50 protein-coding genes are annotated in these 50539 nt (G+C 48.1%); 33 read left to right on the top strand and 17 right to left on the bottom strand.

Annotated elements, in window-relative coordinates; all coding sequences use genetic code 11:
* The 5 genes from AB5H98_RS03460 to AB5H98_RS03440 all read left to right on the top strand — a co-directional run.
* Nucleotides 1-435, top strand: a 435-nt coding sequence (locus AB5H98_RS03460; protein WP_367924523.1) for a DUF308 domain-containing protein, incomplete at its 5' end; no start/stop codon positions are given.
* A 133-nt stretch (nucleotides 436-568) separates the two neighbouring features.
* Nucleotides 569-1261: a 5-bromo-4-chloroindolyl phosphate hydrolysis family protein gene (locus AB5H98_RS03455; protein WP_367924522.1), complete on the top strand. Its 693-nt coding sequence runs from the start codon at nucleotides 569-571 to the stop codon at nucleotides 1259-1261.
* Nucleotides 1262-1302: 41 nt separating this feature from the next.
* A complete protein-coding gene (locus AB5H98_RS03450; RefSeq protein ID WP_367924521.1) occupies nucleotides 1303-2478 on the top strand; it encodes a toxic anion resistance protein in 1176 nt (391 codons plus the stop codon).
* A gap of 33 nt (nucleotides 2479-2511) precedes the next feature.
* Nucleotides 2512-3045: a hypothetical protein gene (locus tag AB5H98_RS03445; RefSeq protein ID WP_367924520.1), complete on the top strand. Its 534-nt coding sequence runs from the start codon at nucleotides 2512-2514 to the stop codon at nucleotides 3043-3045.
* On the top strand, nucleotides 3042-3941 hold the full coding sequence (locus tag AB5H98_RS03440) for a YgcG family protein (protein WP_367924519.1): 900 nt from the start codon (nucleotides 3042-3044) through the stop codon (nucleotides 3939-3941). Before AB5H98_RS03445 ends, AB5H98_RS03440 begins: the two co-directional genes overlap by 4 nt.
* Nucleotides 3942-3999: 58 nt before the next feature.
* On the opposite strand, the gene AB5H98_RS03435 is transcribed toward AB5H98_RS03440, so the two are convergent.
* On the bottom strand, nucleotides 4000-4776 hold the full coding sequence (locus AB5H98_RS03435) for a type III pantothenate kinase (RefSeq protein ID WP_367924518.1): 777 nt from the start codon (nucleotides 4774-4776) through the stop codon (nucleotides 4000-4002).
* Between the two features lie 3 nt (nucleotides 4777-4779).
* Entirely contained in the window at nucleotides 4780-5451 is a 672-nt protein-coding gene (locus AB5H98_RS03430) for a nucleotidyltransferase domain-containing protein (protein WP_367924517.1), read from the bottom strand.
* Between the two features lie 183 nt (nucleotides 5452-5634).
* Between AB5H98_RS03430 and AB5H98_RS03425 the strand changes: the two genes are divergently transcribed.
* From AB5H98_RS03425 to rsmA, 8 genes are all read left to right on the top strand, one after another.
* Nucleotides 5635-6336, top strand: a complete 702-nt coding sequence (locus tag AB5H98_RS03425) for a DUF4830 domain-containing protein (protein WP_367924516.1) — start codon at nucleotides 5635-5637, stop codon at nucleotides 6334-6336.
* Nucleotides 6337-6432: 96 nt separating this feature from the next.
* Complete coding sequence (locus AB5H98_RS03420) at nucleotides 6433-7176, top strand: pseudouridine synthase (protein ID WP_367924515.1); 744 nt, start codon at nucleotides 6433-6435, stop codon at nucleotides 7174-7176.
* Nucleotides 7177-7398: 222 nt separating this feature from the next.
* Nucleotides 7399-8484, top strand: a complete 1086-nt coding sequence (locus tag AB5H98_RS03415) for a PucR family transcriptional regulator (RefSeq protein ID WP_367924514.1) — start codon at nucleotides 7399-7401, stop codon at nucleotides 8482-8484.
* 134 nt (nucleotides 8485-8618) lie between these two features.
* Nucleotides 8619-9320: a cell division ATP-binding protein FtsE gene (gene ftsE / locus AB5H98_RS03410; protein WP_367924513.1), complete on the top strand. Its 702-nt coding sequence runs from the start codon at nucleotides 8619-8621 to the stop codon at nucleotides 9318-9320.
* A complete protein-coding gene (ftsX, locus tag AB5H98_RS03405; protein ID WP_367924512.1) occupies nucleotides 9317-10240 on the top strand; it encodes a permease-like cell division protein FtsX in 924 nt (307 codons plus the stop codon). The genes ftsE and ftsX overlap by 4 nt, the downstream gene beginning before the upstream one ends.
* Nucleotides 10241-10259: 19 nt before the next feature.
* Entirely contained in the window at nucleotides 10260-11432 is a 1173-nt protein-coding gene (locus AB5H98_RS03400) for a murein hydrolase activator EnvC (RefSeq protein ID WP_367924511.1), read from the top strand.
* A gap of 21 nt (nucleotides 11433-11453) precedes the next feature.
* On the top strand, nucleotides 11454-12725 hold the full coding sequence (locus tag AB5H98_RS03395) for a S41 family peptidase (protein WP_367924510.1): 1272 nt from the start codon (nucleotides 11454-11456) through the stop codon (nucleotides 12723-12725).
* Between the two features lie 56 nt (nucleotides 12726-12781).
* Nucleotides 12782-13636: a 16S rRNA (adenine(1518)-N(6)/adenine(1519)-N(6))-dimethyltransferase RsmA gene (gene rsmA, locus AB5H98_RS03390; RefSeq protein WP_367924509.1), complete on the top strand. Its 855-nt coding sequence runs from the start codon at nucleotides 12782-12784 to the stop codon at nucleotides 13634-13636.
* A 220-nt stretch (nucleotides 13637-13856) separates the two neighbouring features.
* Here rsmA and AB5H98_RS03385 read toward each other — a convergent pair whose 3' ends face one another.
* The 4 genes from AB5H98_RS03385 to AB5H98_RS03370 form a co-directional block, all read right to left on the bottom strand.
* A complete protein-coding gene (locus AB5H98_RS03385; protein ID WP_349214782.1) occupies nucleotides 13857-13988 on the bottom strand; it encodes a hypothetical protein in 132 nt (43 codons plus the stop codon).
* A gap of 96 nt (nucleotides 13989-14084) precedes the next feature.
* The gene (locus AB5H98_RS03380; RefSeq protein ID WP_367924508.1) at nucleotides 14085-15080 is read right to left on the bottom strand and encodes a helix-turn-helix transcriptional regulator; all 996 of its coding nucleotides are present in this window, start codon (nucleotides 15078-15080) and stop codon (nucleotides 14085-14087) included.
* Nucleotides 15081-15092: 12 nt separating this feature from the next.
* On the bottom strand, nucleotides 15093-16061 hold the full coding sequence (gene gluQRS, locus AB5H98_RS03375; protein WP_367924507.1) for a tRNA glutamyl-Q(34) synthetase GluQRS: 969 nt from the start codon (nucleotides 16059-16061) through the stop codon (nucleotides 15093-15095).
* A 17-nt stretch (nucleotides 16062-16078) separates the two neighbouring features.
* Entirely contained in the window at nucleotides 16079-16672 is a 594-nt protein-coding gene (locus AB5H98_RS03370) for an N-acetyltransferase family protein (protein ID WP_367924524.1), read from the bottom strand.
* Nucleotides 16673-16927: 255 nt separating this feature from the next.
* Here AB5H98_RS03370 and AB5H98_RS03365 point away from each other — a divergent pair, with 255 nt between their 5' ends.
* From AB5H98_RS03365 to AB5H98_RS03295, 15 genes are all read left to right on the top strand, one after another.
* Nucleotides 16928-17656 carry a lysophospholipid acyltransferase family protein gene (locus AB5H98_RS03365; RefSeq protein ID WP_367924506.1) on the top strand — a complete coding sequence of 243 codons (729 nt, stop codon included), beginning with the start codon at nucleotides 16928-16930 and terminating at the stop codon, nucleotides 17654-17656.
* Nucleotides 17657-17669: 13 nt separating this feature from the next.
* Nucleotides 17670-18404, top strand: coding sequence for a hypothetical protein (locus tag AB5H98_RS03360; RefSeq protein WP_367924505.1), 735 nt, complete (start codon nucleotides 17670-17672; stop codon nucleotides 18402-18404).
* Between the two features lies 1 nt (nucleotide 18405).
* Nucleotides 18406-18570: a hypothetical protein gene (locus AB5H98_RS03355; protein ID WP_367924504.1), complete on the top strand. Its 165-nt coding sequence runs from the start codon at nucleotides 18406-18408 to the stop codon at nucleotides 18568-18570.
* A 38-nt stretch (nucleotides 18571-18608) separates the two neighbouring features.
* Complete coding sequence (locus AB5H98_RS03350; protein WP_367924503.1) at nucleotides 18609-19433, top strand: hypothetical protein; 825 nt, start codon at nucleotides 18609-18611, stop codon at nucleotides 19431-19433.
* Nucleotides 19434-19630: 197 nt separating this feature from the next.
* Nucleotides 19631-20278 (top strand): CopG family transcriptional regulator, encoded by a 648-nt coding sequence (locus tag AB5H98_RS03345; protein ID WP_367924502.1) that lies wholly within the window; start codon nucleotides 19631-19633, stop codon nucleotides 20276-20278.
* Between the two features lie 42 nt (nucleotides 20279-20320).
* A complete protein-coding gene (clpB, locus tag AB5H98_RS03340; protein WP_367924501.1) occupies nucleotides 20321-22915 on the top strand; it encodes an ATP-dependent chaperone ClpB in 2595 nt (864 codons plus the stop codon).
* Nucleotides 22916-23050: 135 nt separating this feature from the next.
* Complete coding sequence (locus tag AB5H98_RS03335; RefSeq protein ID WP_367924500.1) at nucleotides 23051-24397, top strand: MATE family efflux transporter; 1347 nt, start codon at nucleotides 23051-23053, stop codon at nucleotides 24395-24397.
* A gap of 183 nt (nucleotides 24398-24580) precedes the next feature.
* Nucleotides 24581-24946, top strand: a complete 366-nt coding sequence (locus AB5H98_RS03330; protein ID WP_367924499.1) for a GntR family transcriptional regulator — start codon at nucleotides 24581-24583, stop codon at nucleotides 24944-24946.
* A gap of 13 nt (nucleotides 24947-24959) precedes the next feature.
* A complete protein-coding gene (locus AB5H98_RS03325; protein ID WP_367924498.1) occupies nucleotides 24960-25856 on the top strand; it encodes an ATP-binding cassette domain-containing protein in 897 nt (298 codons plus the stop codon).
* Nucleotides 25843-26529: a hypothetical protein gene (locus AB5H98_RS03320; RefSeq protein ID WP_367924497.1), complete on the top strand. Its 687-nt coding sequence runs from the start codon at nucleotides 25843-25845 to the stop codon at nucleotides 26527-26529. Before AB5H98_RS03325 ends, AB5H98_RS03320 begins: the two co-directional genes overlap by 14 nt.
* The gene (locus AB5H98_RS03315) at nucleotides 26526-27287 is read left to right on the top strand and encodes a hypothetical protein (protein ID WP_367924496.1); all 762 of its coding nucleotides are present in this window, start codon (nucleotides 26526-26528) and stop codon (nucleotides 27285-27287) included. The genes AB5H98_RS03320 and AB5H98_RS03315 overlap by 4 nt, the downstream gene beginning before the upstream one ends.
* A gap of 16 nt (nucleotides 27288-27303) precedes the next feature.
* A complete protein-coding gene (locus tag AB5H98_RS03310; RefSeq protein ID WP_367924495.1) occupies nucleotides 27304-28224 on the top strand; it encodes a lysostaphin resistance A-like protein in 921 nt (306 codons plus the stop codon).
* A 79-nt stretch (nucleotides 28225-28303) separates the two neighbouring features.
* Nucleotides 28304-29065 (top strand): exodeoxyribonuclease III, encoded by a 762-nt coding sequence (locus AB5H98_RS03305; RefSeq protein ID WP_367924494.1) that lies wholly within the window; start codon nucleotides 28304-28306, stop codon nucleotides 29063-29065.
* A 14-nt stretch (nucleotides 29066-29079) separates the two neighbouring features.
* A complete protein-coding gene (locus AB5H98_RS03300; protein ID WP_367924493.1) occupies nucleotides 29080-29373 on the top strand; it encodes a DUF6506 family protein in 294 nt (97 codons plus the stop codon).
* Nucleotides 29374-29392: 19 nt separating this feature from the next.
* On the top strand, nucleotides 29393-30259 hold the full coding sequence (locus AB5H98_RS03295) for an undecaprenyl-diphosphate phosphatase (protein ID WP_367924492.1): 867 nt from the start codon (nucleotides 29393-29395) through the stop codon (nucleotides 30257-30259).
* A 29-nt stretch (nucleotides 30260-30288) separates the two neighbouring features.
* On the opposite strand, the gene AB5H98_RS03290 is transcribed toward AB5H98_RS03295, so the two are convergent.
* A complete protein-coding gene (locus AB5H98_RS03290; protein WP_367924491.1) occupies nucleotides 30289-32577 on the bottom strand; it encodes a SpoIIE family protein phosphatase in 2289 nt (762 codons plus the stop codon).
* A 181-nt stretch (nucleotides 32578-32758) separates the two neighbouring features.
* Here AB5H98_RS03290 and trpS point away from each other — a divergent pair, with 181 nt between their 5' ends.
* Both trpS and AB5H98_RS03280 read left to right on the top strand, forming a co-directional pair.
* Nucleotides 32759-33757, top strand: a complete 999-nt coding sequence (gene trpS / locus AB5H98_RS03285; RefSeq protein WP_367924490.1) for a tryptophan--tRNA ligase — start codon at nucleotides 32759-32761, stop codon at nucleotides 33755-33757.
* A gap of 236 nt (nucleotides 33758-33993) precedes the next feature.
* A complete protein-coding gene (locus tag AB5H98_RS03280; RefSeq protein WP_367924489.1) occupies nucleotides 33994-34251 on the top strand; it encodes an AbrB/MazE/SpoVT family DNA-binding domain-containing protein in 258 nt (85 codons plus the stop codon).
* A gap of 142 nt (nucleotides 34252-34393) precedes the next feature.
* Here the strand turns inward: AB5H98_RS03280 and AB5H98_RS03275 are convergent, their stop codons facing one another.
* Genes AB5H98_RS03275 through AB5H98_RS03265 form a run of 3 tightly spaced genes read right to left on the bottom strand, consistent with a single transcriptional unit; the run spans nucleotide 34394 to nucleotide 38481 of the window.
* On the bottom strand, nucleotides 34394-36280 hold the full coding sequence (locus tag AB5H98_RS03275) for an ABC transporter ATP-binding protein (protein WP_367924488.1): 1887 nt from the start codon (nucleotides 36278-36280) through the stop codon (nucleotides 34394-34396).
* Between the two features lies 1 nt (nucleotide 36281).
* Nucleotides 36282-38033, bottom strand: a complete 1752-nt coding sequence (locus AB5H98_RS03270) for an ABC transporter ATP-binding protein (protein ID WP_367924487.1) — start codon at nucleotides 38031-38033, stop codon at nucleotides 36282-36284.
* Nucleotides 37999-38481: a MarR family winged helix-turn-helix transcriptional regulator gene (locus AB5H98_RS03265; protein WP_367924486.1), complete on the bottom strand. Its 483-nt coding sequence runs from the start codon at nucleotides 38479-38481 to the stop codon at nucleotides 37999-38001. Before AB5H98_RS03265 ends, AB5H98_RS03270 begins: the two co-directional genes overlap by 35 nt.
* A 142-nt stretch (nucleotides 38482-38623) precedes the next feature.
* Here AB5H98_RS03265 and AB5H98_RS03260 point away from each other — a divergent pair, with 142 nt between their 5' ends.
* The gene (locus AB5H98_RS03260) at nucleotides 38624-39523 is read left to right on the top strand and encodes a LysR family transcriptional regulator (protein ID WP_367924485.1); all 900 of its coding nucleotides are present in this window, start codon (nucleotides 38624-38626) and stop codon (nucleotides 39521-39523) included.
* 180 nt (nucleotides 39524-39703) lie between these two features.
* On the opposite strand, the gene AB5H98_RS03255 is transcribed toward AB5H98_RS03260, so the two are convergent.
* From AB5H98_RS03255 to AB5H98_RS03230, 6 genes are all read right to left on the bottom strand, one after another.
* Nucleotides 39704-41296 (bottom strand): ATP-binding protein, encoded by a 1593-nt coding sequence (locus tag AB5H98_RS03255; RefSeq protein ID WP_367924484.1) that lies wholly within the window; start codon nucleotides 41294-41296, stop codon nucleotides 39704-39706.
* Nucleotides 41280-41972, bottom strand: a complete 693-nt coding sequence (locus tag AB5H98_RS03250; RefSeq protein ID WP_367924483.1) for a response regulator transcription factor — start codon at nucleotides 41970-41972, stop codon at nucleotides 41280-41282. The genes AB5H98_RS03255 and AB5H98_RS03250 overlap by 17 nt, the downstream gene beginning before the upstream one ends.
* A 74-nt stretch (nucleotides 41973-42046) precedes the next feature.
* Complete coding sequence (locus AB5H98_RS03245) at nucleotides 42047-43345, bottom strand: ABC transporter permease (RefSeq protein ID WP_367924482.1); 1299 nt, start codon at nucleotides 43343-43345, stop codon at nucleotides 42047-42049.
* A complete protein-coding gene (locus AB5H98_RS03240; protein ID WP_367924481.1) occupies nucleotides 43332-44042 on the bottom strand; it encodes an ABC transporter ATP-binding protein in 711 nt (236 codons plus the stop codon). Before AB5H98_RS03240 ends, AB5H98_RS03245 begins: the two co-directional genes overlap by 14 nt.
* Nucleotides 44039-45604 (bottom strand): efflux RND transporter periplasmic adaptor subunit, encoded by a 1566-nt coding sequence (locus AB5H98_RS03235; RefSeq protein ID WP_367924480.1) that lies wholly within the window; start codon nucleotides 45602-45604, stop codon nucleotides 44039-44041. The genes AB5H98_RS03240 and AB5H98_RS03235 overlap by 4 nt, the downstream gene beginning before the upstream one ends.
* Before the next feature lie 126 nt (nucleotides 45605-45730).
* Nucleotides 45731-46708 (bottom strand): bile acid:sodium symporter family protein, encoded by a 978-nt coding sequence (locus AB5H98_RS03230; RefSeq protein ID WP_367924479.1) that lies wholly within the window; start codon nucleotides 46706-46708, stop codon nucleotides 45731-45733.
* Between the two features lie 545 nt (nucleotides 46709-47253).
* Between AB5H98_RS03230 and AB5H98_RS03225 the strand changes: the two genes are divergently transcribed.
* Together AB5H98_RS03225 and ftsH are read left to right on the top strand one after the other, a co-directional pair.
* Nucleotides 47254-47787, top strand: coding sequence for a TetR/AcrR family transcriptional regulator C-terminal domain-containing protein (locus tag AB5H98_RS03225; protein ID WP_367924478.1), 534 nt, complete (start codon nucleotides 47254-47256; stop codon nucleotides 47785-47787).
* Nucleotides 47788-47942: 155 nt separating this feature from the next.
* A complete protein-coding gene (gene ftsH, locus AB5H98_RS03220; RefSeq protein WP_367924477.1) occupies nucleotides 47943-49760 on the top strand; it encodes an ATP-dependent zinc metalloprotease FtsH in 1818 nt (605 codons plus the stop codon).
* 34 nt (nucleotides 49761-49794) lie between these two features.
* Here the strand turns inward: ftsH and AB5H98_RS03215 are convergent, their stop codons facing one another.
* Nucleotides 49795-50253 carry a spore coat protein gene (locus AB5H98_RS03215; RefSeq protein ID WP_367924476.1) on the bottom strand — a complete coding sequence of 153 codons (459 nt, stop codon included), beginning with the start codon at nucleotides 50251-50253 and terminating at the stop codon, nucleotides 49795-49797.
* Between the last annotated feature and the right edge of the window lie 286 nt (nucleotides 50254-50539).

The raw sequence follows: 50539 nt of genomic DNA, 5'->3' as shown, positions 1-50539 counted from the left end.
TTGATGGGAGCATGTGTTCTGGTGCTTGGTATAGCGGAAATAGCCTATCGTATGGCCCTTCGTGCGGCTCATGAAGAAGGTGGCCCCCCTCTGCTCCAAGGAGTGGCGGCTCTTGCGGTAGGCGGTGTACTTTTGTTTAACCGCGATGTTTCCCTAGTGTTCATTGGAGTGGTTTTGGGAGGATGGATCATTGTCAGTGCCATGTTTCGGTTGCGCTTGGTTTGGAGAAACTGGCGCAGCGGGCTGCCTTGGCAAAGTGCAGCGGCAGATGCGGTGCTGAAATTGATTCTGGCGGGGTTTATGTTGCTGCGCCCTTTTAAAAGCATGGTCATGTGGACACGACTGGTAGGTGTATTCTTTCTGGTCGTGGGGATTTCTGTAATTGTGTCGGCTTTATATTTTGACCGTGCATTCCATGATATGGATGATTTTTAGCAGCTTTTTCAAAAGCCCCGCCAACGCGGGGCTTTTGCGTTTTTATGTCATGCAACGCTGTTTTCCTTGATTTCAATGGTCGGTGCATGCTATGATGGTCCCAAGAGAACGACCTCAGACAGGAGGGCGGAATATGCCGCAGGAAACCAATGGTATGATTGAAAAGAAAATTCCATCTGCGCTGCCAATTTATTTGGCTGCTGGCGCATTTTTAGTGTGTTCACTGTTTCTGCCGATTTATCAGATGTGGGCCATTGTGGTGGCTGGTGTAGTTTCGGGTGTGACGGGCATGGTTGCGCACAAAAAAATTCCACCTCGTACTGTACTGGTCCCTGCGCCGGAGCCTGTCTATCGCACTGGCAGCCAAGAATTGGATGCGCTTTTAGGCGATGCGCAGAAAAATTTAAAGGCGTTGCACGATTTGAATGTGCGTATTCCGGATGCTGCGCTGAGTGCATCCATCGAGCGCATGGAGACGGCTGGAGCATCCATTTTGCGGGAAATCGGGGACGCTCCTGATAAAGCTCGCTCGGTCCGTAAATTTCTCACATATTATTTACCCACTGCGGTAAAAGTGTTGTCCACGTATGCGGATTTGGCTGCGGCGGGTGCATCCGGGGAAAATGCCCGCGCTCTCACGCAGCAGGTAGAACAAAACGCACAGATCATTGCAAAGGCATTTGAAAGTCAGCTTGACTGTCTCTTTGCAGGCGAAGTATTGGATGTTTCTACCGATTTGGATGTGCTTGAAGCCATGGCAAAAAGCGATGGCCTTGTAAAGGAATCCGATTCAGACGAGCAACACAGACCCGGATTGCAATTGTAATTAAAAACGCGAGAATATAGAAACGAAAGGACGAAATCAATATGGAACAGCAAAAACCGGATTTGACCCTGGATACACCCAGCTTGACGCTGGAACAGCCCGCACCCAGCCTGACACTGGACACCGCTCCCGCCACGCCTGCGGATCAGAAGGCCGCACAAGAACAAGTAGATCCGGTGGTTCTGGATGAACAGAGTTTGTCGGAGGAAGAACGTCGTCAAGTGGAAGAATTTTCCGAGAAAATTGATTTGACCAATTCCACACAAGTGTTGCAATATGGCGCCGCAAGCCAGAAAAAAGTGGCGGATTTTTCGGAGAGTGCGCTAGAGAATATCCGCACAAAGGACTTGGGCGAAGTGGGCGATATGATTACGGGCCTTGTTACAGAGTTAAAAGGCTTTGATGCCACAGCCGAGCAGCCCAAAGGAATTTTAGGATTCTTTAAAAAGGCGGGCAATCAGATTGAGGAGTTAAAGACCCGTTACGCTAAAGCGGAAACCAATGTTGAGCGTATCGAAGGGATGTTGCAGGATCATCAGGTTCAGCTTTTGAAGGATATCGCCATGCTGGACAAGATGTATGAAATGAACATGGTCTATTATAAAGAGCTGACCATGTACATTGTGGCCGGCAAGAAAAAGCTGGCAGATGTGCGCAACAACGAACTGCCCAAACTGGTGGAAAAGGCGAAGGCCACCGGTCTTGCCGAGGATGCACAGGCGGCGAAGGATCTGGAAGATATGTGTACGCGCTTTGAAAAGAAGTTGTATGATTTGCAGTTGACTCGTACAGTTTCGATTCAGATGTCGCCGCAAATCCGTCTGATTCAATCCAATGATACCATGATGGCGGAAAAAATTCAGACGTCCATCGTCAATACCATCCCGCTGTGGAAGAGCCAGATGGTGCTCAGCTTGGGATTGGCTCATTCTCAGCAAGCCATTGAGGCTCAGCGTGCAGTTACGGACATGACCAATGAGCTGCTGCGTAAAAATGCTCAGGCATTAAAACAGGGAACAATCGAGGCGGCCAAGGAGTCCGAACGCGGTGTAGTAGATTTGGAAACTCTGAAACAGACCAATCAGAATTTGATTGAGACTTTGGATGAGGTAGTGAAGATTCAGACCGAAGGCCGCGCCAAACGTGCTGCTGCAGAAGTGGAGCTGGGCCGTATTGAGGGAGAGCTGAAAGCCAAACTGCTGGAGATGGCAAAGTAAAAAACGATTCAGACCGCAGAGAGGAACGATTCCATGAAACAAACCATACTGGAAAACCGAAAATTGGCGGCCGTAGTTTTGTGTATCACAGTAGTGGTTAGCCTGTTGGGCATTGGAAGCATGAAGGTACGGTCGGTTGGAAATGCGCCGCTGGAGTATTATAACAGCAATATGGCGGCGGATTTTGCGGCTCGGGAAACAGCGGCGGGTTCGCTGATCGCATTGGCTGAGGAAAGTGGCGTAGACGATGGTTTGGTACAGCGCGCGCAGGCTGCTTTGGATGCGAGCTGCGAAGCGGATGAGCCATCTGCACGTTATTCTGCAGGTGTGACGATGAAAACGGCAGTGGAACTGATGTACAACGCCATGCCTTCCGATGAACGAGACAAAACAGGAAGTCCGGCACAGATGGCGTGGTCGGAATTTACAAGTCGGACGGCAATTCTGTCTCATGCGGTTCCGGAATACAATGAATTAGCACGACAGGCAGCCGGAAAGCTATCGGGATTTCCAGCTTCTGTTTTAGCGAAAGTTGTGGGCGTCAGCCCGGAGGAGATGGTGGCATGAAAGGAAAACGATTGGCGGCGCTAGTGGTGACGCTGGCTTTGGCGGTGATGTTCTGCACACCGTCTCTGGCCCTTTTGAGCCCTACTTCAGATTTTTATGTCAATGATAGTGCGAACGTTTTGGATAGCAGTACAGAACAGGAAATCGTAGAGAAAAACGATTATTTGTACGCTGCCTGCGGCGCGCAAATCGTTGTGGTCACAGTAGAGGATACTGAAGGTCTGGGCGCAGCAGAATATTCTTATCAATTGGCCAATGACTGGGGAATTGGTTCGGCCAAAGCTAACAACGGTGTCCTTTTGCTTTTATCGATTGGCGAACAGGATTACCAGTGCATTCAGGGCTCTGGTCTTGAGGATTTGCTGCCGACTATGACGCTTAGTCGAATCCTTCAGGAGGATTTGGAGCCTGATTTTGCCGCGGGAGATTACGACGCGGGAGTTCAGAAAACGTTTGATACACTTTATAATCAAGTTTGTTCCATTTATGGGCTGGATCCGAGTGGACAGGTGACAGGGACAGTTCCACCGGTGCGAGAGCAGTCTACCGGCTTACTGAGCCTGGGAGCAGCGGCGCTGTTTGTGCCGTTGGGGGCTCTGATTTTGGTGATTGTGGTGCTTTCTTTCCTTCGTCCGGTCCGATATCGCAGATACCCATTTTATGGGCATCCGCCGCGCCGTCCTTATCGGCGGCCAGGTCCACCCCCGCCTCCACCGGGTTCTTGGGGTGGCCCGATGTTTGGAAATTCCATTCGGCGTCCTCCGCGTCCTGGCGGCGGTTTTCGTAGCGGCGGTGGCGGCAGCTTCCGTTCTGGCGGAAGTTTCCGTTCTGGTGGTGGCTTCCGCGGTGGCGGCGGTGGCGGTTTCCGTGGTGGTGGAGCCGGTCGTGGCCACTAAAAAAATGAATGCAAAAGGCCGTTTCACGCTGATTACGTGAAACGGCCTTTTTGTGTTTTTAATTAGAAATCGAACGGTTCATCCGCCATACTTGGTACAGCCCATCTAAAAGCAGAGTGGGAACCAATTTCACTTCTCGCCGGCAATGAGGTACGATCATTCCCGCAATGCCACCGGTGGCCAGAACAGTTTTGATTTCTCCAAGCTCCGCCTCAAACCGATCCAACATCCCATCCAGCATGCTTGCGGTGCCTAGGACAATTCCGCTCTGCATACTCTCCACGGTAGTTCGGCCAATGGCATGAGCCGGTGGGCAGAGCGCCATGCCTCCCAGTTGACTGGCTCCGCTGACCAAGGCGTTAAGACTCAGTACTACACCGGGCATAATGCTTACACCGCAGACATGCCCCTGCGCATCGACTGCCGTCATTTTGGTAGCGGTTCCAAGATCCAGTACGACGGCCGGAAGAGCATAGGAGGCCCGTGCAGCAATGGCACCGGCCAGAAGATCGTCACCTAACTCCGGCGGATTGGCAATGTCTACTTTTACACCCGTTTTTAACTGCTGGGAGAGAACCAAGGGAACCGAGTTGCAAAGTGTGCTCAATGCTTTACACATGGTTTGAGTGATTTGCGGTACTACGCTGGATAGAACCACATCTTTTATATTTTCCAGAGAAATGTGATATAAGCTCAAAATGCCTTTGATTTGCAAGGCGTATTGATCCGCCTCAAGATTTTTATCTGTAGAAAGGCGGGTGCAGAAAACAAGATGGTCCTGTTCATATCCACCCATGACAATATTGGTATTTCCGATATCCACCGCAAGAATCATTTTTTACACCTCCTGTTGGTTTTGGGATGCCAGGAGTCCCTGGCTCCAAAGAAGAAGTTGACGTGACATAGGCTCAAAATCTACTTCGCCTTCGTGGCGCAGAAGCGCCGCGGTGCCAAGAATCGCACGTTCCCGTGGCCCGGCGGCCTGAGCAAGTGTGCGATGCTGCTTGACGTAATGCCCTGTCTCCAGGTAGTAGACTGCTTGTACCACAAAGCAGGCTGATTTATAAAGGTTTCGCAAGAGATCTTCGCTGCGGTCGTACAAAAGGTTGTGTACGCATGCATGATACAATGTTCCTGCACCGGTGCGGACCGCAGCGCGAGCTTCGCGTGTTCCCACAGGTCCTGCCAAGTTCCACAAACTTCCGAAAAAAGGAAGCGTATCGAAACAAAGTTGAAACCGTTCCCCCGGATCCCATCCGGAAAGTTCTGCCTTTCCGCTCAGAAACCCGCAGGCCTTTTCACGGTGGGGCAGGGTGTCCAGAACGTTTCGGTAGCGAACGATGTCCGCAGGAGCCAAACGATCTAAGATTACCACCAGATCTAAATCACTGTCTACACCGGCCTCGCCACGGGCGTAGCTGCCTTGTAATCCTATAAAAAGCACACGGCTGCCAAATTCCCTTTGCAATGCATTTTGAAATTGTTCCATCCAGACACTAACTTCAATCATAAAGATCCTCCGCATCGTTGCTGCTTCATATTTTATCATACCTTTATCCCAAAGTCATGCATTTATAGGCATACAGCATATATGTAAGTAAAAAAGTGGGATAAACCGAGACGCGGCTTCATACAAATGCAATAGACAGGGCGGCACGCCCGCCTGATGAATCTGCAAGGAGGGAACAGTGGAATGTTTGTTTGTACGTTACGCAAAGGCGGGCTGAAAAAGCTGGCGGCAGTGTGTGTATGCGGTGTGGCGCTGGCAGCCGTTGCAATTGGAGTGGGAAAGATTTGGCAGGAGCAAGATGCAGTGGATACGGCCGGACAGCCCAGCATGGCGCAGCAGATTACCGGCGCACAGGATTTGACCACGTTTTTGGCTGGATATGGCCTTGAAGTGGATCCAACCAGCGCGGAAGTAACTGCAGTGAAAATTCCGCGCAAGTGGGATGAAAGTTTTGAGGCGTTTCATGATGTGGTGAAACAAAGCGGCTTTGAACTGACCAAGTGCAAAAATAAAGAGGTGGATAAGTGGGTAGTACCCGTTCCAGCTCAGAGCACAGAAGAGCTTAAAACATATGCGGTCGTGTTGGTTTATCAAAACGAGCCAAAAGGTGCCTATTTGCTGCAAAAGCCATCGGGTGAAGTTCTGCCGTTGACGCCGAAAACCGCTTCTACTGCTGCATTGACCGAGGAAGAGATTGCGGCGAATGCGGGATTTGGCGAGTCGGCAGTTACTCAGGAGACAGCCGCCCAGACCGAGGGTGAGGTCAGTCAGGAAACGGCCGCGCAACCCGAAGGGGAGGCCGGCCAGGAAGTAGCCGCGCAACCTGAGCAGTCGGATGCTCAGGAGACGGCAGTGATTCCCGAGGATGCTTATCCTACGGATTGATTTGAAGGAGTACCTCTCAAGCCTCGGCTCCGGCTTTGCCGGCCGAGGCTTTTGTGATATACTGGGAGCAAAGGATCTTTGTTGGAGGAGCTCCCAATGCGGTTGGATAAATTTGTGGCGCAGGCAGCACAACTTACAAGAAATGAAGCGAGAAACGCTATTCGGCGAGGCGAGGTCACGGTAAACGGCGAGGTTTGCAAAAAAGCGGATTGTTCCGTAGAACAGGACAGAGAAATCTGCCTGTCCGGGCGACCGCTGCTTTTGGTTTCGCATGTTTATATCATGCTGGATAAACCCAAGGGGGTCGTCAGCGCTTCTCGGGATCGAGCAGATAGAACGGTTGTAGATTTTGTAAAGAATGATTATCCCCGCAGGGAATTGTTTCCAGCGGGGCGTTTGGACAAAACAAGTACGGGATTTGTACTTGTGACAGATGACGGCGTTTTTGCCCATGATATTTTGTCTCCCCGCAGACATGTCTCAAAAACCTACGAGGTGGAGCTGGATACACCCGTGACGGAGGAAATGATTCTTGGATTTAGCCAGGGAGTGCGCCTTGCGGATGGTGAGACGATGATGCCCGCCGGGCTGACTGTGGGCGAAAAAGGGCCTTGCAGCGCAGTGGTAGAGCTGCGTCAAGGCGTTTATCATCAGATAAAACGGATGTTTGGTGTATATGGAGCGGGTGTGTGCGAACTGCGAAGAGTGGCAATCGGCGGCCTTGCGCTGGATCCGAATTTAGGAGCTGGGGGATTCAGAGAAATAACTCAAGAGGAACTGAAAAAAATTACGGACGTACGTTTACAGAGTTTTCAAAAAAACAACACAACTGTGCTTTAAGATAAAAAGGAATTCGGCATTTCAGGCTCGTTTTCCCAATTTACACAATAAACACCGGTTTATTTTGTTTAAATATGTTGCAAAAGACAGAAGTATTGTGTAAAATAGAGAGCATAGCGGCACCTTATTGTTTATTTTCACCATTTGGCCGGAACCAGCGTCCGCCGGGGTGAACCGGAAAACAATGGACCATATCATCAAAAAAGAAGGGAAAAGGGGTTTATGGCGAACAGGGTTTTTCAGGGCGTGGTCTATCAAATGAAGGATGCAATCGACCGGATGGTCGGCGTCGTCGACGAAACAGGTACGATTATTTCCTGCTCGGATTTAAACCGTATCGGCGAGGTGCGGGACGGAATCGCGTCTGACCGCCTTACTGCCGGCGATACCTTTGTAAGGGACGGATATACTTACCATTTGTTCAGCTCCAATAAGCGCAATGATTATGCGGTAATGGTGGAAGGAACGGACGAGCCTGCCAGCCGGTATGCGGCGCTTTTGGCGATTAGCCTGCAGAATATTAAGCAGTACCACGATGAAAAATTCGACAAGGCGAATTTTATTAAAAATGTGGTGTTGGATAATATTCTTCCGGGAGATATCTATGCAAAAGCACGTGAGCTGCATTTTGCCACAGATGTATCTCGTGTGGTGCTTTTGATTCGCGTAACCAGTGGAGCAGATATTTCCGCGTACGATGTGGTGTCCAGCTTGTTCCCGGATAAGCAGAAAGACTTTGTGTTTAACATCAGCGAGAATGACACTGTGTTGGTGAAGGAGATCAAGCGCGGAATCGATCAGCGCGACTTGGAAAAACTCGCATCCAGTATCGTAGATACGCTGAATGGCGAGCACTACATAAAGGCAGTAGTGGGTATTGGAACACCCATTGCAAACGTCAAGGATTTGGCTACGAGCTTCAAAGAAGCGCAGATTGCCATGGAAGTTGGCAAAGTTTTTGATACGGAGCGCTCAATTGTCAGCTACGATAATCTGGGAATTGCCCGCCTGATTTATCAGCTTCCCACTACATTGTGTGAGATGTTCCTGAAGGAAGTTTTCAAACAAGGAAGCATTGAGAGTTTGGATGCAGAAACACTGTTTACCATCCAGCGATTCTTTGAAAATAATCTGAATGTATCTGAGACGAGCCGCGGCCTGTTTGTACACCGTAATACATTGGTGTATCGTTTGGAAAAGATCAAGAAACTCACAGGACTGGATTTGCGAGAATTTGACGACGCCATTGTGTTCAAAGTGGCTTTGATGGTCAAAAAATACCTGAGTGCAAATCCGGCGAAATATTAAACGCCTACCGCTGCGGCGCAATCTGTTTTCGCCGCAGCGGCAATTTTGTTCATCGGCGTAAATATGTGCAATATTTTGTCGTTGACAAGCGTGTTTGTTGTGAGGGATTTGGTTGTAAGGATTGGAGTTAGGAAATGATCCGTTTTGAGAATGTAAAAAAAGTATACGAAGCGACTGGGAAAAATCCTGAGATCGTGGCGCTACAAAATGTGAATTTACATATCCGAAAAGGAGAATTTGTATTTGTTCTGGGCCATTCCGGCGCGGGAAAAAGCACATTTTTGAAATTGATCCTTCGTGAAGAAGTTGCCACAGAGGGAAGAGTCATTGTCAATGGCCGAGATCTTTCTTCCATCAAATCGCGTGAAATTCCCTATTTGCGCCGAGGCCTGGGCGTTGTGTTCCAGGATTTTCGCCTCATTCCTACCATGACGGCGTATGAGAATGTGGCGTTTGCTATGCGCGTGACCAATATTTCAGAACGTCAAATCAAACGGCGTGTCCCGTATGTGTTGAATCTAGTAGGACTGGCGGAAAAGGCACATGCCTTGCCGCAGGAGCTTTCCGGTGGTGAGCAGCAGCGAATTGCGTTGGCGCGAGCGCTGGTTCACTCTCCACCCATTATTATTGCGGACGAGCCCACTGGAAATATCGATCCGGAGCTTTCGATAGAAATTATGGAGCTTTTGCAGGCCATTAACAGTGTGGGAACTACGGTTGTGGTTGTTACTCATGAGCGGGATCTGGCTTTGCGTTTTCATAAAAGAACCATCACGATCGACCATGGCGAGGTCATTGATGACGGCCTGAGCCGGACAAGGAGGGCCCGCGTATGAGATGGTCAAGCTTTAAATATCTGGTAAAGCAGGGTTGGCACAGCATGATTGCTAACCGGCTTATGACGCTGGCTTCCGTAGGTGTTCTGGCGGCATGTCTGTTTATCACAGGCGTAGCATTGCTTTTGAGCCTGAATGTCAATAGCTTTGTAGAAGGCTTGAGCGAACAGAATGAGGTTGAGTTCTTTCTTACGGATGAGACGACCGCTGACCAAGCCGCTCAACTGCAAACACAGATTTTGAGCATGGAAAATGTGTCGGAATGCCTTTACATCTCCAAGAGCCAGGCAGTGGAGGAGATGAAAGTATACTTAGGCGATGATGCCGGCGTTTTAAAAGATTATGAGGGCGAAGGAAATCCCGCGAATCCGCTGCCAGCGTCTTTCCGAGTCACGGTAGCAGACCTTTCGCTTTTGAGTGACACTGTTGAGCAAATTAAAAATTTGGCAGGTGCGGCGATTTCCAGCGTGCAGTCTCCTACGGAGCTTGGAACGACCTTGGTCAATCTGCAAAGAGTAGTTGGCACGGTGGGCTGGGGCCTGGTAATTGTGCTGGGCGTTATCAGCATCGTTGTTATCAATAATACGATTCGTTTGACCGTATTTGCGCGGCGCAAAGAAATCAATATCATGAAGTTTGTAGGCGCCACAAATGGGTTTATTCGTCTTCCGTTTTTTGTGGAAGGAATGACCGTTGGAGCCATCGCAGGGATTGTTGCATCGCTTTTAGTGGGCGGAGGTTACTACGGCCTTTTGAAAGCGTTGGGACAACCGGAGGCATCTTGGCTCAGTGAGTTTACTCGGTGCATGTTGCCCTTTAAGACGGTGATGCTGCCAATGGCAGGATTGTTTATTGTTTTTGGTATGGCCATCGGTAGCACGGGGTGCGCCACCAGCATTCGCAAGCATTTAAAAGTCTGATCAATTGGGAAGGAGAGCCATGGAAAAGAGAAAATGGATTGTACGTGCGGTGTGTATTGTTCTCACCGTTCTGATGACAGCCACTCTGTTGTTCCCTTTAGCGGGCATTGTATATGCAGATGAGGAAACACCTCAAGAGAAACTCGACCGTATTCAGCAGGAATTGCAAGATTTGGAAGATAAAATCGAAGAGACCGAGAATGATATTTCCAAACAGCAGGAGCTGAAACAGTATTACCAACAGCAGACGAACACCTTGAAGTCTCAGATTGAGGTGCTTAGTGCACAGATTACAGAGACCGAGGCGGCATTGAAGGTAAAACAGGAGGAATTGGGAAACAAAATTCTGGAAGTGGAGCAATCCAAAGAGGATTTTGAGGACCGTCTGGTGGCTATGTATGAAATGAGCCGTCAGAGCAATCTGAGTATTCTTTTGGGAATTTCGGACTTTTCGGAAATGCTGCGTTTTGCAGAAAATTTGCAGGCCATCAGCACCAGCGATACTCAGATGATTGAAAAGTTGAAGACAGAGCAGGCAGAGCTGGAAGCGCAAAAGGCAGAAGTAGAGACACTTCTGGCAGATTTGAGCGCTCAGAATGAGCAGTTGAATGCTTCTATGCAGCAGTATCAGCAGAGTGCTCAGCAGGCCGATGCGGCTATCAGCGCAGAAGAGGCAGAATTGGATTCACAGTCCGAGGAATACAAACAAAAGCAGGAAGAATATAAGCAAGCACAGAAAGAGTGGGCGGCCTGGGCAGGCTCCAATACAGGCCAAAGCTACGTTCTGGGAGATGGCACAGGCGAGTTTGCTTGGCCGATCCCGGGTTATACGACTTTGTCATCGGATTTCGGCACGGTTCGTTATATTTTCGGTGTGAAAGACGTACATCGCGGTATGGATGTTCCGGCCCCTGCTGGTACGCCTATTTATGCGGCGGCAGACGGAGTGGTGTCTACCACTGCTCACTGGAGCTACGGCATCTGCGTAAAGATTAGCCATTCTCCCAGTTTGGTTACGATTTATGGACATATGTCGGCACGAGCTGCGGGTATTACGGACGGCGTATTCGTCACCAAAGGTCAGTTGATCGGCTATGTGGGATCTACCGGTAACTCCACAGGCAACCACCTTCATTTTGAGGTGAATGTAAACGGCACGCCTGTCAGCGCTTGGCCATATCTCAGTAGCTGATGTCCGGGAAAGGAATCGAATATGAACAAAAAAATCACAGTCAATCTGGCATTGGCCATTGCCATTATTGCGATGACCGTGACCTTCGTCATCACGATGCTGCTGAGTATGAATCTATTTGATCGGACTGTCAGCAACGTGCGTGCCAAGGAGGTTATGTACAATAAAATCGCAGAAATCGACAAAAATGTACGCGCGAACTACTACGGCGAGATCAACAATGACTCTCTGTATGATTATCTGTGTGCGGGTTACATTGCCGGTATTGGCGATAAAAATGCAACGTATTATACGGCCAAACAGTACATGGAACTGCAAGGCATTCAAAATGGACAGGTCATTGGCGTGGGCGTAGATGTAGTGATGGACACCAGCGGTTATGCACGGGTGATTCGTTGCTACAAAGATAGTCCCGCGGCTCAGGCCGGTATAGAAAAGAACTGGTTTATTACAAAAATTGGCGATTCGGATGTAAAAAGACTGTCTCTTTCTCAAGTGAACAGTCAGCTTCGAGGAGAAGAAGGAACGACGGTCACATTGACTGTAATCAGCGCTACAGGTGAGGAACAAACCATTGAATTGCAGCGCCGCACATACGATATGCCGTCCATCGAGTATACTGTCCCATCCGGAAAGACAACAGGATATATTCAAATTAATAATTTTAACAGCAATACGGCCCAGGAAGTACAAACCGCTATTGATGAGATGTTGGCACTGGAAACGCCGATTCAAGCGATTGTATTCGATGTGCGCAACACGTCCGCAGGCGACTTAAACGCTGCTATGGACGTGGTCGATTTGCTGTGTCCCGTAGGACCAATTGCCAGCCAGCAGAACAAAGATGGAAGTGTAACGGTGCTGGACACCTCTGATAACAAAGAAGTGGACTTGCCGATGGCTGTATTGGTGAACGGAAATACTTCTTACAGTGCAGAATTGTTTGCAATTTCCATTCGAGAGTTTGGAAAAGGCAAAGTGGTCGGAACCCAAACTGCGGGAAAGGGTACTATTCAGTGTACACCTGTAACGCTGTCTGATGGGTCGGCAATCAGTTATACCGTTGGAGTGCTGTTGGACAAGGAAGGACAGAGCTTTGACGGAACAGGAATCACGCCGGATGTGGAAATTGCGCTGAAGGCGGATGAAGAGGCGAACTTCTATCAATTTACGGTGGATACGGATCCACAAATCTCTAAAGCGCTTGAGGCGGTAACTGCGATGCTTTCCAGTCAATCTGCCCAAAGCGGAGAGGATGCTTCTTTGGCTTCCACTAGTGTACCTGCCGCATAAACATGCAGTGCGCCGTCCGAAAGGGCGGCGTACGTTTTCAGGAAAGGAATGAATACGTGAACCTGACGGATCTCGCCGCGGTCAAAGCGTTGTGCGCGCGGCATGGTTTTCATTTGTCCAAAGGATTTGGACAGAATTTTATTGTTAATCCAGGCGTATGTCCCAAAATGGTGGAGGCCGCAGGTATTGACGAAAGCTGGGGTGTAGTGGAGATTGGTCCGGGCATTGGTGTGCTCACGAAGGAATTGGCTTTGCGGGCAGGAAAGGTTGTGGCCATTGAGGTGGACGATCGCCTGCCGCCCCTGTTGGAGGAGACGCTCGCAGATTTTGACAATGTTCGAATTGTAATGGGAGATGTTTTAAAGACGGATCTGGCGGCGTTGATTCGGCAAGAGATGTCTGGTTATCGGGTGGCGGTCTGTGCAAATCTGCCTTACTACATCACCAGTCCCATTGTGATGAAATTGTTGGAGGAACGTCTTCCCATTGAGCACATTACGGTGATGGTCCAAAAGGAAGCGGCGCAGCGATTGTGTGCCGCACCTGGTACCCGAGATGCGGGCGCTGTTAGTTATGCAGTGCATTATTACGCTGAGCCCAAAATTTTGTTTACCGTGCAGCCAGGAAGCTTTTTTCCGCCGCCCAAGGTTACAAGTGCAGTGATCCAGCTTCGTCTGCACGATGTGCCTGCGGTGTCTCCGGCAGATGAGAAAACAATGTTTCGGGTGATACGTGCTTCTTTCGGTCAACGGCGTAAGACGGTTGCGAATGCAGCCTCCGCAGGATTGGGAGTTCCAAAGCAGCAGGTGATAGCTGCCTTGGAAAAGGCGGGCGTTTCGTCAACAGCTCGGCCCGAGCAGTTGACACTGGCTCAATATGCGGCTTTTTCAGATGCCCTGGGGTCGGTGTGAGAAGCTGATAACAAGCGATTCAAACGTGGCTTGCAAAGTAGAATATTGCAATGCCCGGCTCCTGAGAGATATGTTGTGTGATAACCCTATCTCTTTTGTTAAGCGTGGTTTTTGAACGCCAATTCTTTTCAGACATCCGTATGCTGATGTCATCGGAGAGTTGACAGATATGATTTTGGAAAAGAAAAATGCCGGACTTTAAAGTCCGGCATTTTGTTTTTTATGCGGCATCTTCCCAATTGCGGTCCCAGTCGTCAAAGTGCCGCTCATGGGGTTCCTCTTCAAATGAATATACGCGAATTTCTTCTTCTTCAAATACGCCTTTGGGCGCTAACGCTGCCATCTTTACCATAAGGGCACATCCTTTCCTATACAACTCGTGTTTTCTGTGTCTTTAGTATAGGATATTAAGTGTCCAATAAATCGTACTTTTTATAAAAGGTTCAATTTATTCTTCGTATTGAGCCAGCATATCACGGCAAAATTTTGTGAATTCCTGTACAACGTCTGCTGGACCTAGCAAACGAACATCTTTTCCGAGTCCGGCGACCCAGCCCATAAATTGAGGGCTGATAACCGTTTGAATGTGAAGACGGAATCCGTCATCCCCGTCGGGAATCAAAATGACATCCCGACCAAATCGGTCAATCACGACTCCTGCCAGGTGGTTGGATAAACGAAGCGTTACATCTCGGGCTGTTCCGCTGAACATGCCGAAGGTGCGCTGTGCATAGGCTGCCATGTCTATATGTTCAAAAGCCTGTTGCCCTTGTCGCGGAGTATCTTCCAAAATACGAAGGGAAGCCATCTTGTCTGCACGGTAATGGCGAATGGTTTTGCTGGCTTGATCGAATGCAACGACATAATAGTTTTCGTTGTCCCAAACCAGTGCGTAAGGTGAGATTTGATAACGGCTTCCACCGTGGCGGTAACGAACGGATTTGTCTACTGTCCACTCAAAATACAAAAATGAGACTTGCCGATCCGCTGAGATGGCTGCATGAAGTTGATCGATGGTATAGTAAATGCTCTCGTTCATGCTCTTAACACGGCCTGCTACATACACTTGTCGTTGAAGCGATTGGGCTTCGTAGCGTGAAGTGAGACTTTCCAGTTTTTTGATTAATTCACGGCTTTTTTTGACCGATAGAAACTTGCTGGACTGGACGGCGTCCACCAACAGTTTCAGTTCTGGAAGTTCAAAGTCCCGATGTGCCAGACAATAACGACAAATATGACCTTCACGGATTTTTACAATGTCCAGTCCATAATCTTCCAAAGTTTTTAAGTCATCATAAATGCTTTTGCGTTCGGCGCTTACACCATGTTCCGCCAGTGAGTTGATCATTTGCTGGACAGTAAGACCATGTTGTTCATCGGTCTCGCGTCGAAGCAAGTCAGCAAGATATAAGAGTTTTTGTTTTTGATTTTCCGATTTTGCCATCGCATAGCTCCTTTACCAGTTTGATGTATCAATAATAACGTCTTGGCGTGGAATTTTATCCCATGAAAAAAGAGAAATCAAGTCATTTGGGGTACACTCTGCGTCGGAAGGAACCAGACCTGCCAGAAATCCCAGACGTCCGGTCAATTGTGCAGGTGTGTAACGTTTTCTCAGCGCTGACATATCTAAATCGTGTTCACGCTTTGAAAGTCTTCTTCCATCTTGCGCACACAGCAACGGTGTGTGTATGTAATCTGGCTGAGAAAGCCCCAGCAACGTTTGCAACCAGATTTGCCGGGGCGTAGAAGAGAGAAGATCTCTGCCGCGTACGATCTGCGTAACATTCATTCGCCCATCGTCCACCACCACCGCCAACTGATATGCGAATACACCGTCAGAGCGTCGGAGTAAAAAATCGCCACATTCACAACAAAGGTTCTGCTCTTTGAACCCATAAAGGCCATCTGTAAACTGAATCGTACAATCCGGAACGGCAACGCGAAGAGAAGGGCGTCGGCCGGATTGTTCCAAAGTCTTTCTTTGTTCCTGAGACAGGTGTCGGCAGCGGCCGGAATAAAGCACCGTGCCATCCGAAAGATGAGGGGCACTGGCTGTGTGCAGATCCGCGCGGGAACAATAGCATGGATAGATTTGTGCACGGTGGGAAATCTTTTTCAAAGCCTGCTCATACAACTCTGCGCACTCGCTTTGGAAATAGGGGGCATCGGTCTGTTTTTGGTCAGGGCCCTCGTCCCAGTCCAGACCAAGCCAGTGAAGATCATCCATCAATTGTTCGGCATATTCCGGACGACAGCGGTCGGTGTCTAAATCCTCAATGCGAAGGATCATGCTCCCTTTTTGACTGCGTACCGACAGCCACGCTAAAAGTGCGCACCAAATATTCCCAAGATGCATCCTTCCAGAAGGGCTAGGTGCAAAACGCCCGCGCACACACGGCGCGGGCAGACAAGTTTCTTTCATTTGCGTCTCGCTTTCCATTAGTCCGGCCGTGTAAGGCTTTGTGCCTTACAGAAAATCCGATGCAACTGTTGAGGATCCAATTTTAAAAAAGAAGTGGGTCGTTTGGGAGAGAGAGAGCAGGGATTGAGAGGAAGATAATAATATGCCAAATTCAGCCATTTTCCCAGTTTAAATCCTGCGTTGGGCAAACTCGCTGCCTCTAAAAAGCCCATGGCCTTATGAAAAGAAACGCTGGCAGAATTGGATTCCGTTACCAATGCGTAGCAACTGCAATATCCTTGCATTTTGAGAATTGCCAAAAGAGCACCATAAAGTGCTGTGCCTAAACCACGGCCCCGAGCATCTTCCGCCACATAGACAGATACTTGTGTGGTCCAATCATATCCGCTTCTCTCACCCAGACGAGCAGCATAAGCGTATCCAAGAATTGCACCTTCCTGTTCTGCCACGAGCCAAGGAAATCCAGCATCCTGGCAGCTTTGAAGTCTCTGAGCGAAAATCTGGCGCGATGGAAGTTCGCTTTCCCAACTGGCAGTGGAATTCAAAACGTAAGGGGCATAGATGGCCAACATCATTCCCACATCGGAGATTGCAGCAGGGCGTATGGTCACTGTTCCCAAAGCGACGCCTCCTCTCTATTCAAACGCAAAGTTATTTATATTATATCGCGGGGAAAAAGCTGAAACAACACAGGTACATGATTTTTCACAAACTCATGGTAATTTATACAAAAGAAAAGGAAAAAATTGAGCATTTTCCATAGCATTTTTGTCACAAAAAATACGCATTTTTGTGGGATAATCTGTACATTGACAGCTTTTTGCAGTATGATAGTATGGAATCTACAAAAAGCGAGGGAAGGAATCATGGCGATGTTACGCACGATCGTCTGGTTTGTATATTTTTTCGGAGCCCTGATTTTTTATATTCCTGATATGAAACGCGCGTCATCTTTGCGGGCGCGTGGTCAAGAGGATCAGGCACGTGCAATCATCGAAAAAGATGTACGCATGTGGGCAGGGACATTGATGAAATTAGCCGGTGTTACGGTGACTGTAACCGGGCAAGAAAATATTCCCAAAGACCGTGCGGTGGTTTTTACGCCCAACCATCAAGGGGATTATGACATCCCTTTGATGCTTTTATACTTGGACCGTCCGCATGCTTTGGTCGCAAAAGTGGAAACCGACCGCATTCCCTTGGTGCGCCAGTGGATGCGGCTTTTGGACTGTGTTTTTATTGACCGTGACAATGCGCGAAAATCCATGGAAGCAATGAATCAGGCAGGAGAGCTGGTTCGCCAGGGCAAAAGTGTGGTAGTGTTCCCGGAAGGGACACGTAGCAAAAGCGACCAAATGGGTGAGTTCAAAGCCGGTGCTTTCCGAATTGCCAGCAAAGTGGGTGCGGATGTGGTCCCGGTGGCGATCGATGGGAGTTATCGAATCATGGAGGCAAACGGCGGTTTAATGAAACCAGCCCATGTAAATGTGACTATTTTGCCGCCAATTCAAACGGAAGGACTGGATCGGGCAGCACTTAAGCGCCTTCCGGGTGAGGTGGCAGCTCAAATTGCCTGTGCAAAACAGCACGGCTGAAAGGAGAACAATCATGGCAAGTGCCCGTTATACATTGAATATTACGCCAGATGAACCAGATGAACCGCAAAAACCAATGACACCAAAGCAAAAATGGGAAAACTTTTGGTTTTATCACAAATGGCATCTTCTGGTCGGAGCATTGGTGCTTTTTCTGGTGGGAACACTGGTTTGGGAGGTGGTCACCAATGTGGAGGCAGATTATACCATTGGTGTGCTCACCAGCAAATCACTGCCGTACAATGCAGAAATCACATTATCTGAGAAAATAGCAGAGCTTTGTGATGACCGCAACGGAGACGGAACGGTAGAAGTGCAAGTGATCGAATATTGGATCAGCGATGATCCGGTCGATGCCAATACCCAGATGGCAATGGTGACAAAGTTCATAGGAGATATTCAAACCGGTGAAAGCATGTTGTTTTTGACCGATGATGTGGACAAGTTCCAGAAGCAGTATGGGATTTTTGCTTACAATGATGGAACTTCTCCGGAAGACTATGAAACAGCGGATACGGAAGGAATGGGCGTGCTGTGGAGCGAGTGTCCGGCGCTGACTGCTTTGGATTTGGGAAATACCGAAGAATTGGATGGTTCTGAAGGCGTTCCTCTTCAGGATGTGATGAAAGATTACACGCTGGTCAAGCGCGTTTACACAGACAGTGTGCTGGAGGGCGACGAAGAGCTTACGGCTTATTATAACAGTGCAGTGAGTTTGTTCGATGCGTGGACACAAAAGGAGGCATGAGATGTTCTGGCTTTTGGTATTAGGCTTTGTGATTTTAGTGGTTTTGGGCATTTTGGTTTTGGCGGCGGTTCGCGCCAGCCGTTCTCAGCCTGCACAAGTAGAATCCACGCCTACTCAACAGACTGGAAATCCATATCGTCGTTTTTACGATTATAAGAAAAAATAAATTACAAGGGGCGAGTGCGGCTCGCGAAGGAGATCAACATGGGATTGTTTAATTTTAATCTGAATAAAGAGGGCCCGGGCGTTCCGAAAGATGCACCGAAAAAAAAGGGTGCAGCACGCTTCTTTGAAATCTTTACTCGAGATTTTTCTCAAATATGGCTTTCGAATCTTTTGCTTTTGGTGTGTGCGGTTCCAATGATAACGGCGGTGCTTTTTAGCTTTCTGTTTTGGCAATATCTCGGTGTGGTAGCTATTGCGGCCGTTGTATTTTTGCTGTCCAATGTCTTATTGGGGCCTGCGCTTGCTTCTATGCATACAATTTTGGTCAAACAGCTTTGCGATGAACCTTGCTTTTTTTGGCATGAATATAAAAAGGCGTGGAAAAGCTGCTGGAAACAGGCAATTCCGGTTAGTATGCTGTTCAGCGCCATCTGCGGTATGGAATGTGCCGCGGGCATCATTCATCTGCTTACGGCAGAGAAACCAAGCGCCATTCTTTTGGGAATGGTTCTTTTGGGATTGTACATTGCTGTGACCAGTTGGCTCTATGCTACAATTCAACTGACACAGATGGATATGAAAATCGGGCCTATGCTCAAAAATAGTCTTTTGCTTACAATGGGCTTTTTGAAGCGCTCATTGCCTGCGGGACTTGTGATTTTGGTATCGGTTACCGTTTTGGTTGGATTTATCCCCTGGCCGATTACATTTTTGCTGGCAATGGTTGGTGTTCCGGCGATTGTTGCTCTTGTGGCGGATATGTGGGCCTGGCCGGTCATTGAACAGGTGTTTCATATCTCTGAGTTGCGTGCGGAGCGCCGTGAAAAACAGCGTGCTGAAGAAGAAGCTGCTGCTCAAGTTTAATATGGTATTGGATTTTTAAGAGAGGATTTTAAATCCTCTCTTTTTTTGTGCAAAACAGATGTTTTGATTTTTTTCTTCTGTTTAGGGAATCCTGTTTGCAGAATAGAATTTGTGAACTTTGTAAGAACATTTATATAATTCGATTGACAAATTATTTTGTGAGTGATACTATTTATTCGTAGAAAGAAGGTGTACACATGCAGAAAAGCGTATACAGTTTGGTTCTTATGGACGATGTAGTAGCGGCGGTTGACCGCCTTGCCTATCAACAGGGCACCAGTCGGTCGAATATGATCAACCGCATTTTGGCCGAGTATACCCAGATGGTTACGCCGGAGCAGCGAATGCAAGATATTTTCAGTGCCATCAGTGCGGTGATGAATAGCCAAAGTGCATTGCAGCCTATGCTGTCGGCCAGCGAAGCCATGTACAGTGTGCGCAGTGCGTTGCAGTACAAGTATAATCCCAGTGTTCGTTACGTGGTGGAATTGTATCCCCATGCAGGCGAGGAGCTGGGCGAATTTCGTGCACAGCTTCGCACGCAAAATCCCACGTTGCTTTTGTACCTGAGTCAGTTTTATAAGTTGTGGGCAAAATTGGAAAATGCGTGTCTGCACGGTCCGCAGCGAAGTTATCAAGCATCAAGCGGCCGGTATACACGGGTGTTGCGTACACCAGAGGACCTTTCGGCGGAACAGTTAGGGGAGGCACTGGCTTCCTATGTGCGACTGTTTGATACTTGTCTGAAAGCGTTTTTTGACGATTTGACTGATGCGGACCAGGCCGTGCGTGCCGTGCAGCGCGCCTATACCGTTGGCTTGGACGAAGTAACGGCTCAATTGTAGTATATATCGTTTTTTATTGATTATTAAGAGGAGTGTGAATGTATGGATGCACAAAAAATGACACAAAAGTCTCTGGAGGCTTTGCGTGCCGCCCAGAGCCTGGCCGTGGAATATGAGAACCAGGCGCTGTGCCCGGAGCATCTGTTCTGCGCGCTTTTGAATCAGCAGGACGGCCTTATCGGCCAGTTGTTCAGCAAGATGGGGGTCGAGCCGGGAAATTTGGCGGCCGCCTTTGCAAACAAAGTAAGCCAGTTGCCCCATGTTACAGGGAGCGGACGGGAACCGGATAAAGTTTATATTACTCCGGAGTTGGATAAAGCTTTGACTGCCGCAGAGAAAACGGCTCAGAATATGAAGGACGAATACGTGTCCGTAGAGCATTTGGCCTTGGGCATGATGGAGGCGCCCAATGCGGCTGTTAAAGAGGTAATGCGTCAGTTCTCCATTGATAAGAGCGAATTTTTAAAAGTGCTTGCTCAAGTGCGTGGGAACCAACGTGTGACCAGCGATAATCCCGAGAGTACGTATGATGTATTGACCAAGTACGGTCAGGAACTGGTCAGTCTGGCTCGCCAACAGAAGCTGGATCCGGTGATTGGCCGTGATGCAGAAATTCGAAATGTGATTCGGATTTTGAGTCGTAAGACCAAAAATAACCCGGTGCTCATTGGCGAACCCGGCGTGGGCAAAACAGCCATTGCAGAAGGTCTGGCACAGCGTATTGTTCGCGGAGATGTTCCAGAGAATCTGAAGGATCGTAAGGTTTTCAGTTTGGACATGGGTGCTCTTGTGGCGGGTGCCAAATACCGCGGCGAATTTGAAGAGCGTTTGAAAAGTGTTTTGCAGGAAGTAAAAAAGAGCGAGGGACAGATTATTCTGTTTATCGACGAACTGCACACCATTGTGGGTGCGGGAAAGACCGACGGTGCGATGGATGCAGGCAACTTGCTTAAACCGATGTTGGCTCGAGGCGAATTGCATTGCATCGGAGCTACGACCCTAAATGAATACCGCCAATACATTGAGAAGGATCCGGCGTTGGAGCGTCGGTTCCAACCGGTAATGGTGGATGAACCCACTGTGGAAGATACCATTTCAATTTTGCGTGGTTTAAAAGAAAGATATGAAGTGTTCCACGGCGTAAAAATTCAGGATGGCGCTCTTATTGCAGCGGCTGTGTTGTCAAATCGATATATCTCCGATCGTTTCCTGCCGGACAAGGCCATCGACTTGGTGGACGAAGCATGCGCTATGATTCGTACCGAGATGGATTCTGCCCCGGCAGAACTGGACGACTTGCGTCGAAAGATCATGCAGCATGAAATCGAAGAAGCAGCGCTCAAGAAGGAAACTGACCAGTTGTCGAAAGAGCGGCTCGAGGCCTTGCAAAAAGAGCTGGCTGCCATGCGAGATGAGTTTAAGGCCATGAGCGCCAAATGGGAAAACGAGAAAGCTGCCATTGGCAAGGTACAGAAACTGCGTGAAGAAATCGAACGCGTGAATGGTGAAATTGCCAAAGCGGAACGGGAATATGATCTGAACAAGGCGGCCGAGCTAAAGTATGGCCAGCTACCCAGCTTGCAAAAACAACTGGAAGAAGAGGAAAAAAAGGCAGAGTCCGTTGAGAAAAATGCCACGTTGCTGCGTGATAAAGTTACCGAGGAAGAAATTGCCCGGATCATTGCCCGCTGGACCGGTATTCCAGTGGCGAAACTGATGGAGGGTGAGCGAGAGAAACTTCTTCACTTGGACAGCATTCTGCATCAGAGAGTTATTGGTCAGAATGAAGCGGTGGAAAAGGTTACCCAGGCCATCCTGCGCAGTCGTGCAGGCATTGCGGATGAGAATCGACCCATTGGCAGCTTTTTGTTCTTAGGCCCCACAGGCGTGGGCAAAACAGAGTTAGCCAAAGCTTTGGCTGAGTGCCTGTTTGACGATGAAAAGAACATTGTGCGTATCGATATGACGGAATATATGGAGAAGTTCAGTGTATCGCGTTTGATCGGTGCGCCTCCGGGATATGTGGGTTATGAAGAGGGCGGCCAACTTACAGAGGCGGTCCGTCGCAAACCTTACAGCGTGGTGCTATTTGACGAGATCGAAAAAGCCCATCCGGATGTTTTCAATATTTTGCTCCAGGTGTTGGACGATGGTCGCATCACCGATAGCCAAGGACGTACGGTGGACTTTAAGAATACCATCATTATTTTGACTTCGAACTTGGGTTCTCCGTATATTTTAGACGGCATTGAGAATGGTGAAATTACACCTGCGGCTCGCGCTCAGGTAGATGCTCTGCTCAAACAGTCCTTCCGGCCGGAATTTTTGAACCGCTTGGACGAGATTGTCTACTACAAACCACTGACCAAAGAAGAGATTGGCAGTGTGGTGGATCTGATGCTTAAAAGTTTGCGCCAGCGTCTGGCCGATAAGCAGTTGGCGCTGAACGTTACTCCTGCGGCAAAGCAGGCCATTGTAGACGGAGGATACGACCCCATTTACGGTGCTCGTCCGCTGAAGAGATATATCCAGCAAAAGGTAGAGACACTTGTAGCTCGGCACATTATTGCCGATGACCCTGCTCCCGGTGAGACTTTGACCGTGGATGCTAAAAATGGCGAATTGGTACTTTGCTAATATTGCTAACCCCGGCGCATAGGCGCCGGGGTCTTTTTTGTACAAAAATATATTGTTGAAACCCGCCAGGTTCAGCGTTCTGACCTCTGTGAATGTTACGCGTACCGCTGTATAATGGCATGCGGAGGGATGGAAGTGAACACAACCAAATTGGATTATTCGGTGTCTGCATTGGTCCGCATGAGCTGGCCTGTGTTCATCGAACTCTTATTGCAGCTCTTGGTGGGCAATATGGACCAGGTCCAGCTCAGTCATTTCAATGAGACCGCCGTTGCTGCCGTTGGCAATGCAAATACTGTGATTACTGTGGTACAACTCACTTTTACCGTCATCAGTATGGCGGCCACCATTCTCGTCACCCAATACCGAGGGGCCGGCCGTATGGAGATTGTAGGGCAAATTTATACGTTGTCACTTTGTGTCAACGGGATCCTGGCGGCGGCACTGGCCGGATGTTTACTTGCCTTTACCGAACCACTGCTGGGATTGATGCAGGTGCCGGCCGAACTTTTGGGCGAGGCAGCGATTTATCTGCGCATTACGGCGTTGGCACTGCCTTTTCAGGCGCTGATGCTCACCTTTTCGGCTTTTCTGCGGGCAGGTGCTCACATGAAGATCATTATGTGGATTACGGGCCTTGTAAATGTGTGCAATATTGTCGGAAATGCGGTGCTCATCAACGGATGGGGACCATTCCCTCGGCTAGGTGCGGCAGGTGCGGCATTGTCCTCCAGTATCTTCCGGGCGGTAGGTATGTTGCTCATGGCTTTTGCTTTTTTCCGGGTAGTACAAGGGGCCCGAGTTTCTTTCTCCGATTTAAATCCTATGCCATGGTCTCTTTTGCGTCGGTTGTTGGCCATTGGCCTGCCCGCTGGTGGAGAAAGTCTATCGTATAACTTGTCTCAGGCAAGCTGTCTTGTGTTTGTAAACCTAATGGGAACGTACGTAGTTACCACGCGTATGTATACGGCCATGTTTGCCAACTGCATTTACATGCTGGTTATGGCCGTAGCACAGGCCGGTCAGGTATTAGTGGGGTATTTGGTGGGTGCCCGGGATATGGATGGAACTCATAAATGTACGATGCGTGTTCTGAAGCTGTCCTGTCCAATTACTGTGGGTTTGGCTGCGGTTGTGGCTTTGGCAGGCGGCAGTTTGTTCGGATTGTTCACCGTAGACGAGCGTGTCATTGCTCTTGGTCAGCAGGTGTTGATCGTAGAGGTGTTGCTGGAAGTAGGACGTTCGGTCAATATTGTATTGGTGCGCCATTTGCAAGCTGCCGGCGATGTACGCTTCCCTGTGGTTTTGGGAATAGTATGCCAATGGCTTATTGGTGTGGGTCTTGGCTGGCTGTTGGGGGTATACTTAGGTTGGGGCCTCATCGGTTTATGGGTGGCTTTTGCCGCCGATGAAAACATTCGTGCCGTTGTGCTGTTTGGGCGTTGGATGAGTGGTAAGTGGCGTACGATGAAGACTATTTAAAAAATAGCAAACGTTTGGGCGTTTGAATTTTGAAAAAACTTTGGTTTTAACACAAGCTCTTATAAAAATCCGCGGAAAGTTCCGCGGATTTTTTTTGTAAAAGTGCTTGACAAAACACTTCACTGGCTGTATAGTTAGTTACACAAGTAATGAACCAGTGAACGTTGGAAAGGAGACGAGGGCTTGACCGGAAACTTCAACGACGCAACGTCCATTTATCTGCAAATTGCGGCGATGCTGGAGGATGATATCCTGCGAGGTGTTTTGCTGGAGCAGGAGCGGGTACCCAGTACAAACGAGCTGGCCCGAGCGTACAGTATCAACCCCGCCACCGCCGCAAAGGGCATCAATCTTCTGGTGGAAGAAGAAATTCTGTACAAAAAACGGGGGATCGGTATGTTTGTGGCTGAGGGCGCGCGCCAAAAGATTATTCAAAAGAGAAAAAATGCATTTTACGAAACTTATGTCACCAGTCTTGTGCGAGAGGCACGGGCATTGGGACTGACAAATGATGAACTGAAGGCCATGATTGAAAAGGCCCAGCGATGAGGAGGATAACTAGATGGAACAGATATTGCAGGCCGTGCACGTCACAAAGAGCTATGGAAAAAAAGAAGTGCTGCACGACGTATCTTTAACAATTGAGCCGGGCGTCATCTATGGTCTCATTGGTCGCAATGGCGCGGGCAAAACGACTCTATTGAGCATTCTTACGGCTCAGAATACCCACGACAAAGGCACCGTGACCTATGGCGGGCAGACTGTTTGGGAGAATGAAAAAGCATTGGCAGACCTGTGTTTCTCGCGGGAACTCAGCGGGCAGATGCTCTTCGGACAGAATACTTACAAAGTGCGGGACTATTTGCGTGCGGCGTCTCTGTATTATCCTCACTGGGACAAGGAATATGCTGACGAGCTTGTGAAACGTTTTGGACTGGATACGAAAAAGAAAATCTGCAAATTGTCCAAAGGCATGATGAGTATGGTCACGATTATATTGGCGTTGGCGTCTCGGGCCCCAATTACCATTTTGGATGAGCCTGTAGCCGGGCTGGATGTAGTGGCCCGAGAGGATTTTTACAAATTACTTTTGGCGGACTATACCGAGACCGGACGTACATTTATCGTATCCACTCACATCATCGAAGAGGCTGCCAATGTATTTGAAAAGGTCATTATCATTGACAATGGACGAATTGCCGCCGTGGAAAACACGGAAGACTTTGTTTCTTCCTTTGCCTTCGTGTCCGGCAAAGAGGAAGATGTGGATGCAGTGACGAAGGGATATGAAGTGCTCAGCAGCGAACGCTTTGGGCGTCAAAAGGGTGTAGCCGTGCGTGCATCTCGAAATCAAATGGAACAGGCTGCCACAGGACGTGATGTGGATGTTAGCCCGGTCAGTCTGCAAAAGGCCTTTGTGTATCTCACAGGTGAGGAGGCACATCATGAAACTGCTTAAGTTCAATCGGACTACTTTTGTGCAGCTATTTTTCATGTTGCTGGGCTTTCAACTGTTTTTTAGCATTATTAATCTCATCGGTGATCGATCGGAAGAATATAGGGCCGGTTATATGAGCGGCGTAGGCGGATTGTATCTGCTGATGTTTCCGCTGATTATGATGGTCTCCATCAGTGGAATTTCTGTACAAATTGCTCTTAGCATGGGAGGCTTGCGCCGTACTTTGGGATGGGAACTGGCATTGCTGAACCTAGTCAGCAGTGTTGTGGTGTGTGCCTCTCAATGGGGAGGACTGTGGCTTTTAGGTCGCTTGTTTGGATCGGATGGTCCGGTGTTTCTGTCCGGCCTCCCCCGGCTGGCTACGTTGATGAGTGCCGGTACTTTGGTACTTGGTGGCCTGGGGTTGTGGATGGGTCTGTGTATGCAGCGTTGGGGCGGTAAGGCCATGGCTGTATGTGCCCTGGTAGAGGCGTTGCTTGTGGGCGGCTGCATCGCTTGGATGGGATTCAGTTATTTGCGGGGCGGCGTAGTCGTTGATTTGATAAAATGGTTTTTGGTGGAAAAAGCCTCGCTGCAGTCCTGCGCAGTTGTGGTGGCTGGGTGTGTGGCTGTTGCTGCACTTTTGCATCTCTGTGCATCCGTTTTGTTAAAAAAGGCGGTGGTTAAGATATGAAATTGCGGTATATTCGAGATGAATTGCATTATATGTTTACAGATTGGCCCATCAGTTTAGGCCTTTTAGGCGGCTGTTGGCTTCTTGTAGAAGTGGTTAGTGACATAGGTTTGACCGTCGCAAAAAGCAATGAGTGGTTTTCCGCGGCAGGTGCGGCTGCGCTTTTCGGTGTAGGAATTGTAGGATTTCTGGTGTCGATGGTGCAGTATTCCAGCAATTTCGAGATGGCCGTGTCCATGGGGCGTACTCGGAAAGGATATTTGATTTCCTCCGTTGTGGCAAACGTTGTATTTACCACGGTATTCGCACTTTTGGCTTACCCGCTGAGCTGGTTTAGTGAGGGTTTGCGCCGGCTGCTGTTTGCGACGATGCCGCTGTCTGAGGGAACGCTCGTAACCTCTAATGCAGGTTTGATGGTCTTTCATAAAATGTTCTGGCTCATTCCAATGGGGGCGCTCACGGCTGTGGCCTTGGGTGCGGTCATCGGCGCTTGTTGCCAGCGCTGGGGACAGTACGGTTTTTTGATCGTATGGCTGGGCGGTATTGCTTTGTCTACTTTGAGTGGCAAATTAGTAGAATTGTACGCCGAGGGGAAAACCGGTATATTTACCCCGGTATTGGACCGAATCGCTGGTTTCTTTCGGCTCGTGGGTTCCTGGGGATTGGCAGGAATTGTTCTGGTGTGGCTGGTAGCCTTGGTGCTGGTATTGATTTTTAGCTTTGCAGTATTGCGCAAAGCACCCATTCGTGGAATGTAAAGGGAGGAGCGAAAATATGACTTACAAACAAACCGTATCTCGGGTAGGTGTTTGCTTTCTGTTTTTGATGCTCGCTACGCAAATTCTGCAAACGGTAGCTGTGGTTGTGACGAGCGCGGCAATGCCGGATTTGTACAATACGAATTGGTTTGTGTGGTTTCTCAGTTATATACCTATGTACGGTATAGCCGTGCCGCTGTTTTTGTTAGTGGGAAAGGCCCTGGTCCCCGTTTCGTCTCAAGCTCCGGAGAAATCCGAAAAAATGACTGCTGTGCGTTGGATAATGACGTTTTTATTGTGCTTGGGGCTGACATATCTTTTCAATATTCTGTCCTCGCTTTTGGTCACGGGTATTGGCATGTTGAAAGGAACACCGACGCAAAATCCGTTGGAGACAATGGTCTCTGCCTCAGGAATCGTGTGGAATTTAATTTTTGGTTGCATCGTTGCTCCGGTAGGTGAGGAGCTGATTTTTCGCAAATGGCTGTATACCAGGCTGGGGGCCTTTGGCGATAAAGCATATGTTCTTTTAGGGGCGGTAATCTTTGGCCTGTTCCATGGGAATTTATCTCAGTTGTTTTACGCAGTGGCCTTGGGTGGAGTATTTTGTTGGATGTATGTACGCACAGGCTCTATTGCGGTAACCATTTCTTTGCACATGGCAGTGAATCTAATGGGAATGGTAGTCATGCCTGCGTTGGCTATGACGGACATCGGTATGGCTGTGGCCGCTGTACTGGTAATGGTGTTCTTGATCGTAGGAGTCGTGTTGATCGTGCGAGGGTTCAAAAGGATTTACTGGAAGAAAAGCGATTGTGCTCCTGAGAGTCCACTGGCTGCATTGGCTACTCCGGGTATGGTTGGATATACCATTTTGTGTTTTGCTATGGTGATAATCACTTTGTTTACCACGGAACTCAACAGCCTTCTTGCATAATAAAACGGCCTGCTGTACGGCAGGCCGTTTTTGTGATATACTTTCTATACTTTGAAAAAATAAGGGAGGATGCCTCGTTTTGAAGTTTGTATCCTGGAATGTCAATGGTTTTCGGGCTGTACTCGGCAAGGGATTTGCAGAGACATTTGCCGCAATGGACGCAGATGTATTCTGCCTTCAGGAGACGAAAATGCAGCCTGGTCAGGCCAGTTTTTCACCCGATGGGTATTATCAGTATTGGTATTCAGCCGAACGTAAAGGGTATTCGGGAACGGCTGTGTTTACTCGAAAAGAGCCTTTGAGTGTGCAGTATGGCATTGGCAAAGAGGAGCATAGCCACGAAGGACGGGCCATCACACTGGAATTTGAAAATTTCTATCTGGTCAATGTATATACTCCTAATAGCCAGAATGAACTGGCACGCATTGATTATCGTATGCAATGGGAAGATGACCTGCGTGCTTATTTGCTTTCGCTGGACGCGAAAAAGCCGGTTGTTTACTGTGGGGACTTGAATGTGGCTCACAATGAAATCGATTTGAAAAATCCTGGCCCGAATCGTGGCAGCGCAGGTTTTTCCGATCAGGAGCGGGCCAAGATGACGCAGCTTCTGGACGCGGGCTTCGTAGATACGTTTCGCTATAAATATCCGGACGCTACCGGCATATACTCTTGGTGGAGCTATCGGTTTAATGCTCGTAAAAATAATGCAGGTTGGCGTATAGACTATTTCATTGTAAGTCGTCGTTTGGCATCCCAGGTATCCGATGCACAAATATACACGGATGTTTTGGGCTCAGATCACTGTCCGGTGGGTCTCATTTTGGCTCAGGATGCATAAGGTAGGAGGAGACTGTGAAAAAGTATGCCTTTTTGCTTTGGGGAAATTACGACCCCGAGCGTCATTGCGCCGAGTTTATTCATGGCGATTGTCTTACACGTATTTGTACGGTGCGTAGTTTTGAGCAAGCGGAGCAGACCGTGCTTTCTTTGTGGAAAGAAGGCTTTGGTGCGGTGGAACTGTGCGGCGCATTTGGCCAAGACCGAGCTCTTCGTTTGAGTGAATTGACGCAAGGACAAGTGGCCATTGGTTATGTGACACACGATCCGTCCCAGGACCATTTGTTTCAGGCCTTTTTCGGAGATTGAACAAGGGGTGTGAAAAAATTTGTTTCTTGACATTCTAAAGACCATTTTTCTTGGAATTGTGGAGGGCATTACCGAGTGGCTGCCTGTTTCTAGCACCGGGCATCTCATTCTGGCGGATGAGTTCATCCAGTTGGGAGTAACCGATTCCTTTAAGGAAATGTTTGATGTCGTTATACAGCTAGGTGCTATTTTGGCTGTGGTAGTTATTTTTTGGAATAAGCTCTGGCCCTTTAAAAATGACCGAAGCGCACAGGGATTTGTATCCCGCTGGTGTCGTGAGGATGTATGGCAGATGTGGTTTCATGTAATTGTTGCCGTTCTGCCAAGTGTGGTCATCGGCTTACCGCTGGATGATTGGCTCACAGAACATTTTCACAACCCACCGGTAATTGCCATTACTTTGATTTTATACGGTTTGTTGTTTATATGGATGGAGAATACAATCGGTAAACAAAGACCGCGCATTCGCTCCATTGGACAAATCAATTACCGCATTGCTCTATTCATTGGTGTATTTCAGGTGCTCAGTTTGATACCAGGCACAAGCCGGTCGGGTGCTACAATTTTGGGTGCGATGTTGATTGGCTGTTCCCGTACCATTGCGGCTGAATTCACCTTCTTTTTGGCAGTTCCCACCATGTTCGGCGCAAGTTTATTGAAAATTGTAAAATTTTTACTGGAAAACGAACAAGGTTTTTCCGGGCAAGAAATCGTCATTCTTGTGGTGGGAATGCTCACGGCCTTTGTGGTGTCGATGGCGTGCATTCGTTTCTTGATGAACTTCGTGAAAAAGCACGATTACAAGGTGTTTGGCTGGTACCGAATTGCTTTGGGTATAGTAGTTTTGGGATATTTCTTTATGCTGAAACCGCTTTTCGCAAAATAAAAAAAGAGCAGGCTTTGGCCTGCTCTTTTTTATACCTCATACAAACGAATGGCCATTACTGTAATATCGTCTGGCCGGTCGGATTTTTCTCGAGCCGCATGAGCCACTGCATCTGCTAATACCTGAGGAGTGTCGGCACTGTGCAGCACCAGTTGGCTGTTCATCCAAGCCATTCCGCCGGCCAATGCCCCGTCGCTCATAAGTACCAGACAATCGCCGTCCGAGAGCATCAGTTCACTTTCGGAACTCAGAACTTTTTTCAAAATTCCAATTGGAACGCTCGTTTCTCCATAGGCGGATGCACGGTCACCGTGAATTAGAAAGCTTGGTACAGCTCCTGCCTTGAACAGCCGAGCTGCGCCGGTATACAAATCGATTGTAACGGCATCAAAAGTTGTAGCGGATTCATCGTCGCTTTTTAAGGTAAGGGCTACGTTTACCAATCGTGCGGTTTCTGCTTGTCCAAATCCGGCACCAAGAAGTTGACCTGCCAGACGTGCGGCCATCACACCATCTACGGCGGCAGATTTCCCTGTTCCCATTCCATCGCATAACACAGCGTGGGCTCGTCCCGGAACACGTTCTAAAACCTGTGTGGCGTCCGCAGAAACCTTGCCGTCTGCAGGAAGGCTGCACACACCGAAACGGGCGGCGAACCGTGGACGTTCACGAAAAACAAGAAGAGTGCTGGCACCATTTTGTGTGCATACCGCGCGGGAAAATTTTCGATGGCACAACTCAGAAACTTCTCGTGTCAAAGTGTATAATTCATTTTGGTCAAATTCAATCGAAGAAAGCGTGACTGCGGTGTGAAGTCTGCCTTCTCCGTCTTCTGCTACGCTTACATCTAAAGGTGCAAGACCAATGTCCTCAAAAAGTTGCTCTACACGTCGTGCCTTTCGCCGATCGGGCAGCTCTTCCATGGCAACCTGTCCGGCCAGATCTCCCAGTGCGCAGGCCATGGCGCCATATTGCTCACACAAAGCAGCTCGTGTAGTTCCGCTGCGGGTGTAAAGTCCACGGCGCGTTGCTTGTGCAATTGCTTCGCGGTTTAATGCGGCCGCAAGTTTTCCGGGTGCAATGCAATAAGACGACAAAGGTGAGGGAAGGTCCGCGGCCGTAACGCCTTGTTCGGAAAAAACCAGAGGTTCCAGTTTATTAAAACAATCGTAGGTATCGGAGGAATGTGTGATCCAGCAGTCGGTGCAACGTTCACAATCCTGGCAGCATCGGTCCGCTACCCGGGCGCACAGATCGGCATAGCTTTCTTGCTTGGGTGGTAGTTTTTCACATACCTGTTGAACGGTGCTTCCTACGTTGTGAAGTGCATTTGCAAAGGCGGTCAGGCGACCGGAAAGAGTTGCACACGCCGCGCGGCTTGTTTGAGTATTGGTCGTGCTGGAAATTGATTCTATCCAGTTTTGGGGGATGAGGGTGAAAACCAGTGAAGCGGCGCAAAGTTCTGCCATAAAGCAAAATCCGGATGAAGCATCCGGCGCACACCAAACGCCCAAAAAACCAGTGGTGCAGAATGTCAGAGCGGTCAACCGGCGTCCTTGCGTTGAAAATAGGCCTGCTGCGAGTCCAGCCGCCGAAATGGCAAATCCTACATAGAGTTCGTCGCCGGCTGCAACCAAGGATACCGCAGTAGCGGTACCGCACAAAGCGGCCCAAGCGGACCCACCGCGCCATGCTGCGGCCAGGGTGACAAGCGCCCCAAGAATATGGCTGAAAGAGATTTCAAAAATACGGTAGGGAGCCAGGCAGGCAATCAGTACGATTAGAGCAAAGCAAACGGCGGCACGGGATTCGGTGTCGTTTTGACGCAAAATTCGGAGAGGGTGTACGAAGAAAACGGTCATGAAGTAACCAAGCCCTAAAATTAATAGGGATTCGGCTGCTCCTGCCAAAATTCCGGTCAATCCCTGCCCTGCGGCCGCCGAAAAACCTGCGCGAAGTAGGCAATAGCAGATGCCGCCGGCGCATACAGGCACCATGGGAATGTCTCGATAGCGCTCATCTCCGCCAATCAATTTGAGTAAGACTACGGCGACAACGGCGCCCAGATAGGCGGATGTTTGGGGAATGGAAAGCAATAGCGCATATCCAAGTACGGCCCCTACACCGGCGCACAAAACATAAGAAGGTGGCATTCCGGCCGTCACGCAAAGTCCCAAAGGAAGAAGTTCACCAAAAATTGGTGCACGGGCCGCAACAAATGCTCCCATCGCGGCCGCAATCTGCCATATCATAGGAAACCGCCGTACAGTGTTTAAAACAGGTTGCAGCCTGGGGGCTTCCCGTGTTTTTACAGACATGTGTTTCACCCAACTTTCCTTTCAGCGAGGAATCATTTGACACTCCACCGCATAGAATAGTTATATTATATGGTAATAAATGGAAATTTTTTGTCTGTTTGTGGAACGAGCGGCCTTTCGTTGAATTTGATCGGTTTGTGTGCTATACTGACAACAAACATGCAGAAACCGAGGGAATTTTATGGAACAGACAAAAAAGCGTATTCTATCTGGCATTCAGCCTACAGGTACTTTCACACTGGGAAATTATGTGGGGGCTGTACGAAATTGGGGCGCTTTGCAAGATGATTACGAATGTGTATATATGGTAGCCAATATGCATGCCATTACGGTTCGGCAAACACCGGCAGACCTTCGTCGCCAGACACGAGAGGCGGCAGCCTTGCTTTTGGCTTGCGGCATTGATCCCACCAAAAGCATCCTGTTTGTGCAGAGCCATGTTCCAGCCCATGCCGAACTGAGCTGGGTGTTGGGATGCAACTGCCCCTTTGGCGATTTGACTCGGATGCATCAGTTCAAAGAGAAAAGCGCGAAGCATCCCGAGGATATCAATGCAGGTCTGTTTACTTATCCAGTTCTTATGGCTGCGGATATTTTGATTTATAATGCGGACTTGGTTCCCGTGGGTGTGGATCAAAAACAGCATTTGGAGCTGGCTCGCAACATTGCGCAGCGCTTCAACTTCGTGTATGGGGATACATTTGTTGTGCCCGATGGGTACATCAATAAAACTGGCGCAAAGATTATGAGTTTGCAGGAACCGGAAAAAAAGATGAGCAAAAGCGATACCAATGTCAATAGTTTTGTATTGATGCTGGACGATCCCGACACAATTGTTCGCAAATTCAAACGCGCGGTCACCGATTCGGATGGATGCGTGTGTGCCTCAGAGAGCAAACCGGGAGTCACAAACTTGATGAGTATTTATAGTGCTTTTACAGGCAAGGATTTTGCGGCAATCGAAAGTGAATTTTCGGGGAAAGGCTACGGAGAGTTCAAAATGGCAGTGGCCGAAAGCGTAATCGACGTATTTGCACCTATTCAGCAAGAGTACAAACGGATTTTGGCAGATAAAGAATATCTGGACGGAGTTCTCACCGAGGGAGCCCAACGCGCTGGTTCTATGGCAGAGCGCACGCTTCGTAAAGTGTACAAAAAAGTGGGATTTTTACAATTATAAAAAGAAGGGAGGCTATGCCTCCCTTCTTTTCTAATTGTGAAATTTTTGCGTGGATTTGGGAGAAAAAACAAAAAATTGTTTGCTAGGACATGTTTTTTGGCAGTTTCTTAAAAATGCCAAAAAATCTCTTTTATTCCATATATTGACAATTAATGGAATTTTTTGTATACTAAAATACAAGATATGACACGGGTGACCTCTAAAAATTGGACACCTTACAACGGAGGATAACACATATGAAATCGACAGGTATCGTGCGTCCCGTAGATAATTTAGGACGAGTCGTATTGCCCATTGAACTGCGGCATAATCTGCATATTGACAAAAACGCGTCCTTAGAAATTTATGTCGATGGTGACAATATCGTTCTTAAAAAGTATCAGCCTGCCTGTATTTTCTGCGGCAGCGCAGAAGACGTGGTAAGTTATGAAGGGCGAAATATTTGCGGGGCTTGCCGGAAGATCATTGGACAATTGCCGTCTTCCAAGGAATAAACGGGCAAGTGATTTTAAAAACATAGAGAGGGTTTTGGAAAACGGTAGTGCGACAGCATACCGTTTTTGTTTTTGAAAGAAACATAAAAATCGGGGAAAAGCATTTGCTTTTCCCCGATTTTTTATGCCTTTGTCAGACTTGTTAGGCCGGTTGTTCAGAAAAGTTACCCGTATACAATTGATAATAACGTCCCTTTTGGGCAATCAGATCATCGTGGGTGCCTCTTTCAATGATACGGCCATGTTCCAATACCATAATGCAGTCGGCGTTGCGCACTGTGGACAATCGGTGTGCGATTACAAAGGTGGTACGCCCGCACATCAGGGCGTCCATTCCGGCTTGGACCAAAGCTTCGGTTCGAGTATCAATGGACGAAGTTGCTTCATCCAAGATGAGCACAGGTGGGTCGGCTACAGCAGCTCGCGCAATGGCTAAAAGCTGGCGTTGACCCTGAGAGAGGTTGGCGTCATCTCCGGTCAATAAGGTATTATATCCGTCAGGCAACCGCTCAATGAAGCTATGTGCATTGGCCAATTTGGCCGCGGCGATGCATTCCTCATCGGTGGCATCCAACTTGCCGTAGCGAATGTTGTCCATGACGGTTCCGGTAAACAGATGCGTATCTTGCAAAACGATTCCTAAAGTGCGGCGCAGAGCGGGCTTTTTGATTTTAGTAATATTGATTCCATCGTAGCGAATTTTGCCGTCCTGAATGTCGTAAAATCGGTTAATAAGATTGGTGATCGTGGTTTTTCCTGCACCGGTGGAACCTACAAAGGCAATCTTTTGGCCCGGTTTTGCGTACAGTTTGATATCGTGTAGCACAATTTTTTCGTTGGTGTAGCCAAAATCTACCCCGTCGAACACAATACCGCCTTCCAATTTGGTGTACGTCACAGAGCCATCCGCTTTATGAGGATGTTTCCAAGCCCATACGCCGGTGCGCTCATCGGAAGGGACCAAGGTGCCGTCGGCCTGTTCTTTGGCATTGACCATTTCGACATAGCCATTGTCCTGTTCAGGAGTTTGATCCATCATCTCAAAAACGCGCTGTGCACCAGCGGCTGCCATGACGATGGAGTTCATTTGCTGACTGATTTGAGTAATTGGCTGTGTGAAGCTTTTGTTTAGACTTACAAAAGCCACGATGGTGCCTACGGTTACGCCGCCTACGCCATTCAGCGCCAGCAGTGCGCCCAATACCGCGCACAGGACATAGCTTAAATTACCGATGTTGGCATTAATAGGCATAGTGATGTTGGCATAAGCATTGGCTTTGTCAGCGCTTTCCCGCAGTTTATCGTTCAGTACACGAAAATCAGCTTTGGCCTGTTCTTCATGGCAAAATACTTTGACCACTTTTTGGCCATCCAGCATTTCTTCAATATATCCATCCACAGCGCCTAAATCCCGTTGTTGCAGACCGAAGTATTTGCCCGACAAACCAGACAATTTGCGAGTGACAAATAACATTACACAGGCCATTGTCAGAGTGATAATGGAAAGAGGGATATTCAGAATCAGCATGCTTACCAGCGTTACTACCAGCGTTACGGCGGCGTGGATGGTTTGAGGTACGCTCTGACTTAAAAATTGGCGCAGAGTATCCACGTCATTGGTATATACGGACATGATGTCGCCATGGGCGTGCGTGTCAAAATAAGAGATGGGAAGCGATTCCATGCGTGTGAACAGTTGAATGCGCAGTCGTTTCATGGTTCCTTGGCTAACATTGACCATGATCCGGTTATAACCGTAGGCGGCAACAATGCCTACGGCATACAGGGCCGCCAACTTTGTCAGCGCTCCAGCCAAAGGGGAAAAATCCGGATTTTCAGTGCTTAGCATCGGAAGAATGTAATCGTCCACCAAGGACTGGATAAAAACAGTTCCTCGCAAGGTAGCAATTGCAGCCAAAAGAATGCATACAACCACCAAGGTGAAGGCCGCTTTATAGTTGTGCAGCATGTACCGGATCAGCCGGCCCAAACTTTGCATGGAAGCAGCTTCAAAGCGTTTTTGTTTCATATCAGCATACCTCCTTACCGGGCTGGTCAAAATCGCCGCCGCCCTTACTTTGAGATTCATAAATGTCTTTGTAAATTTCGTTTGTCTTCAGCAATTCCTCGTGAGTACCGAATCCGTCTACCCGGCCGCCGTCCAGAACCAAAATACGATCGGCATGCTGTACACTGGAGATACGCTGAGCAATGATCAACTTAGTAGTTCCAGGAATGTATTTAGAAAAAGCCGCTCGAATGGATGCGTCTGTAGCTGTGTCTACGGCGCTGGTGGAATCGTCCAAAATCAGTACTTTTGGATTTTTCAAAAGAGCTCGGGCGATGCACAAACGTTGTTTTTGTCCGCCGGAAACGTTTGTACCGCCTCGTTCGATGTAAGTGTCATAACCTTTGGGAAGCTGGCGGATAAACTCATCGGCGCAAGCGGCGCGGCATACCTCTTCGCATTGTTCTCTTGTAGCGTTTTCATCACCCCAACGCAGGTTTTCCAAAATTGTGCCGGAAAAGAGAACATTTTTTTGAAGAACCACAGCCACCTGATTGCGCAAGGTATCCATGTCGTATTCCCGAACGTCGCGACCGCCTACTCGAACGGTTCCCTCATCGACGTCGTACAAGCGGCTGACCAAATTCACAAGGCTTGTTTTGCCACACCCTGTACCGCCGATGATACCAATGGTCTCACCGGAACGAATGTGTATATCAATGTCGCTCAACACCTTTTTCCCGCTGCCATGACGATAAGCAAAAGACACATGGTCGAAATCGATGCTTCCGTCGGTCAACTCTTTCACAGGTTCGGCGGGATTGTGCAGTTCGGGTTTTTCTTTCAGTACCTGCTCGATACGCCGCACACTGGCACTGCTCATGGTAATCATTACAAAGATCATGCTTAACATCATCAGAGACATCATGATGGACATGATGTAACTTAACATAGAGGTCAATTCACCGGTGGTCATGCTGCCGCCAACAATAAACTGGGCGCCCAGCCAGGCGACCGCAAGAATACAACTGTAAATTACCAGCATCATGGCAGGGTTATTGAAGGCCAGCAATCCCTCTGCTTTCACAAACAGCCGATAAAGGTTGTCGGCTGCTCGAGTGAACTTTTCGTTTTCATATCCTTCGCGTACGTAGGCCTTGACCACTCGAATGGCGGATACGTTTTCCTGAACGCTGGCGTTTAAATCATCGTATTTGGAGAATACAATGTCAAACAGCTTTAAGGTAGCCCGCACAATGATTGCCAACACTGCGGCCAGGAATAACATACCTACCACAAAGGCTCCGCTCAAACGCGGATTAATGAGAAAAGCCATCACCATACTGCACACCAGCATCAAAGGAGCACGCACGGCAATACGCAAAATCATTTGAAAAGCGTTTTGCACGTTGGTCACGTCGGTGGTCATGCGTGTTACCAAACTGGCTGTGCCAAAATGATCGATATTGGAAAAAGAAAATTCTTGCACGTGGTCATACAAGCTTTGGCGCAGATTGCATGCAAGTCCGGCCGAAGCGCTGGCGCCATATTTTCCTGCCAGCGCGCCAAATAAAAGACTTAGTGCCGCCATTATAACCATTAAAACTCCATAACGAAGTACATTGTCCACATTGCCCTTTTGAAGCCCTTCGTCGATGATCATTGCCGTTACAAAAGGCAAAAGGACTTCCATCACCACTTCTAAAGCGGCGAAGATAGGCGTAAGGATTGTCTGTTTTTTATACTGCCGTATCTGACTGAGAACGGTTCCCATTGCAGTTATCCTCCTTGTTGTTCAAATTTTCCAAGATGCGCATCTGAAAGCAGAGCAAAGTCTCCATTTCTTGCGGGGAAAAGCCGGCGAAGATTTGTTTTTCGGTTTGCGTGGCAAGCCGATCCAACGGGAGTTTCAAATCCAGCGCCTTGGTTGTAGGAACAATTTGTTTTTGCCGTTCGTCTTCCGGTGCGGTATAAAAGGTGATAAATCCTTTTTCCCGAAGCTTTTTTAACAATTCACTCACGGTAGCCCGTGACAATCCAAGCGTTCGGTGCAGCTCGGTAGAACAAAGGCGCTGCTGTGGCCGAGCAAGGATATACAAAAGAATATGTCCCTGAGCGGCAGTCAGCTCTTTGCGTGCAAAAAATCGCCCGATGGAAATTTCAATGCCCGCGTGGATGCGTTTAAAATTGTTCAAGGCTGTGCGGTGGTCATCCCGTTTCATGATCTGCCTTCCTTTCAAATGCTTAGGCTCGAAAATATTCGGAACCTTATCATTTTATACCGCAACTTTTCTTGAAAGTGAAATACAAATCTCTTATAATCTATAAAAAAGATGAATTGATATCCATAGAGAGGTGGAAAAAATGAACACAACGCAATTGGAATGTTTTCTCGCTGTTGCAGAATTTTTGAACTTTTCGAAAGCGGCTGAAGCGGTAAGGATCAGTCAGCCGGCTGTCAGTCATCAAATTGCTGCACTGGAGGCCGAACTGGGGGTACAATTGTTTGTGCGCACCAGCCGCAGTGTGGAACTGACGAGGGAAGGAGCGCAATTTGTTCCATCCGCCGACCGTATTTTGCAGTTGGCGGGAGCTGCCCGAGCTCGGCTTCACGGAACTCAGGATGAGAAATCTCTGCCGATGCGCATCGGGTGTCATAATCAGTTTGAGATGGATTTTTTGCCAGAACCTTTACGCCTTTTACGTGCGGAATACCCTCTCTTAAGTCCGGAGGTGCGGCTGCTTCCTTTTGAATCCCTATCCAATTTGCTCGAAGATGAGAGCATCCATATGATGCTTGGTTACCACAGCGCAAACAGAAAGAAAAGTGCTATGCCTTACCAGGAGTTGGCGCGGTGTCCCATTGTGTGTGTATGTGGAAAAGAGAATCCGTTGGCTTTGTCTTCTTATCTGACCATAGATCAGTTGAATGGAGACATGGTGGCCTGTACCCCGCATAAAGGTCCCGAGGCCGTGATTCACGCGCAAGGGGAAGTGTTGCATCAGCGCCGAGGAGGACAGGTCTATTTTACGGACGGATATGAGGGAACCATTACTTTATTGCGGGCAGGATTTGGATTTTCACTTGTACCGGACATTCCCAGTGCCCGCGTTTCGGATTTGTGCTATATTCCGGTAGAAGGGATGGAAAGTGTTTCGTTTGGGGTCCATTATAAAACTTTACGCGGCAATTCCCACCACAAACGTTTTTTAGAATTGCTGCGCGCTTTTGTGCAGGGCGAGGATATGGAATCCGGACACTAAAAATCATTTTTCGGTTTCGCTGCGAAAAATTGGTTGATACGTTTCAGGTGCTCTGTGTATTTTTATCGGATATAGGATGAAGCGTACGGAGTAGGCCAGTTTTAAAAAATAGGGCATTGGCGGACCGACGAAGACAAAATCAAAAAGACCGGATTTTATAAAAAATCCGGTCTTTTTTTGTTATGTATCCAAAAGCGGAATTGTCAGTTCAAATTCTGTACCATATCCAGAATCCGGCGGCTGTATCAAACGGATGTTTCCGCCGTGCGCCAAGATGATTTTTTGACTGATGGCCAATCCCAATCCAGAACCTTGGCGGTTGGTACGAGCTTCCTCTCCCACCACAAAGGGTTCAAAAATACGTTCGGCCAATTCGGGCGGAATACCAATTCCGCTGTCGGCAATCAGCAGTTGTGCCCATCCGTTTTGGGCGGATAACGTAAAAAACAACTGAGTACCGGGCGGATTGTATTTGATGGCATTGCCCACCAAATTTTCAAGAACTCTTATAAAAGCATTTTTGTCTACGGAACAGCGAATCGGCTCTTCAGGAATCTCGATTTGAGGAGAAAATCCAGTGAGTTCCAGTTCGTTGTATTTGAAAGCAAGATATTCTCGCAGAACCTCACAAAGGTCCATCGGCTGGGTGTGAAGAGTAAATTGCGGATGTTCTAATTTGCTATACTCGTGAAATGCATCAATCAAATCCGTTAATCTGGTTGCCTTTTGCTCAATGATATTTAGATAATCCGGAACTTTTTCCGGGGGGACAAGGCCATCGTGTACCGCTTTGGCATAGCCTTGGATCACAGTAATAGGAGTTTTTAAATCGTGAGAAATATCGGCCAATAGTTTTTGGCGATTCTGTTCCAGCGCCTTGCGTTGCTGTTCACTTTTTTGCAAACGGCTTGCCAATTGGTTAAACGAGTGGCAGATTTGTTCAAATTCCAAAGGACCGCGGTATTGGATGGGTTGGTACGATTGTTGACAAGCGAGTGCGGAAAGACCTTGATTCAGTTGATTCAAAGGCCGGCGTACTCGACGGCTGAGCCAGAGGGATGTGCCGAAAAGAAGTGCGGCGTAGAGAAGCAAAAACAAAAGGATGGTGCGCAACCAAATGGTGCCTAGTTTACCGCCCAAGGATGCGGCAGAGGACTCATATAAAATTAGCCATTTCGGTTGGCCGGCTTCGTCTGAAAAGGGATATTTCCAAATAAAGTATCCTTCAGGCAAAGTCTGTGTCAGATATCCATAGCATTTGTCATCTAGCATTTTGCCTGAATAACCCGCAATAGAGCCATAGGCAATGGTGCCGTCTGGGCGCAGAATCAGAGGTTCCAGAGATGAAAGATTGTCATCAGATGATACCGCATCGTTTGAGACCAGTGTCATTTCCCCTTGTTCGCTTTGCCAACGGCTTACTGTACGAAAAACTCCTTGTTGGTGAGTTGGGATGCAAGCCAATTCATCGGGAGAAAAATCCTGCATCGATTCTTTGGGACTATAAAGAATTTTTCCGCTGGAATCCGCTATCTCGATGAATCCACCTTGTCCCAAAAAAGTCTCACTTGGAAAGCGCTCGTATTGGCCACGGCGCAGGGAAGGTTCATATGGAGAGAGATCTCGTTGAGAAAGCGAGATAAGAGTGTTGGAACTGTCCCATATGGCCCAGGAGAGCAGCAGTGCGCCCACAGTCATTAAAAGAAGACTGAAAATTGTAAAACAGCGCAACAATGTATGAAAGTAGTGCGAACTTTTATTCCACAGCTTCAATTTTGTATCCCAACCCTCTCACAGTAATAATGAAGCGCGGGTGGCGCGGATCGTCTTCGATTTTGTCCCGCAACTTGGAGATATGGACCATCATCGTGTTTTCATCGCTCTCAAAGTAGGTCCCACTGACGGATTCATACAACTGTACTTTTGTAAAAATACGGCCCGGAGCGCTCATCAGGCAAGAGAGAATTTTGTATTCGGTGGGAGTGAGCGCGATGGGAATGCCGTTTTTGATTACTTGAAGGGCACTTGAATCCAGCCGAAGAGGTCCCAACGTTTTCGCCGAGGAAGTCTGACCGGTATTCAGTTCGTAAACCCGACGCAGGTTGGCTTTTACTCGTGCGATGATCTCCAGCGGGTTAAAGGGTTTGGTCAAATAGTCATCCGCGCCCAATTCCAATCCCAGAATTTTGTCACTGTCGGCATTTTTGGCCGATAATATCAAAATAGGCATATTGCTTATGGCGCGGAGATTGCGAGTCAGTTCATACCCGTTCATCCTAGGCATCATAATGTCCAAAACTGCCATGTCCACAGGGTGGGTACGTGCCAATTCCAGAGCAGCGGCACCGTCGGGGGCGCATAATACTTGATATCCGCTGCTCTCCAAATATAAGCGTACCAGATTGGTAATGTCCTGGTCGTCCTCGGCAATTAAAATGGTATAGGCCATTCAAAACCACCTCTTAGAAAAATAAATCGATTCACTTTTATTGTACACGATGATTGGCTCCTATGAAAGAGAAATCACTCATATCGAAGTGCTTCGATGGGATCTAATTGTGCGGCCCGACGTGCTGGATAATAACCAAAAAATACACCAATGGCCATGGAAAAAATTACAGAAATGATGGCCGCTGGAATCGAGGGGCGCACAGGGTAATGCATGATTGCCGCACCGACACTTCCGACACTCATGCCCAGCGCCAGGCCAATGAAGCCTCCAATCAGACAAATGATAACGGCCTCTACAATGAATTGAAATAAAATGATTCGGCTTTTTGCACCCAAGGCCATGCGTATGCCAATTTCTCGAGTCCGTTCCGTAACAGAGACCATCATAATGTTCATCACACCAATGCCACCCACCAAAAGACTAATGGCTGCAATCGCACTGATGCCCAATTTCATGTTTTGCATTGCCTTGTCCATGGATTTAACAGCCTCTTCCAAGCTGGAAACGGATACGGAAAAATAAGGATTACGGGCGTAATAGCTGTCGAAGTAGGTCTTGGTCCTTTCCATGAACTGCTTGCTGTCCACACCGTCCTGTGTTTGCAGCGTTAGATTTTGATAACCTGGGGTTCGCTGTAAAAGCCGAACACCGCTGTCCACAGGAATGTATACCTCGGTGGAGGTTGGTTTTATTTTTCCTTCCTGTTTGTAACGGTATACACCTACAATATACAGCCGTAGAGGAATATTGTTCGCCTCGGTTCGAAAACTTTTACCAAGAACATCGGCAGGTTGGGGATGGCTGCCAAAAAATTGTGAAACAAACCGATCGCTGACTACGGCCACGGCCCGGCTATCCGCGCGGTCACGTTCTGTAATAAATCTTCCGGCCAAAAGATCCAGTTTGGCAAGAATCGCTTGGTCCGGGGATACGCCCAATAATTGTCCTTCGGCTTTGTGACGTCCGTTGCTGGCTGTAATATTTCCGAATTCCTCTCGAATCACGATCGTTTTTAATTGATCCGCAAAGGTTCTTTGATAGTCTTTCAGGATTTCATCGGTCAAGAGATCGCTGGGTTCTGGATCTCGATATTCAAAATTTTCAAACAAACGATCCTGATCGAGGGAATCAAGTTCGTCAAAATTTGTATTTGAGAACGGGTCGTCTTTCTGGCTTACAGAAAGTGTTATATTTCGGGCGCCCAGGCTGGCCATCTCCTGCGCAATGGACCCGGAGAGTGAATCGCCTACGGTGATAATAGCGATGACCGCCCCGATGCCAATAATAATACCCAGCATAGTCAAAAGGGCTCGCAGCTTATTAGCGCGTAGGCTGCCGAGCGCCAAACGTATATTTTCAGAAAGCGGCATGAAGCATGGCCTCCTTTCGATGGTCTGCCACAATGGCTCCATCCCGCAACGTGATGATGCGGGGACATTCTGCCGCCAGTTCCTGACTGTGGGTGATCAGAACGATGGTCTTTCCCTGGCGATGAAGTTCATGAAAAATATCCATTACGTGACGGCTGGTTTGAGAATCAAGCGCACCGGTGGGTTCGTCCGCCAAAAGAATCGCGGGGTCGTTGGCAAGGCTGCGGGCAATGGCCACTCGTTGCTTTTGCCCACCGGATAGCTCATTCGGCTGATGGAATCGGCGCTGCTCCATTCCCACACGGCGCAAAAGTTCGGTGGCGCGCGATTGGCGTTCAGCAGCAGATACTCCCGCATACAACATAGGCAGCTCTACATTGCGTTGAGCCGTAGTGCGAGCAATCAGATTAAAATTTTGAAATACAAACCCAATTTTTTTGTTTCGTACTTCGCTCATCTCATCCCGCCCTGCCGTGCGAACGTCCACTCCATCCAGAAAGTAGAGGCCCGCCGTCGGCTTGTCTAATACGCCAATGATATTCATTAGTGTGGATTTGCCGCTGCCGCTCTCGCCGACAATGGCCACAAATTCGCCGGGCCATACTTGAAGATCAATGCCATGTAAAATTTCCAGTTCGTTTTCTGCGCCTACATTATAGGTCTTGAAAATACCATGCATTTCAATCAGGGGTTTCATTGGATGTCCCCGCCTTCCCCTTCGGGAAGAGAAGAGGCGTCTGCCAATACTTCTATCCCGTCGGTCAGTTGTGCTCCGCTGATTTCTGCGGCATAGTCATTTTTCATGCCTACTTGTACGGAGATGGGGGAAAAGTTTCCTTCTTTTTTGCGTACATATATCACATCTTGTCCTTGTGCGTCGTTGCGAATCGCATCCAGAGGAACAGAGTATACGTTTTCTTTTTGGCTCAGCACGATCTCTGCTTTCGCTTTGGCTCCAATGTAGATTTGCTCCGGATCCTGTATCGCGATGTCTGCCGAAAAACCTGTCGAAGCGCCTTCTCCCTCTCCAGAAGTTCCGGCTGTGGGAGAAATGCGCGATACCTTTCCTTGCAGAGCCGCAGGACTTGAATCGCTTGTGATGGATGCAGTCAGACCGACCTGCACCTTTTGAATGGCGTATTCCGGGATGGTCACCGATAAAATTAACTCATTGGTAGCTTGAATGGTAGCCACTTCACCTTTGCACAAACTGCCAACATTTACTTTTAAATCTGTGATTTTTCCGTCGGTTTCCGCGCGCAGAATTGTATCTTCCAAATTTTTTTTAAGCTCCGCAAGAGAAGTGTCATTCAATCCCTGCTTTTGCTGCCTTTGGGCCTGTTGAAGATCGGCGCTGGCAGTGTTCACTGCCTGATCGCAAACATCCATAGCCTGTGTACGGGCAACAGTGGCTTGTTCTAATGCGGTTTGCGCCGCAAGTTGTCGGGCGGCCGCCTCTTCATAAATTTGCCGCGTGCGTTCCAGCTCTTGTGCGTACCGTTCAAATTCATACAGAGTACGGGCTTCGGCCAGTGCATTATCCGCCTGACGGGCTTGTTCGTCCGCGTTTTGATAGGCGTTGTAAGCATCGCCTTCGGTTGCACCACCCGAGGCCAGCCATCCATCGTAGGCGGTTTGGCGTGCCGCGGCTGCGGCCTGCGCCTGATCTTGTGCAGGGCTTACACCCTTCATCATGGTGTCGTAATGGGCACGGGCCTCATTGTATGCGGGAAGAACTGCCTGGGTCGCCGCCGCTGCTTTGTCACGTTCGACTTGCGCTTCGTTTACCTTTAGATCCTGTGCCTTTCGTTCTGCATCCCGATTGCGCTGGGCTGCGGCCAGTGCATCGTTCGCTTTGGTCACAGCGTCCTTTAATTGCTGTGTCTGAGCGTTCAGTTCTTTCTCTTTCTCCTGAATGGAACGGCGAATATCTGTATCATCCAGTGTACAGATGACATCTCCTTTTTTTACGACGTCACCTACTTTGACATTTACAGAGAGTACCTTACTGTTCAACGATGTAGTGACTGAAGAGACCCGTGCGCTTTGCACAATGCCGGAAACGTTTACAGAGTCCGTCATTTCTCCCTTTTCCAGCCTGATTGTACGTGCATAGTTCAAATCGTCTGTATTGGCAGCGTTTTTGTTTCGAATCAGCACAAAGACACCGGCCGCAGCCGCCATTGCTACGGTTCCCGTTAGTATGATTGCTGTGATGCGTTTGTGTCGGCTAAAAAATAAGATAAAATTTTTCTTCATGGCAGCGTTCCCTCTCTTTCTGAAAAAAGTGTAGCAGGGTTACCTTTACGCTGCCTTCACGATTATCTTAAGATATGTAAAGGTTAAAAAAGGAGGCGGTCGGGACCGCCTCCTTTTGAGAATCAATTATTTTTTTGCGCTTTTTCTTTCTGCTGCCGCAGCCATCAGATTGGCCACAATGGAGCCTGAAATATTGTGCCAAACGCTAAACAGTGCGCCAGGTACTGTGGCCAGGGCTAAATCCGGAAATACGGTTCCCGCCAGGCTGGTGGCAAGTCCGCTGTTTTGCATGCCCACCTCGATGGATACAGCGTTGCACTTGGCGTCACTCATATGCAACAGTTTTCCCACACAGTAACCCAAGGCATATCCCAGAAGATTGTGCAGAATTACAATCGTCAAAATCAGGATGCCGTTGGAAAACAGCTTTTCAGAGTTGGGAGCAACTACAGCGCCCACGATGGTAACAATGGCCACTACAGAGATTAATGGCAGAATCTCTACGACTGCCTGGGTAAATTTACCGAATAATTTATTGATGATGAAGCCAAGAACAATGGGGATAATGACAATTTTTACAATGCTCATAAACATATCCATCATGTTTACCGTTACGGTCTCATGCGCATACAGATAGGTCAACGCCGGAGTTAGAAAAGGTGCGAGAACTGTGGAGCAAGCCGTCATGCCTACGCTCAGTGCAACGTCGCCTTTGGCTAGAAAAGTCATTACGTTGGAAGAGGTACCACCCGGGCAAGTGCCCACCAAAATTACACCTACGGCCAGTTCGGGGCTGAGGGAAAATATTTTTGTCAAAAGAAAAGCGAGCAGTGGCATAATCACAAATTGTGCTGCACAACCGGCCAGAACATCTTTCGGACGGGAAAAGACGACTTTAAAATCATCCAGTTTTAGTGTGAGGCCCATGCCAAACATAACCACCATTAAAAGGTTGTTGACTGTGACAATGCGCGTGAATGCGTTGTAATCTTTGCCTACCCAGAGAAAGCTCTCTGGTACGAAAAAGGCCAGCACCGCAATGGCCAACACGATAATCGCCATGTACCTTCCGGCGAACTTGCTGATTTTTTTCAACACTTCCATGATTTGTTCCTCCCAGGTATCTATTCTGAAACCGAACTCTTGTGAGTGCGGTGCCAGCCGAAAAAAAACGACCTTTGTCTCTTGAAGAGACAAAGGTCGTAAAAGACGCTCTGCGGTACCACTCTTGTTGCCCGGATAACCGGACCGCTCAGACCCACGCAGGGAAAAACCCGACGGGGCGGCAAGATAACGGCTGCCGACCGGCACAGCTTACTAAGTCCAAAGGACGGTTGAGCCTGCTGCTCAGAGGGGATGCTTCCGACGGGCTCCGCTGCTGCCTTGCACCAACCGGCAGTTCTCTGAAGCAAAGTTTCCCACGTACTAAACCTCGTCAACGCTTTTCAAATATTGAAATCATTATACCTCGCAAGTTTGAAATGTCAACGACTATGCTTTGGTTTTTGGATTGTTCCATAAAATTTTAAGTGTATTTTGTTCATTGCGACAAAGTTCGACTGTTTTGCTCCCCCTTATCACCATTTTGCAAAAGGAATTTGAATCCGATGGCCGTAGTCTGATACAATAGAAAAAAGGAGGAAGATTCCATGCCGTTTGACATGAAAGAAATGATTTCGGATCAGTTGAATGTGCTTTTAAAGCAAAAGGGTTTGGATAAAATTACGGTCAAGGAGCTGGTGGACGCATGTCACATCAGCCGACAGACTTTTTATTATCATTTTCGAGATATTATGGATGTGGTGGAGTGGCAACAAAAGCAGGTGTTGGAACAATCGATATGCCAGAGCTTAAAGGAGTCCAGTCCGCAGGCCGCCATCCGCAGAATGATACGAGAAAGCGCAAGCAATCGAGAATTGTTGACGCGCCTTTTAAAATCTCGGCGAAGGATGGAAATCGAACGCCTGCTGGTCAGAACGGTACGCGATTATTTGGAAGAAATGTTGCGCAAACGAAAATCGGACAAAGCGCTTAGTGCTTCCGATGCACAAGCGGCGCTATGTTTTTATTCCAGCGGTATTGTCGGTTTAATGCTGAGCGATTTAGAAAATAAAGAGCAGGATGTAGATGTGCGAGCTCAACAAATATACCGCCTTTTGGCCGGAGAGCTGACCCTTGGTTAAACAAAACCCCTAAAGTGTTTGATTTTTTGACACTTTAGGGGTTTTGTTTATACAGATCAAAAAAAGTGCAAGTGGCGGTTTGAATGGTGATTTGCTATAAAGAGAAAAGAGTGTTCAAAAAAACGAAGGCGAAATCCACTAAGGGAGGTATCTGTGTGAATGAAGTAAAAAAACCGAAAAAGCCTTTGATGTTTTATTATGGTATTATGTTGCTGATTCTGATGCTGTTTAATTTTTTAGCATTGCCTATGCTGAGTCAGCGACAGATTATAGAGGTGGATTACGGCACATTTATCTCCATGACACAAGAGGGAGAGCTTGGCCGCGTTGAGATTCAGCAGCAGAGCAATCGAATCTTGTTTACGGATAAAGAGGAGACCCATGTATATAAAACTGCAATGGTGAATGATCCGGAGCTAACCAACCGCTTGCACGAAGCGGGAATTCCTTTTTATGGAGAAGAAATACAGCAAACTTCTCCTATCCTCTCATTTTTGCTCAGTTGGGTATTGCCGCTGGTGGTGTTTATTGCCATTGGACAATTTATGTCTAAGAAACTGATGGACCGTGCAGGAGGCAGCAATGCTATGTCCTTTGGCCCAGGCAAATCCAATGCGAAAATTTATGTAAAATCTTCAGAAGGAATCAAATTTTCCGATGTTGCCGGGGAAGATGAGGCAAAAGAAAATCTGACTGAAATCGTAGAATATTTGCATGATCCATCGAAATATCGTGATATTGGAGCATCCATGCCGAAAGGAATCTTACTGGTCGGCCCTCCGGGTACCGGAAAGACGATGCTTGCCAAGGCAGTGGCCGGCGAGGCCAATGTCCCGTTTTTCTCAATCTCGGGTTCAGAATTTGTAGAGATGTTTGTGGGAATGGGAGCATCCAAGGTACGTGATTTGTTTCGACAGGCAAAAGAGAAGGCACCTTGTATTGTGTTTATTGATGAAATAGATGCAATTGGAAAAAAGAGAGATGGTCAGGCAGGGGGAAATGATGAACGGGAACAGACGCTCAATCAGCTTCTTACGGAGATGGATGGATTCGAAGGAAACGCAGGCGTTATTATTTTGGCGGCAACAAATCGACCTGAGTCGCTGGATCCGGCATTGACGCGGCCTGGTCGATTTGACCGTCGAGTGCCTGTAGAATTGCCGGATCTGGCAGGCCGAGAAGCCATTCTCCGAGTACACGCAAAAAAGGTTCGTGTAGATCCGGATGTGGACTTTAATAAAATCGCACGGATGGCCTCAGGTGCATCGGGTGCGGAGCTGGCAAACATTGTCAACGAGGCGGCCTTGCGTGCAGTCCGTGATGGGCGGCGCAGTGCGAGTCAGGCAGACCTTGAGGAGAGCATAGAGGTAGTGATTGCAGGTTATCAAAAAAAGAATGCCATTCTTACAGACAAAGAAAAATGGACAGTAGCCTATCATGAGATCGGTCATGCTTTGGTAGCTGCACGGCAAAATCACTCGGCTCCTGTGCAAAAGATAACCATTATCCCTCGTACATCAGGCGCGTTGGGTTATACGATGCAGGTTGATGAAAGCAATCACTATCTTCTCACAAAAGAAGAAATCGAAAATAAAATCGCCACGTATACAGGTGGCCGTGCGGCCGAAGAAATTGTTTTTCAAACCGTCTCAACGGGTGCGTCCAATGATATTGAACAAGCTACCAAATTGGCTCGAGCTATGATCACGCGTTATGGAATGAGTGAAAATTTTGATATGGTAGCGATGGAGACGGTTACCAATCAGTATCTGGGCGGTGACGCTTCTTTGACTTGCTCAGCGGATACACAGACAGAAATTGACAAACAGGTGGTAACCCTTGTAAAAAAACAACATGAGAAAGCGACGTCCATTCTTCTGGAGAATCGAGAGAAACTAGACCAATTAGCGCAGTTTTTATATGAAAAAGAAACAATTACAGGCGAGGAATTTATGAATATTCTAAACCAATAAAAAATGTCCGGACTACGGTCCGGACATTTTTTATTTAACAACTCATACCATTGGCCTGCATATAGGCAGCCAATTCTTTTCCGTGGCCTTGCTCTTGCTGCTGAATGGCACTCAGCACTTGCCGCGCAGCAGGATCGTTAAATTCGAATACGGCGGTGTTGTATACACCGGATACGTATTTTTCGGTGGCCAGTAAATCATTCAGCAAATAGGAGTCACTTTGTTTTTGCGCACGGGTGGCATTGGATTTCATCTGTTTTGCTGAGAGTGTGCGGCCGTTTTGCTGTTTTGTGTTCTGAGAAGGTATTTTTCCATCCAACATTTGAGCGACAGTGTCACAGTGGTTTTGTTCGGCATTTTCCAATTTTTCCAACATGTGACGCAAAGTGGGATCACACGCGGCCTCAGCCGCCTTATGGTACTTCTGTACGCAAAGTTTTTCTTCATTCTGTAAATCCTTCAAAAAGTTTTTTTCTTTTTGGGTCCAATTCAAGGCAAACTCCTCCTTTTGTTTGTTTAAGCATAGCATGTGCAGAATAGGAAGAAATATGTACCGTGAAATAACCGTTGCCATAGAGATGAGAAACTCTGCAAGGCGGGTGCAGTGCGGGTAGTGTATAACCTTCGTTAGCATCTATCCGTCTATTTTAGTGCTCGTAGATAAATTGTGAGGGATAGGCTGCCGTCAAAAACAATAAAAAAAGTGACCGATTTTTAATCGGTCACTTTTGGTGGGAGAGGATGGATTCGAACCATCGAAGCGAAGACGCAACAGATTT

The organism is uncultured Ruthenibacterium sp. (genome assembly GCF_963558415.1).
Taxonomy (GTDB): Bacteria; Bacillota; Clostridia; order Oscillospirales; family Ruminococcaceae; genus Ruthenibacterium.
The sequence above is the reverse complement of the archived record's forward strand: the minus strand, read 5'-3'. Positions and strand labels throughout refer to the sequence as shown.

What these genes read in the sequence shown, in the direction of transcription:
- AB5H98_RS03455 (WP_367924522.1), top strand. Translation starts at nt 569, where the DNA reads ATGCCGCAGGAAACCAATGGTATGATTGAAAAGAAAATTCCATCTGCG.
- AB5H98_RS03450 (WP_367924521.1), top strand. Translation starts at nt 1,303, where the DNA reads ATGGAACAGCAAAAACCGGATTTGACCCTGGATACACCCAGCTTGACG.
- AB5H98_RS03445 (WP_367924520.1), top strand. Translation starts at nt 2,512, where the DNA reads ATGAAACAAACCATACTGGAAAACCGAAAATTGGCGGCCGTAGTTTTG.
- AB5H98_RS03440 (WP_367924519.1), top strand. Translation starts at nt 3,042, where the DNA reads ATGAAAGGAAAACGATTGGCGGCGCTAGTGGTGACGCTGGCTTTGGCG.
- AB5H98_RS03435 (WP_367924518.1), bottom strand. Translation starts at nt 4,776, where the DNA reads ATGATTCTTGCGGTGGATATCGGAAATACCAATATTGTCATGGGTGGA.
- AB5H98_RS03430 (WP_367924517.1), bottom strand. Translation starts at nt 5,451, where the DNA reads ATGATTGAAGTTAGTGTCTGGATGGAACAATTTCAAAATGCATTGCAA.
- AB5H98_RS03425 (WP_367924516.1), top strand. Translation starts at nt 5,635, where the DNA reads ATGTTTGTTTGTACGTTACGCAAAGGCGGGCTGAAAAAGCTGGCGGCA.
- AB5H98_RS03420 (WP_367924515.1), top strand. Translation starts at nt 6,433, where the DNA reads ATGCGGTTGGATAAATTTGTGGCGCAGGCAGCACAACTTACAAGAAAT.
- AB5H98_RS03415 (WP_367924514.1), top strand. Translation starts at nt 7,399, where the DNA reads ATGGCGAACAGGGTTTTTCAGGGCGTGGTCTATCAAATGAAGGATGCA.
- ftsE (WP_367924513.1), top strand. Translation starts at nt 8,619, where the DNA reads ATGATCCGTTTTGAGAATGTAAAAAAAGTATACGAAGCGACTGGGAAA.
- ftsX (WP_367924512.1), top strand. Translation starts at nt 9,317, where the DNA reads ATGAGATGGTCAAGCTTTAAATATCTGGTAAAGCAGGGTTGGCACAGC.
- AB5H98_RS03400 (WP_367924511.1), top strand. Translation starts at nt 10,260, where the DNA reads ATGGAAAAGAGAAAATGGATTGTACGTGCGGTGTGTATTGTTCTCACC.
- AB5H98_RS03395 (WP_367924510.1), top strand. Translation starts at nt 11,454, where the DNA reads ATGAACAAAAAAATCACAGTCAATCTGGCATTGGCCATTGCCATTATT.
- AB5H98_RS03385 (WP_349214782.1), bottom strand. Translation starts at nt 13,988, where the DNA reads ATGGTAAAGATGGCAGCGTTAGCGCCCAAAGGCGTATTTGAAGAAGAA.
- AB5H98_RS03380 (WP_367924508.1), bottom strand. Translation starts at nt 15,080, where the DNA reads ATGGCAAAATCGGAAAATCAAAAACAAAAACTCTTATATCTTGCTGAC.
- gluQRS (WP_367924507.1), bottom strand. Translation starts at nt 16,061, where the DNA reads ATGAAAGAAACTTGTCTGCCCGCGCCGTGTGTGCGCGGGCGTTTTGCA.
- AB5H98_RS03365 (WP_367924506.1), top strand. Translation starts at nt 16,928, where the DNA reads ATGGCGATGTTACGCACGATCGTCTGGTTTGTATATTTTTTCGGAGCC.
- AB5H98_RS03360 (WP_367924505.1), top strand. Translation starts at nt 17,670, where the DNA reads ATGGCAAGTGCCCGTTATACATTGAATATTACGCCAGATGAACCAGAT.
- AB5H98_RS03355 (WP_367924504.1), top strand. Translation starts at nt 18,406, where the DNA reads ATGTTCTGGCTTTTGGTATTAGGCTTTGTGATTTTAGTGGTTTTGGGC.
- AB5H98_RS03350 (WP_367924503.1), top strand. Translation starts at nt 18,609, where the DNA reads ATGGGATTGTTTAATTTTAATCTGAATAAAGAGGGCCCGGGCGTTCCG.
- AB5H98_RS03345 (WP_367924502.1), top strand. Translation starts at nt 19,631, where the DNA reads ATGCAGAAAAGCGTATACAGTTTGGTTCTTATGGACGATGTAGTAGCG.
- clpB (WP_367924501.1), top strand. Translation starts at nt 20,321, where the DNA reads ATGGATGCACAAAAAATGACACAAAAGTCTCTGGAGGCTTTGCGTGCC.
- AB5H98_RS03325 (WP_367924498.1), top strand. Translation starts at nt 24,960, where the DNA reads ATGGAACAGATATTGCAGGCCGTGCACGTCACAAAGAGCTATGGAAAA.
- AB5H98_RS03320 (WP_367924497.1), top strand. Translation starts at nt 25,843, where the DNA reads ATGAAACTGCTTAAGTTCAATCGGACTACTTTTGTGCAGCTATTTTTC.
- AB5H98_RS03315 (WP_367924496.1), top strand. Translation starts at nt 26,526, where the DNA reads ATGAAATTGCGGTATATTCGAGATGAATTGCATTATATGTTTACAGAT.
- AB5H98_RS03310 (WP_367924495.1), top strand. Translation starts at nt 27,304, where the DNA reads ATGACTTACAAACAAACCGTATCTCGGGTAGGTGTTTGCTTTCTGTTT.
- AB5H98_RS03290 (WP_367924491.1), bottom strand. Translation starts at nt 32,577, where the DNA reads ATGTCTGTAAAAACACGGGAAGCCCCCAGGCTGCAACCTGTTTTAAAC.
- trpS (WP_367924490.1), top strand. Translation starts at nt 32,759, where the DNA reads ATGGAACAGACAAAAAAGCGTATTCTATCTGGCATTCAGCCTACAGGT.
- AB5H98_RS03280 (WP_367924489.1), top strand. Translation starts at nt 33,994, where the DNA reads ATGAAATCGACAGGTATCGTGCGTCCCGTAGATAATTTAGGACGAGTC.
- AB5H98_RS03275 (WP_367924488.1), bottom strand. Translation starts at nt 36,280, where the DNA reads ATGAAACAAAAACGCTTTGAAGCTGCTTCCATGCAAAGTTTGGGCCGG.
- AB5H98_RS03270 (WP_367924487.1), bottom strand. Translation starts at nt 38,033, where the DNA reads ATGGGAACCGTTCTCAGTCAGATACGGCAGTATAAAAAACAGACAATC.
- AB5H98_RS03265 (WP_367924486.1), bottom strand. Translation starts at nt 38,481, where the DNA reads ATGAAACGGGATGACCACCGCACAGCCTTGAACAATTTTAAACGCATC.
- AB5H98_RS03260 (WP_367924485.1), top strand. Translation starts at nt 38,624, where the DNA reads ATGAACACAACGCAATTGGAATGTTTTCTCGCTGTTGCAGAATTTTTG.
- AB5H98_RS03250 (WP_367924483.1), bottom strand. Translation starts at nt 41,972, where the DNA reads ATGGCCTATACCATTTTAATTGCCGAGGACGACCAGGACATTACCAAT.
- AB5H98_RS03245 (WP_367924482.1), bottom strand. Translation starts at nt 43,345, where the DNA reads ATGCCGCTTTCTGAAAATATACGTTTGGCGCTCGGCAGCCTACGCGCT.
- AB5H98_RS03240 (WP_367924481.1), bottom strand. Translation starts at nt 44,042, where the DNA reads ATGAAACCCCTGATTGAAATGCATGGTATTTTCAAGACCTATAATGTA.
- AB5H98_RS03235 (WP_367924480.1), bottom strand. Translation starts at nt 45,604, where the DNA reads ATGAAGAAAAATTTTATCTTATTTTTTAGCCGACACAAACGCATCACA.
- AB5H98_RS03230 (WP_367924479.1), bottom strand. Translation starts at nt 46,708, where the DNA reads ATGGAAGTGTTGAAAAAAATCAGCAAGTTCGCCGGAAGGTACATGGCG.
- AB5H98_RS03225 (WP_367924478.1), top strand. Translation starts at nt 47,254, where the DNA reads ATGCCGTTTGACATGAAAGAAATGATTTCGGATCAGTTGAATGTGCTT.